This window comes from Kitasatospora sp. NPDC001309 (genome assembly GCF_042896295.1).
Taxonomy (GTDB): domain Bacteria; phylum Actinomycetota; class Actinomycetes; order Streptomycetales; family Streptomycetaceae; genus Kitasatospora.
The window spans coordinates 1-53,438 of the sequence record NZ_JBIAXC010000054.1; the positions used below are offsets into that span (position 1 = coordinate 1).

At 74.2% G+C, this 53,438-nt stretch carries 59 protein-coding genes and 1 pseudogene (1 of these 60 running past the window's edge); 31 read left to right on the forward strand and 29 right to left on the reverse strand.

Features of this window, described 5'->3' with window-relative positions:
• The first annotated feature begins 276 nt into the window (after positions 1-276).
• On the forward strand, positions 277-1,176 hold the full coding sequence (locus ACFY2K_RS36670; RefSeq protein ID WP_380595416.1) for a Gfo/Idh/MocA family protein: 900 nt from the start codon (positions 277-279) through the stop codon (positions 1,174-1,176).
• Between the two features lie 65 nt (positions 1,177-1,241).
• Here ACFY2K_RS36670 and ACFY2K_RS36675 read toward each other — a convergent pair whose 3' ends face one another.
• A complete protein-coding gene (locus tag ACFY2K_RS36675) occupies positions 1,242-1,748 on the reverse strand; it encodes a GNAT family N-acetyltransferase (RefSeq protein WP_387717013.1) in 507 nt (168 codons plus the stop codon).
• A gap of 239 nt (positions 1,749-1,987) precedes the next feature.
• Complete coding sequence (locus ACFY2K_RS36680) at positions 1,988-3,097, reverse strand: hypothetical protein (protein WP_375896326.1); 1,110 nt, start codon at positions 3,095-3,097, stop codon at positions 1,988-1,990.
• A 179-nt stretch (positions 3,098-3,276) separates the two neighbouring features.
• Between ACFY2K_RS36680 and ACFY2K_RS36685 the strand changes: the two genes are divergently transcribed.
• Positions 3,277-5,283, forward strand: a complete 2,007-nt coding sequence (locus ACFY2K_RS36685; protein WP_387717016.1) for a transglycosylase domain-containing protein — start codon at positions 3,277-3,279, stop codon at positions 5,281-5,283.
• 52 nt (positions 5,284-5,335) lie between these two features.
• Here ACFY2K_RS36685 and sigJ read toward each other — a convergent pair whose 3' ends face one another.
• The gene (gene sigJ, locus ACFY2K_RS36690; protein WP_387717018.1) at positions 5,336-6,262 is read right to left on the reverse strand and encodes an RNA polymerase sigma factor SigJ; all 927 of its coding nucleotides are present in this window, start codon (positions 6,260-6,262) and stop codon (positions 5,336-5,338) included.
• An 89-nt stretch (positions 6,263-6,351) separates the two neighbouring features.
• Here sigJ and ACFY2K_RS36695 point away from each other — a divergent pair, with 89 nt between their 5' ends.
• Positions 6,352-6,723: a hypothetical protein gene (locus ACFY2K_RS36695; protein WP_380592224.1), complete on the forward strand. Its 372-nt coding sequence runs from the start codon at positions 6,352-6,354 to the stop codon at positions 6,721-6,723.
• 7 nt (positions 6,724-6,730) lie between these two features.
• Here the strand turns inward: ACFY2K_RS36695 and ACFY2K_RS36700 are convergent, their stop codons facing one another.
• The 3 genes from ACFY2K_RS36700 to ACFY2K_RS36710 all read right to left on the reverse strand — a co-directional run bounded on the left by ACFY2K_RS36700 (position 6,731) and on the right by ACFY2K_RS36710 (position 9,440).
• Positions 6,731-7,993, reverse strand: coding sequence for a hypothetical protein (locus ACFY2K_RS36700; protein WP_380592225.1), 1,263 nt, complete (start codon positions 7,991-7,993; stop codon positions 6,731-6,733).
• 146 nt (positions 7,994-8,139) lie between these two features.
• Entirely contained in the window at positions 8,140-9,090 is a 951-nt protein-coding gene (locus tag ACFY2K_RS36705) for a trypsin-like serine peptidase (protein ID WP_387717020.1), read from the reverse strand.
• Positions 9,091-9,188: 98 nt separating this feature from the next.
• On the reverse strand, positions 9,189-9,440 hold the full coding sequence (locus ACFY2K_RS36710; protein WP_380524363.1) for a hypothetical protein: 252 nt from the start codon (positions 9,438-9,440) through the stop codon (positions 9,189-9,191).
• Between the two features lie 343 nt (positions 9,441-9,783).
• Here ACFY2K_RS36710 and ACFY2K_RS36715 point away from each other — a divergent pair, with 343 nt between their 5' ends.
• Positions 9,784-10,812 carry a phosphotransferase family protein gene (locus ACFY2K_RS36715; protein WP_387717022.1) on the forward strand — a complete coding sequence of 343 codons (1,029 nt, stop codon included), beginning with the start codon at positions 9,784-9,786 and terminating at the stop codon, positions 10,810-10,812.
• A 5-nt stretch (positions 10,813-10,817) separates the two neighbouring features.
• Complete coding sequence (locus ACFY2K_RS36720) at positions 10,818-12,029, forward strand: acyl-CoA dehydrogenase family protein (RefSeq protein WP_380524360.1); 1,212 nt, start codon at positions 10,818-10,820, stop codon at positions 12,027-12,029.
• An 87-nt stretch (positions 12,030-12,116) separates the two neighbouring features.
• On the opposite strand, the gene ACFY2K_RS36725 is transcribed toward ACFY2K_RS36720, so the two are convergent.
• Positions 12,117-14,846 (reverse strand): AAA family ATPase, encoded by a 2,730-nt coding sequence (locus tag ACFY2K_RS36725; protein WP_387717024.1) that lies wholly within the window; start codon positions 14,844-14,846, stop codon positions 12,117-12,119.
• A 298-nt stretch (positions 14,847-15,144) separates the two neighbouring features.
• Between ACFY2K_RS36725 and ACFY2K_RS36730 the strand changes: the two genes are divergently transcribed.
• A complete protein-coding gene (locus tag ACFY2K_RS36730) occupies positions 15,145-16,434 on the forward strand; it encodes an alpha/beta hydrolase family protein (protein WP_380642411.1) in 1,290 nt (429 codons plus the stop codon).
• 15 nt (positions 16,435-16,449) lie between these two features.
• Here ACFY2K_RS36730 and ACFY2K_RS36735 read toward each other — a convergent pair whose 3' ends face one another.
• Positions 16,450-16,863: a winged helix-turn-helix transcriptional regulator gene (locus ACFY2K_RS36735; RefSeq protein WP_380524354.1), complete on the reverse strand. Its 414-nt coding sequence runs from the start codon at positions 16,861-16,863 to the stop codon at positions 16,450-16,452.
• A 79-nt stretch (positions 16,864-16,942) separates the two neighbouring features.
• Between ACFY2K_RS36735 and ACFY2K_RS36740 the strand changes: the two genes are divergently transcribed.
• On the forward strand, positions 16,943-17,764 hold the full coding sequence (locus tag ACFY2K_RS36740; RefSeq protein WP_380592233.1) for an NAD(P)H-binding protein: 822 nt from the start codon (positions 16,943-16,945) through the stop codon (positions 17,762-17,764).
• On the opposite strand, the gene ACFY2K_RS36745 is transcribed toward ACFY2K_RS36740, so the two are convergent.
• Positions 17,748-18,173 carry a DUF3291 domain-containing protein gene (locus tag ACFY2K_RS36745; RefSeq protein WP_387717027.1) on the reverse strand — a complete coding sequence of 142 codons (426 nt, stop codon included), beginning with the start codon at positions 18,171-18,173 and terminating at the stop codon, positions 17,748-17,750. The genes ACFY2K_RS36740 and ACFY2K_RS36745 overlap by 17 nt on opposite strands.
• Before the next feature lie 120 nt (positions 18,174-18,293).
• Here ACFY2K_RS36745 and ACFY2K_RS36750 point away from each other — a divergent pair, with 120 nt between their 5' ends.
• Positions 18,294-18,938, forward strand: a complete 645-nt coding sequence (locus ACFY2K_RS36750; RefSeq protein ID WP_387717029.1) for a MerR family transcriptional regulator — start codon at positions 18,294-18,296, stop codon at positions 18,936-18,938.
• A gap of 45 nt (positions 18,939-18,983) precedes the next feature.
• Here ACFY2K_RS36750 and ACFY2K_RS36755 read toward each other — a convergent pair whose 3' ends face one another.
• From ACFY2K_RS36755 to ACFY2K_RS36765, 3 genes are read right to left on the reverse strand one after another with little or no spacing between them, the layout of a single operon-like run.
• The gene (locus tag ACFY2K_RS36755) at positions 18,984-19,967 is read right to left on the reverse strand and encodes an NADPH:quinone oxidoreductase family protein (RefSeq protein ID WP_387717031.1); all 984 of its coding nucleotides are present in this window, start codon (positions 19,965-19,967) and stop codon (positions 18,984-18,986) included.
• A complete protein-coding gene (locus ACFY2K_RS36760) occupies positions 19,964-20,779 on the reverse strand; it encodes an SDR family oxidoreductase (RefSeq protein ID WP_375896363.1) in 816 nt (271 codons plus the stop codon). The genes ACFY2K_RS36755 and ACFY2K_RS36760 overlap by 4 nt, the downstream gene beginning before the upstream one ends.
• Complete coding sequence (locus ACFY2K_RS36765) at positions 20,776-21,534, reverse strand: SDR family oxidoreductase (RefSeq protein ID WP_375896364.1); 759 nt, start codon at positions 21,532-21,534, stop codon at positions 20,776-20,778. Before ACFY2K_RS36765 ends, ACFY2K_RS36760 begins: the two co-directional genes overlap by 4 nt.
• A 149-nt stretch (positions 21,535-21,683) precedes the next feature.
• Here ACFY2K_RS36765 and ACFY2K_RS36770 point away from each other — a divergent pair, with 149 nt between their 5' ends.
• On the forward strand, positions 21,684-22,310 hold the full coding sequence (locus tag ACFY2K_RS36770) for a TetR/AcrR family transcriptional regulator (protein WP_380404707.1): 627 nt from the start codon (positions 21,684-21,686) through the stop codon (positions 22,308-22,310).
• Between the two features lie 184 nt (positions 22,311-22,494).
• Here ACFY2K_RS36770 and ACFY2K_RS36775 read toward each other — a convergent pair whose 3' ends face one another.
• The 4 genes from ACFY2K_RS36775 to ACFY2K_RS36790 form a co-directional block, all read right to left on the reverse strand.
• Positions 22,495-23,568, reverse strand: a complete 1,074-nt coding sequence (locus ACFY2K_RS36775; RefSeq protein WP_387717034.1) for a M14 family metallopeptidase — start codon at positions 23,566-23,568, stop codon at positions 22,495-22,497.
• Between the two features lie 15 nt (positions 23,569-23,583).
• The gene (locus ACFY2K_RS36780; protein WP_375896373.1) at positions 23,584-23,922 is read right to left on the reverse strand and encodes a hypothetical protein; all 339 of its coding nucleotides are present in this window, start codon (positions 23,920-23,922) and stop codon (positions 23,584-23,586) included.
• Positions 23,923-23,972: 50 nt separating this feature from the next.
• Entirely contained in the window at positions 23,973-24,692 is a 720-nt protein-coding gene (locus ACFY2K_RS36785) for a TetR/AcrR family transcriptional regulator (RefSeq protein ID WP_375896375.1), read from the reverse strand.
• 253 nt (positions 24,693-24,945) lie between these two features.
• Positions 24,946-25,563 (reverse strand): LysE family transporter, encoded by a 618-nt coding sequence (locus tag ACFY2K_RS36790; protein WP_387717036.1) that lies wholly within the window; start codon positions 25,561-25,563, stop codon positions 24,946-24,948.
• A gap of 209 nt (positions 25,564-25,772) precedes the next feature.
• On the opposite strand from ACFY2K_RS36790, the gene ACFY2K_RS36795 reads away from it, so the two are divergent.
• Positions 25,773-26,402, forward strand: a complete 630-nt coding sequence (locus tag ACFY2K_RS36795) for a maleylpyruvate isomerase N-terminal domain-containing protein (RefSeq protein WP_375896380.1) — start codon at positions 25,773-25,775, stop codon at positions 26,400-26,402.
• Positions 26,403-26,516: 114 nt separating this feature from the next.
• Positions 26,517-26,876: a hypothetical protein gene (locus ACFY2K_RS36800; protein WP_375895650.1), complete on the forward strand. Its 360-nt coding sequence runs from the start codon at positions 26,517-26,519 to the stop codon at positions 26,874-26,876.
• Between the two features lie 114 nt (positions 26,877-26,990).
• Here ACFY2K_RS36800 and ACFY2K_RS36805 read toward each other — a convergent pair whose 3' ends face one another.
• Positions 26,991-27,905, reverse strand: a complete 915-nt coding sequence (locus tag ACFY2K_RS36805; RefSeq protein ID WP_380592249.1) for a lysozyme — start codon at positions 27,903-27,905, stop codon at positions 26,991-26,993.
• Positions 27,906-28,115: 210 nt separating this feature from the next.
• Here ACFY2K_RS36805 and ACFY2K_RS36810 point away from each other — a divergent pair, with 210 nt between their 5' ends.
• The 3 genes from ACFY2K_RS36810 to ACFY2K_RS36820 all read left to right on the forward strand — a co-directional run bounded on the left by ACFY2K_RS36810 (position 28,116) and on the right by ACFY2K_RS36820 (position 33,043).
• On the forward strand, positions 28,116-28,664 hold the full coding sequence (locus ACFY2K_RS36810; protein WP_380404728.1) for a GNAT family N-acetyltransferase: 549 nt from the start codon (positions 28,116-28,118) through the stop codon (positions 28,662-28,664).
• A gap of 197 nt (positions 28,665-28,861) precedes the next feature.
• Complete coding sequence (locus ACFY2K_RS36815) at positions 28,862-30,628, forward strand: glycosyltransferase family 2 protein (protein WP_375895657.1); 1,767 nt, start codon at positions 28,862-28,864, stop codon at positions 30,626-30,628.
• A 183-nt stretch (positions 30,629-30,811) separates the two neighbouring features.
• A complete protein-coding gene (locus ACFY2K_RS36820; protein WP_387717040.1) occupies positions 30,812-33,043 on the forward strand; it encodes an acyltransferase family protein in 2,232 nt (743 codons plus the stop codon).
• 68 nt (positions 33,044-33,111) lie between these two features.
• On the opposite strand, the gene ACFY2K_RS36825 is transcribed toward ACFY2K_RS36820, so the two are convergent.
• The 3 genes from ACFY2K_RS36825 to ACFY2K_RS36835 form a co-directional block, all read right to left on the reverse strand.
• The gene (locus ACFY2K_RS36825; protein ID WP_387717042.1) at positions 33,112-34,005 is read right to left on the reverse strand and encodes a pentapeptide repeat-containing protein; all 894 of its coding nucleotides are present in this window, start codon (positions 34,003-34,005) and stop codon (positions 33,112-33,114) included.
• Complete coding sequence (locus ACFY2K_RS36830; protein WP_387717044.1) at positions 33,995-34,513, reverse strand: hypothetical protein; 519 nt, start codon at positions 34,511-34,513, stop codon at positions 33,995-33,997. The genes ACFY2K_RS36825 and ACFY2K_RS36830 overlap by 11 nt, the downstream gene beginning before the upstream one ends.
• Before the next feature lie 293 nt (positions 34,514-34,806).
• Positions 34,807-35,505, reverse strand: a complete 699-nt coding sequence (locus tag ACFY2K_RS36835; protein ID WP_387717046.1) for a hypothetical protein — start codon at positions 35,503-35,505, stop codon at positions 34,807-34,809.
• A gap of 128 nt (positions 35,506-35,633) precedes the next feature.
• Between ACFY2K_RS36835 and ACFY2K_RS36840 the strand changes: the two genes are divergently transcribed.
• The 6 genes from ACFY2K_RS36840 to ACFY2K_RS36865 all read left to right on the forward strand — a co-directional run bounded on the left by ACFY2K_RS36840 (position 35,634) and on the right by ACFY2K_RS36865 (position 38,397).
• The gene (locus tag ACFY2K_RS36840; protein WP_380592257.1) at positions 35,634-35,864 is read left to right on the forward strand and encodes a hypothetical protein; all 231 of its coding nucleotides are present in this window, start codon (positions 35,634-35,636) and stop codon (positions 35,862-35,864) included.
• 41 nt (positions 35,865-35,905) lie between these two features.
• Positions 35,906-36,400, forward strand: a complete 495-nt coding sequence (locus ACFY2K_RS36845; RefSeq protein ID WP_387717048.1) for a hypothetical protein — start codon at positions 35,906-35,908, stop codon at positions 36,398-36,400.
• A gap of 8 nt (positions 36,401-36,408) precedes the next feature.
• A complete protein-coding gene (locus ACFY2K_RS36850) occupies positions 36,409-37,122 on the forward strand; it encodes a class I SAM-dependent methyltransferase (protein WP_387717050.1) in 714 nt (237 codons plus the stop codon).
• Between the two features lie 54 nt (positions 37,123-37,176).
• On the forward strand, positions 37,177-37,401 hold the full coding sequence (locus ACFY2K_RS36855; protein ID WP_380524321.1) for a hypothetical protein: 225 nt from the start codon (positions 37,177-37,179) through the stop codon (positions 37,399-37,401).
• Between the two features lie 157 nt (positions 37,402-37,558).
• Positions 37,559-37,927 carry a hypothetical protein gene (locus tag ACFY2K_RS36860; protein ID WP_380642429.1) on the forward strand — a complete coding sequence of 123 codons (369 nt, stop codon included), beginning with the start codon at positions 37,559-37,561 and terminating at the stop codon, positions 37,925-37,927.
• Entirely contained in the window at positions 37,924-38,397 is a 474-nt protein-coding gene (locus ACFY2K_RS36865) for a nuclear transport factor 2 family protein (protein ID WP_380592261.1), read from the forward strand. The genes ACFY2K_RS36860 and ACFY2K_RS36865 overlap by 4 nt, the downstream gene beginning before the upstream one ends.
• A 63-nt stretch (positions 38,398-38,460) precedes the next feature.
• Here the strand turns inward: ACFY2K_RS36865 and ACFY2K_RS36870 are convergent, their stop codons facing one another.
• Positions 38,461-38,985, reverse strand: coding sequence for an ArsR/SmtB family transcription factor (locus ACFY2K_RS36870; protein WP_387717053.1), 525 nt, complete (start codon positions 38,983-38,985; stop codon positions 38,461-38,463).
• A 57-nt stretch (positions 38,986-39,042) separates the two neighbouring features.
• Here ACFY2K_RS36870 and ACFY2K_RS36875 point away from each other — a divergent pair, with 57 nt between their 5' ends.
• The gene (locus ACFY2K_RS36875; RefSeq protein WP_387717055.1) at positions 39,043-40,002 is read left to right on the forward strand and encodes a S41 family peptidase; all 960 of its coding nucleotides are present in this window, start codon (positions 39,043-39,045) and stop codon (positions 40,000-40,002) included.
• Between the two features lie 4 nt (positions 40,003-40,006).
• Here ACFY2K_RS36875 and ACFY2K_RS36880 read toward each other — a convergent pair whose 3' ends face one another.
• Positions 40,007-40,204 (reverse strand): hypothetical protein, encoded by a 198-nt coding sequence (locus ACFY2K_RS36880; protein WP_387717056.1) that lies wholly within the window; start codon positions 40,202-40,204, stop codon positions 40,007-40,009.
• A 29-nt stretch (positions 40,205-40,233) separates the two neighbouring features.
• On the opposite strand from ACFY2K_RS36880, the gene ACFY2K_RS36885 reads away from it, so the two are divergent.
• From ACFY2K_RS36885 to ACFY2K_RS36905, 5 genes and pseudogenes are all read left to right on the forward strand, one after another.
• Complete coding sequence (locus ACFY2K_RS36885; RefSeq protein ID WP_380524312.1) at positions 40,234-40,425, forward strand: hypothetical protein; 192 nt, start codon at positions 40,234-40,236, stop codon at positions 40,423-40,425.
• A gap of 55 nt (positions 40,426-40,480) precedes the next feature.
• Entirely contained in the window at positions 40,481-40,948 is a 468-nt protein-coding gene (locus tag ACFY2K_RS36890; RefSeq protein ID WP_380524310.1) for a hypothetical protein, read from the forward strand.
• Positions 40,949-40,955: 7 nt separating this feature from the next.
• Positions 40,956-41,193: pseudogene (locus ACFY2K_RS36895) on the forward strand (transposase family protein); the annotation flags it as partial.
• A gap of 248 nt (positions 41,194-41,441) precedes the next feature.
• The gene (locus ACFY2K_RS36900; RefSeq protein WP_380524308.1) at positions 41,442-41,753 is read left to right on the forward strand and encodes a hypothetical protein; all 312 of its coding nucleotides are present in this window, start codon (positions 41,442-41,444) and stop codon (positions 41,751-41,753) included.
• 119 nt (positions 41,754-41,872) lie between these two features.
• A complete protein-coding gene (locus tag ACFY2K_RS36905) occupies positions 41,873-42,199 on the forward strand; it encodes a hypothetical protein (RefSeq protein ID WP_380524306.1) in 327 nt (108 codons plus the stop codon).
• Positions 42,200-42,456: 257 nt separating this feature from the next.
• On the opposite strand, the gene ACFY2K_RS36910 is transcribed toward ACFY2K_RS36905, so the two are convergent.
• The 6 genes from ACFY2K_RS36910 to ACFY2K_RS36935 form a co-directional block, all read right to left on the reverse strand.
• On the reverse strand, positions 42,457-43,326 hold the full coding sequence (locus ACFY2K_RS36910) for a hypothetical protein (protein ID WP_380524304.1): 870 nt from the start codon (positions 43,324-43,326) through the stop codon (positions 42,457-42,459).
• A 134-nt stretch (positions 43,327-43,460) separates the two neighbouring features.
• Positions 43,461-43,919, reverse strand: a complete 459-nt coding sequence (locus tag ACFY2K_RS36915) for a transposase (protein ID WP_380524302.1) — start codon at positions 43,917-43,919, stop codon at positions 43,461-43,463.
• Positions 43,920-44,053: 134 nt separating this feature from the next.
• Positions 44,054-45,115, reverse strand: a complete 1,062-nt coding sequence (locus ACFY2K_RS36920) for an SDR family oxidoreductase (RefSeq protein ID WP_387717058.1) — start codon at positions 45,113-45,115, stop codon at positions 44,054-44,056.
• Positions 45,116-45,337: 222 nt separating this feature from the next.
• Complete coding sequence (locus tag ACFY2K_RS36925; RefSeq protein WP_387717060.1) at positions 45,338-45,928, reverse strand: TetR/AcrR family transcriptional regulator; 591 nt, start codon at positions 45,926-45,928, stop codon at positions 45,338-45,340.
• 148 nt (positions 45,929-46,076) lie between these two features.
• On the reverse strand, positions 46,077-46,796 hold the full coding sequence (locus ACFY2K_RS36930) for a histidine phosphatase family protein (RefSeq protein WP_387717061.1): 720 nt from the start codon (positions 46,794-46,796) through the stop codon (positions 46,077-46,079).
• Positions 46,797-46,898: 102 nt separating this feature from the next.
• Positions 46,899-47,855, reverse strand: coding sequence for an aldo/keto reductase (locus ACFY2K_RS36935; protein WP_387717077.1), 957 nt, complete (start codon positions 47,853-47,855; stop codon positions 46,899-46,901).
• Between the two features lie 112 nt (positions 47,856-47,967).
• Between ACFY2K_RS36935 and ACFY2K_RS36940 the strand changes: the two genes are divergently transcribed.
• The 5 genes from ACFY2K_RS36940 (at position 47,968) to ACFY2K_RS36960 (ending at position 51,998) form a co-directional block, all read left to right on the forward strand.
• Entirely contained in the window at positions 47,968-48,951 is a 984-nt protein-coding gene (locus ACFY2K_RS36940) for a DUF5937 family protein (RefSeq protein ID WP_380642461.1), read from the forward strand.
• Positions 48,952-49,010: 59 nt separating this feature from the next.
• Positions 49,011-49,442 carry a hypothetical protein gene (locus ACFY2K_RS36945; protein WP_380642447.1) on the forward strand — a complete coding sequence of 144 codons (432 nt, stop codon included), beginning with the start codon at positions 49,011-49,013 and terminating at the stop codon, positions 49,440-49,442.
• A 71-nt stretch (positions 49,443-49,513) separates the two neighbouring features.
• Entirely contained in the window at positions 49,514-49,888 is a 375-nt protein-coding gene (locus tag ACFY2K_RS36950) for a hypothetical protein (RefSeq protein ID WP_387717063.1), read from the forward strand.
• On the forward strand, positions 49,885-50,853 hold the full coding sequence (locus ACFY2K_RS36955; RefSeq protein ID WP_380524288.1) for a D-2-hydroxyacid dehydrogenase family protein: 969 nt from the start codon (positions 49,885-49,887) through the stop codon (positions 50,851-50,853). Before ACFY2K_RS36950 ends, ACFY2K_RS36955 begins: the two co-directional genes overlap by 4 nt.
• Before the next feature lie 41 nt (positions 50,854-50,894).
• Complete coding sequence (locus ACFY2K_RS36960) at positions 50,895-51,998, forward strand: hypothetical protein (protein WP_387717065.1); 1,104 nt, start codon at positions 50,895-50,897, stop codon at positions 51,996-51,998.
• A 25-nt stretch (positions 51,999-52,023) separates the two neighbouring features.
• On the opposite strand, the gene ACFY2K_RS36965 is transcribed toward ACFY2K_RS36960, so the two are convergent.
• Positions 52,024-53,438: the 3' portion of a M4 family metallopeptidase gene (locus tag ACFY2K_RS36965; RefSeq protein WP_375895723.1), read on the reverse strand. The gene runs 175 nt beyond the window's last position; 1,415 of the gene's 1,590 nt are visible here — the last part of the coding sequence; its start codon lies off the right edge, out of view; the stop codon is at positions 52,024-52,026.

Genomic DNA, 53,438 nt, shown 5'->3' on the forward strand with positions numbered 1-53,438 from the left:
CGGGGGCCGCCCCCGCCGCCTCGTGGCCCCCGGCCCCGGCCGCCTAGTCACCCCCCCCCCCCGCCGCGCCCCCCGCCCCCCCCCCCGGGGGCGGGGCGGGCCCGCCCCCCCCCCGCGCCCCGCCGGGGGGTCGGCTCCTGTGCGTAGCGGCCGCGGTGTCCGCTCCGCCGCGGGCGGAGCCGGCCTGCCCGATACGCTCGGGGCTGACCTGCGGGAACGCGCCCGGCTGCGGCAGCCGCGCGCCCGGCCCGCGGCACACCGAGGAACGGAGACAACGTGCGGATCGGACTGCTGGGCACCGGCACCTGGGCGGAGCGGGTGCACGCACCCGTGCTCGCCGAGCACCCCGGGCTGGAGTTCACCGGCGTCTGGGGCCGCCGCCCGGAGGCCGCCGAGGCGCTGGGCGCCGCGCACGGCGTGCCCGGGTACGGCGACCTGGACCGGCTGCTGGCCGAGGTGGACGCCGTCTCCATCGCCCTGCCGCCGTCCGTCCAGGCCGGACTCGCGGTCCGGGCCGCCGAGGCCGGCTGCCACCTGCTGCTGGACAAGCCGGTCGCGTTCACGGTGCCGGACGCCCGGGCGGTGGCCGAGGCGGCGCGCACCCACCGCCTCGCCTCGGTGGTCTTCTTCACCGTCCGCTTCGGCGGCGAGCAGATCCCGTGGATCGAGCGGCAGGCCGGGCTCGGCGGCTGGTTCACCGGCCGCTCGGACTGGCTCGGCTCGGTGTTCGCGCCGGGCAGCACCAGCCCGTACGCGGCCTCGCCGTGGCGCAGGGACAAGGGCGCGCTGTGGGACGTCGGCCCGCACGCGCTGTCCGTCCTGCTGCCGGTGCTGGGCGACGCGACGGAGGTCACGGCCGTCGCCGGGCCGCTGGACACCGTCCACCTGGTGCTCCGGCACGCCGGCGGAGCCTCCAGCACGCTGGCGCTGAGCCTGACCGCCCCGCGCGCGGGCGGCGGCGTCGCGATGGAACTGCGCGGTGAGCACGGGGTGGCCCGGCTGCCCGAGCGCGGCGAGGGACCGACGGTGGCCCTGCACCGGGCGGTGGACGCCCTGCTGGCCTCCGCCGCCTCCGGCGAGGTGCACCCCTGCGGGGCCGACTTCGGCCTGCGGGTGGTGGAGGTGCTGGCGGCGGCCGAACGGTCGCTGGCCGCCGGCGGCCCGGTCGCGGTCTGAGGCCGGTCCGACTGTGCTCAGGGGGCGGTGACGGGCACCGAGGTGCCCGCCACCGCCCCCTTCCGTCAGATGCCGAACGGCGCCGCGTAGCGGACCGTGCCGGCGGGCAGCGGGTGGTCGGCGTCCAGGGCGAGGGCCATCAGGGCCTCGTCCGGGACGTCGATGGTCAGGCCGATGCCGTGGGTGGAGGCCCGGGTGAAGCCGAACCGGGGGTAGTAGTCCGGGTGCCCGAGGAGGACGACGTACCGCTCGCCCCGCTCCCGGGCCGCGTCGAGGGCGGCCCGGACGGCGGCCGAGCCGGCGCCGGTCCGCTGGTACGCGGGGAGCACGGCGCACGGGGCCAGGCACAGGGCCGGGACGTCGCCGATGTGGCAGCGGGTCAGCAGGGCGTGGCCGACCACGGTGCCGGCGGCGTCGGTGGAGACCACGGACAGGCCGTCGAGCCAGGCGGGATCGGCGCGCAGCGCGTCGACGAGGTCGGCCTCGGCCGGGGTGTCGAAGGCGGCGGCGTTGACGGCGTGAACGGTCGGGATGTCGGCGCCGGTCTCGGCGCGGGTGTTCCAGTTGCGCATGTTGGTACGGGGATTCCGTTCCTGGAAGGTGTACGTGTGATGCCCCGCGAGCTCACGCTCCCGGCGGGGCAGGACAGGGCAGGGTCAGGCCGCGGCCCGGGACGCGAGGGAGACCCGGACGCTGCGCACGGCGGCCTTCGACGCGGTCATCAACCCCACCTCCCTACTCTCTGCTCCTGATCGGCACGTACTGCGTTCGAGTGTACCCGACCCGTTCCGGAGCCGCCGGGGATTTCTTCTCAGACCGGCGGCAGGCCCGGCGCCGAGGACTCCGGGCGGCGGTCGGTGGGGCGGGCCGGCGGGATGACCGGGGCGCGGAAGTCGCGCGGGCCGGTCCAGAGGGCGGGGACGGCGTCGCCGCGGCGGGCCAGTTCGTAGGCCAGGGCCTCGTAGTTGACCCGCCAGCCGCGGAAGTGCCGCCAGGCGTCCTCGACCGGGCGCTCGCGCGGGAAGCCCGCCGCGGTGATCATCGCGACGGCGCCCAGGTACTCGGCGTAGCCGAGGCGGATCGGGGTGTCCGGGTCCGGGTCGGTGTCGAAGTCGATCCGCAGGGCCCGGCCGATGTCGCGCATCGCGGTGAAGCCGGCCCGGATCACCAGCCGGGCCTCGGGCGGGGCGGAGCGCGGGCAGAGGGAGAGGTGGAGGGCGGCGGCGTCCATCACCGCGATCAGCCCGACCACCCAGCTGCGGTTGGGCTGGGGGGAGCGGAAGGCCAGCAGCACCGGGTAGTTGGAGTGGCTCTCGCCGATGTCGGCGGCCAGCCGCTCCCAGTCGCGGTAGAGCTGGGGGAGCGCGGTCTCGGTGTCGACCAGGGACTGCCGGGCGAGCAGCTCCGGGCCCCAGGCGGGTTCGCCGGCCCGGGACTGCAGCAGCGTCACCTCGGTCTCGCGCCGCTGGTAGGCCGCGTACAGGGTGGGCAGGTAGGCGATCTGCAGGGCGATCACCAGCGGGCCGCTGGCGGCGGCCATGAAGTCGATCGCGGACAGCTGGAGGCGTTCGCCGCTCGCGTAGCCGAGGGTGAAGAGGCTGGAGCCGGCCTCCCGGATGGAGATCGACCAGCTGAGTTCCGAGGTGCCGTGCAGCAGCAGGGTGTAGGCGAGCAGCATCCCGCTGAGCCACACCGTGAGCATGCCGAGCAGCACCAGCGGGGCGAGCCAGGTCAGGGCGCGGTCCTGCGCCCGGTAGGTGCCGAAGGGGGTGGCCCACAGCCGCAGGGTGGTGCGCAGCAGCGCCCAGAGCCGGAACACCAGGGCCGAGTAGAGCCCGCGGGGGACGACCAGGGTGCGCAGGATGCTGCCCACGACGAGCAGGAGCAGCAGCACGCCGATCAGGGTGTGGATCAACCTCATGGCGACATTGTGGCGGTAGGCCGCCGGGGGCGCGGGGCCGGACGGGCCGGATTGCCCGGGTGCGGTTCGGTTCCCCCGGCCCGATATGAACATGATCACACTGATCTCGGCCCCCCAAAGGACGGCCGGTTCGGCATCTGACGGGGTGGAGGGGGCCGCCCCAGGAGATCGGAGACCGGATGCGCGCACAGCAGGGTGGGGAAGCCGAGGAGGAGCGGAGCGACCGCCGGAGGTGGCGTCCGCTGCGGCGGATCGACTACCCGCGCCGCGGTCGGCGCGGCGTCCGGCGCTGGCTCCCCTCCTGGCGCCAGCTGCTCCTGACGACCGGTCTCGGGACGGCGGTGCTGAGCGGCCTGGCGGGCTGGTTCTACGTCACCACCCACGTCCCGGAGGACCTGAACGCCTTCGCCACCCAGCAGAACAACGTCTACTACTGGGCGGACGGCACCGAGATGGCCCGGATCGGCGAGACCAACCGGCAGGAGGTGCCGCTGGGCCAGGTGCCCGAGTCGGTCCGGTGGGCGGTGCTCTCCGCGGAGAACGAGACCTTCTACTCGGACCCGGGGGTCTCGGTCAGCGGCATCGGCCGCGCCGTCTACGAGATGGCCACCGGCGGCGACACCCAGGGCGGCTCGACCATCACCCAGCAGTACGTCAAGAACATCTACCTCAACCAGCGCCAGGACGTCTCCCGCAAGCTCAGCGAGATGGTCATCGCGGTCAAGCTGGGCCGTCGGATGAGCAAGCAGGACATCCTGGCCGGCTACCTGAACACCAGCTGGTTCGGGCGCGGCAGTTACGGCATCGAGCGCGCCGCGGCCGCGTACTACGGCAAGGACGTGTCGCAGCTCGACCCCAGCGAAGGGGCCTTCCTGGCCGCCCTGTTGAAGGGTGCCGGGCAGTACGACCCGGCGGTGAGCCCGGAGAACCACGAGCGGGCCGTGGAGCGGTGGTCCTGGATCCTGGACCGGATGGTCGACGGGGGCAGGCTCTCCGCCGCCGAGCGGGCCCGGTACACGGTGTTCCCCGAGCCGCGGACACCGCCCAAGGGGGCCGGCCTCGCCGGCCAGATCGGCTACCTGGTCGACCTGTCCAGGGGCTTCGTGGAGAGCCACAGCGACATCACCCCGGCCCAGTTCGACCTCGGCGGCTACCAGATCCGCACCACCTTCGAGAAGGCGAAGGTCAACGCCCTGGCCGCGGCCGTGCAGGAGGCCACCAAGGGCCTCGACCCGGACAACCGGGAGGCCGACAAGCTGCTCAAGGTCGGCGCCGCCTCGGTCGCCCTGGACGGGCGGATCGTCGCCCTCTACGGCGGCCCCGACTACCGCAAGCAGGGCTTCAACAACGCCAACACCTCGACCGTGCCGATGGGTTCGGCCTTCACCCCGCTGGTGTACGCGGCCGGACTCGACCAGGGCGTGCAGCGCCGGCGCGACGGCGGCCGGACCCCGGTGACGCCCGGCACGACGTACGACGGCGACAACGGCGTCAACGTGACGACTCCGGAGGGGCCGTACTGGGGGCGGGACGGGAAGATCGTCAAGACCGCCAACGACGGCAAGCGGAACTGGGGCCGGGTCAGCCTGCGCAGCGCGGTCGAACAGTCCGTCAACGGGCCGCTGATGCAGCTCGGCATGGACGTCGGCCTCGACAAGGTGCAGCAGACCGCGGCGGCCCTCGGCCTGCTCCCCGAGAGCCTGGGCGAGCTGGTCCCCGCCTTCGGCGTCGGCAACTCCACCCCGAGCGCGATCCGCGCCGCCGACGCCTACGCCGCCTTCGGGTCCGGCGGCAGCCACACCGACCCGTACTCCGTGTCGGGCGTCACCCGCAACGGCAAGCCCGTCGACCTGCGGCTGCCCACCGCCGCCCGGGCGCTGCCCGCGGCCGTGGCGGCCGACGTGGACACCGCCCTCAAGGGCGCCGTCCGCGGCGGCAGCGCCCAGGCGGTGGCGGGGGCGGGCGTCGGCCTGGCGGCGAAGCCCGGCACCACCCCGGACCGCACCGCGGGGTGGACCGTCGGCTACAACGGGCAGCTGTCGACGGCGGTCACGGTGTTCCGGGCGGACCTCACGGACATGAAGCTGCAGTCCCTGGAGGGGGTCGGCGGAGCCGCTCCGGACACCCCGGACTCGGACCTGCCGGGGCGGATCTGGACGGCGTTCATGAAGACCGCCGGGCAGTAGCCGTAGCCGTAGCCGTGGCGGTGGCCGTAGTCGTGGCGGTGGCCGCTGTCGTTCAGCGGGCCCACGGGCGGAGCTTCTCCGGGTTGCGGACCACCCAGATCCCGGTCACCCGGCCGTCCGCGACGTCGAACGCGGCCACCGTCAGCACGACGCCGTCGCGCCGGGCCACCAGGCCCGGCGCGCCGTTGACCGGGCACTCCAGCAGTTCCATGCCCGGGGCCCGGTCGGCGACGGCCAGCATGTACTGGGCGATCAGCGCGCCGCCCGCCACCGGGCGCAGCACGGTGCCGACCAGGCCGCCGCCGTCGGCGGTCATCACGGCGGCCGGGTCCAGGACGGCGACCAGGGCCGCGATGTCCCGGCTCTGCCAGGCCTCCTTGACCCGCCGTACGGTGTCGGCCCGCGCGGTCGGCGTCGCCGGGGCCGGGGCGGCACCGACCCGGCGGCGGGCGGAGGAGGCCAGCTGCTTGCAGGCCGCCGGGGTGCGGTCGAGGACGGCGGCGATCTCGGCGAAGGAGTAGCGGAAGACGTCGTGCAGGACGAAGGCCACCCGCTCGGCCGGGGTCATCGACTCCAGGACGACCAGGAAGGCCATCGCCACCGACTCGTCCAGGACGATCAGGTCGGCGAGATCGGCGCTCCCGGCCCGGTCCGACAGCGGTTCCGACAGCCCTGCCGGCAGCCCTGCCGACAGCGGTCCCGGCAGCGGTTCGGGCAGCCAGGCGCCGACGTAGCGCTCGCGCCGGGCCCGGGCCGAGCCCAGGAGGTCCAGGCAGATCCGGCCGGTGACGGTGGTGAGCCAGGCGCCGGGGGCCCGTACCTCCCGCCGCCGGCCGGGCGGCAGGGCGTACCAGCGCGCGTACGCCTCCTGCACGGCGTCCTCGGCCTCGGTCAGCGAGCCGAGCAGCCGGTAGGCGACGTTGAGCAGTCGGTGCCGCTCGCCGAAGGTCGCGTCGGTGTCCGCCCCCGCTGCCGTCATGCGCTCGCCTTACCTTTCACGGGCCTGCGTCGTCGGATCGGTGAGACCCTACCGATCCACTGCCCCCGGGCGGAGAAGAGGACCACGACATGGCCACCCCGACGACCACCGCGACGCACCGGTTCCCGTTCCTGCGGGCCGCGATCGCCCTGCAGACCCTGACCGTCCTGCTCCAGGCCGTCTCCGCCGGACTGCTGCTGACCACCTCCTACGGGGAGACGCTGCACGGCGTCGGCGCCCGGGTGATGTACGGGGCGTCGATGCTCTACCTGCTGGCGGCGGTGCTGGCCTGGAAGCCGGGCGGCGGGCCGGTGCGACCGGTGGGGGAGGCGGCCGGCTTCCTGGCGCTCGCCTCGGTGCAGGTCGTGCTCGGCATCGCGCACGTCCCGGCGGTCCATCTCCCGCTGGGGGTGCTGATGTTCGGGCTGAGCCTGCTGGCGCTGGCCCGTCGTACGGGCTGAGCGCCGGTCACTTCACCAGGCGGGACCAGTCGCCCGGTTGGCCGGGGTCGAGTTGGCGGAGCCTGTCGAGGACCTTCGGGTCCTGGGCGTCCAGCCAGTCGGCGACCTGGCGGAAGGAGACGCAGCGGACGCCGTCCTGGTGGCAGACGTTCTTCACCACGTCCTCGACGGCGTCCATGTAGATGCCGCCGTTCCAGTCCTCGAAGTGGTTGCCGATGAACAGCGGGGCGCGGCTGCCGTTGTAGACCCGGTTGAAGCCGGCCAGGTAGCTGTCCCGGGCCTCCTTCTCCCAGTCGGCGTACTTCTTCGGGTCGCCCTTGGTGGTGTCCCCGGACTGGCCGGCCAGGAAGTTGTAGTCCATCGAGAGGCCCTGGGAGGACTTGGCCGGGAAGGGCAGCATCTGGAGCGGGAAGTTCCAGATGCCGCCCTTCTTGACCGGCCAGACCTGGAACTCGCCCGGAGAGCTGGCGTCGTAACGGAAGCCGGCGGCCTTCTCGGCCGGGAGGAGGTTCTTCTGCCCCTGGAGGCAGGGGGCACGGCCGCCGACCAGCTCCTTGGTGTAGTCGAAGGGCAGCGGCGGCATGTTCTTGAGGCCGGTGTTGGTCTTCCAGTTGGTGACGAAGGAGACCGCCTGGTCGAGCTCGCTCTTCCACTCCTCGGTGCTCCAGTCGTCGCCGCCCTTGGAGCCGCAGAAGTGCCCGTTGAAGTGGGTGCCGATCTCGTTGCCGTCCAGCCAGGCGAGGCGCAGCTGCTCCAGGGTGTCCTTGATGTGGGCGTCGGTCGCGTAGTCGATCGAGGCGGCGCCCGGGTCGTGCTGGGGCGGGTGGTAGAGCGACTTCTTGGACTTGGGCAGGGTGTAGAGGCCGCTCAGGAAGTACGTCATCTGGGCGTTGTTGTCCGCGCCCAGCTTGCGGAAGCGGGAGAACAGGCGGTCGTCGCCCTCCAGGGCGCCGTCCCAGGAGAAGACGACGAACTGCGGCGGCTTCTCACCCGGTTTCAGCTTCTCCGGCTTCGGCTGCTTGGGCTGCGGGCCGGTGTAGGAGGTGGAGCCGTCCCCGAGCACGTGGACCTGGCCGTCCCAGGTGGGCGTCGGCGTCGGGGTGGGCGTGGGCGTCGGGGTGTCGGCGGCGCTCGCCTCCGGGGCCGCCGGGTCGGGATCGGGGGCGGCGGCGTTGGGTCTGCTCTCGGAGAAGGAGTCCCCCGTGGTGAGCGTGAGGGACGCGACGACCCCCACGGCCAACAGGACGACCGCACCGCGAGCAGTCCGCACGGATTCCCTTTCCTTCGGCGACAGTTTCGATCACACAGGGTTCTCCCTAGATCGATGACCTGAGCCGTCGGAAACGTTGCACGGGTGGTCGTACGGATTTTCGGACGGGTGGTCGGACTGAGGCTCCGTCGGGCGCTGGGCTCGGCTCAGGACGCCGGGCCGCCGGCCGGAGGGGCGCCGCTGATGGTGGCCTCGTACAGAGCTCGGACGGCCGGGCCGAAGGGGGCGCTGTAGGAGATCTGGGGGGTGTTGCCGCCGGTGTGGTAGCCGCCGATGAGGCCGATCACGGCCCAGCCGCCGAACCAGGGGATCAGCATGGGGCCGCCGGAGGTGCCGCCGGTGAAGCCGTCGCAGGCGATGCGCTCGAAGGTGCCCGGGTCGGCGGGGTCGTCGCTGGCCCAACGGGTGGTCCGGCTGAAGCACTCCACGGGTTTCGGGGCGCCGCCCGGGTAGCCGATCATCCGGACCGGGGCGTGGGCGTACCCGGTGCCGGTGAGCAGCTGCACCGAGCCCGCGACGTCCTCCAGTGCGTCACCCGCCTGGTTGGGCTCGGTGACGGCGAAGCCGAAGTCGTAGGCGGCGCCCGCGTGTTCGCCCCGGTCGTAGTACTCCTGTGCGACGTGGACGCCGTTCGCCCGGACCGGGAAGACGCCCAGGGGCGTGAGCCCGTCGTGGTACTGCGGGACGAACGCCAGGTGCCGCGTGGGGGAGCCGCCCGCGTAGCCCTTGAGGCAGTGGCCCGCGCTCAGGGCCAGGTCGCGGCCGGGGCTGTGGACGACGGCTCCGCTGCAGGTGCGGCCGGTGCCGGTGGCGTCGGTCCAGAAGAAGGCGCCGGCCTGGGGGATGCCGTCGAAGCTGCGGCTCGGGGGGATGTACTCGCCGGGGCGGGGGCCGTCGGCGGTGGGCCGGGCGGCCTTGGTGTCGAGGGGGAGCGCGGCGGCCATCCGGGCGGGGGTCCAGTAGGCGCTGAGCTGTGCGGCGGTGCTGGTGGTGGGTGGGGTCGCGGCGGTGGCGGTGGCGGTGGCGGTGGCGGTCGGGGCGAGGGTGGCGGTGGAGAGGAGGGCGACGGCGATGGCTGTGGTGAACCTGGACGCCATGGGTGGTCCCTTCCGGCTGGATGAGGGGGGCTTCGATGCGGGCACCCGCAGTTGTGGGTGCCCACGATCGGGGCCGACTCACCCTCACTGTCGGCCGATCAGCCGATGGTGCGTCGGAAGGCCTTGGCGTCCTCGGGGCCGGAGGAGTCGATCAGGCGGACCTCGAAGGTGGTGGGAGTGTTGGTCCGGACCCAGGCCTGCGCCTGCGCGTACGAGTAGAAGCGGAGCGGCTCGTCGGCCGGGGGGAGGGCCTTGACGCATTCGGTGGTCGCGCGGTCCCGGATGACCCAGGCCTGGTAGTGGGTACCGCGCGGGGAGTCGGCGGGGAGGATGGCGTAGCGGTCGCTCATCGGCCGGTCGCCGCCTGGGTGAAGCCGGCGGCCTGGAAGCCGCGCACGGGGGTGCAGGGGGTGTTGGGGGGCATGGCTGTCTCCGTTGTAGCGCATAGCGATCGATGCATCACTTGCTGTAGCCATGGTGCCGTGTCGCCGTCCATCATCGGAAGTCGATCCGGACCTTGGAGCGGATGCTCAGCCCCCTGGTGATGCATTGGCGGGATCCGACCCCCTCCTTCCCTCCCGCGAGCCCCCGGATCGGTCGGTCCGGGGGCTCACGGCATTGACAGGGGGCATCCTCCGGTTGAATGCTAAGCAAGCGCTTAGTCAATGATCCGCCGTCCTGAGGAGCCGCCCGATGGTCGAGAGCCCCGCTGACCTGCCCGGTCTGGATCTGGTGCGGCTGCGCACCCGTCTGGACACCGAGCTGCCCGGCCTCGTCCGGGGGCCGTTGCGGGCCGAGCTGGTCGAGGGGGGCCGCTCGAACCTCACCTACGTGCTCACGGACGGCACCGGCCGCTGGGTCCTCCGGCGCCCCCCGCTCGGGCACGTCCTCGCCACCGCGCACGACATGGGCCGTGAGCACCGGGTGATGTCCGCCCTCCGGGACACCGATGTCCCCGTCCCCCGCATGCTGCTGATCGACCACGGCACCGACGTGCTCGGCGCCCCCTGGTACCTGATGGAGTACGTCGACGGCCTCGCCCACCGGGACCGCAAGACCCTCGCCGCCCTCGGGGAGGACCGCGTCCGCGCCCTCGGCCGCCGCCTCGTCGAGACCCTCGCCGCCCTGCACCGGATCGATCCCGCCGACGTCGGCCTCGACGACTTCGGCCGGCCCGAGGGCTACCTGGAGCGCCAACTGCGCCGCTGGTCGACCCAGTTGGAGAAGTCCCGCTCCCGCGACCTCCCCGACCTCGACCGGCTGCACACCCTGCTCGCCGAACGGCGCCCCGTCTCGCCCGCGCCCGCACTGGTGCACGGCGACTACCGGCTCGACAACGTCCTGGTCGACGACACCGACGCCATCACCGCCGTCCTCGACTGGGAGATGTCGACTCTCGGCGACCCGCTCACCGACATCGGCCTCCTTGTGATGTACACCGAGATCGCCGGCATCGGCGGCGGCATCATCCCCGACGCCATGACCGCCCCCGGCTTCCCCAAGGCCGAGGAAATCGTCTCCTACTACGCCGAGTTGACCGGCCGTCAGGCAACCGATCTGGACTGGTACGTGGCCTTCGCCTCCTTCAAGCTGGCCGTCATCGCCGAGGGCATCCACTACCGCTTCCAGCAGGGCCGCACCCTGGGCGCAGGTTTCGAGCGCGCGGGCGAGATGGCCCCGATCCTCGCCCGGCACGGACTGACCACCCTCAAGGAGAGCTGACAGCCATGGACTTCGCCTACGACGCCCGGACGAACGTACTCCGCGAGCAACTCCTCGCTTTCCTGGCCGAGCACGTGTACCCGGCCGAGAGCACCCTCGCCCAGCAGCTCGCCGACCCGGACCGCACCCCCTGGAGCGTCCCGCCCGTCGTCGCCGACCTCCAGACGGAGGCCCGCAAGCAGGGCCTGTGGAACCTGTTCATCCCCGGCGAGCACGGCGCCGGTCTCACCAATCTCCAGTACGCCCCGCTCGCCGAGATCACCGGCCGCAGCATCCAGCTGGCCCCGCCGGCCCTCAACTGCGCGGCCCCCGACACCGGCAACATGGAACTCCTCGCCCAGTTCGGCAGCGCCGAGCAGCAGGAGCGCTGGCTGCGGCCGCTGCTGGACGGCGCGATCCGCTCCGCGTTCGCGATGACCGAGCCCGAGGTGGCCTCCTCGGACGCCACCAACATCGCCACCCGGATCGAGCGCGACGGCGACCAGTACGTGGTCAACGGCCGCAAGTGGTACATCACCGGCGCGATGAACCCGGACTGCAAGCTGTTCATCGTGATGGGCAAGACCAACCCGGACGCCGCCCCGCACCGCCAGCAGAGCATGGTGCTGGTGCCGCGCGACACCCCCGGCCTCACCGTCAAGCGCGGCATGACGGTCTTCGGCTACGACGACGCCGACCACGGCGGCCACGCCGAGGTGCTGTTCGAGGACGTCCGGGTGCCCGTCGAGAACCTGATCGACGAGGAGGGCAGCGGCTTCGCCATCGCCCAGGCCCGGCTCGGCCCGGGCCGGATCCACCACTGCATGCGGGCCATCGGCATCGCCGAGCGCGCGCTGGAGCTGATGTGCCGCCGGGCGAGCGAGCGGGTGGCCTTCGGCCGGCCGCTCGCCGAGCAGGGCGTGGTGCAGGACTGGATCGCCGAATCCCGGGTCCGGATCGAGCAGTTGCGGCTGCTGGTGCTCAAGACGGCCTGGCTGATGGACACCGTCGGCAACCGCGGTGCGCACACCGAGATCCAGGCCATCAAGATCGCCACCCCGCGCACGGTCGAGTGGATCCTCGACAAGGCCGTCCAGACCCACGGTGCCGCCGGTGTCAGCCAGGACACCCCGCTCGCCCAACTCTGGGCCGGCAACCGCACCCTGCGCCTCGCGGACGGGCCGGACGAGGTGCACAAGCGCTCCCTGGCCCGGCGGGAACTCAAGCAGTACCGCTGAGCACCTCGCCTGCCGGGGGACGGCCCCGGCAGGCGGCAGGCGGCAGGCGGCAGGCGCGACGGGCGCGGTCGGCCCGTGGCCAGGCGGTCAGATGCTCAGCTGGCCGGGCCGGTCCGCCGCGCGCAGTTCGGCCCTGGCGCGGTCCGCCCACGGGGTGGCGCCGAGGGCCTCGAAGCTCGCGAGGGCGGCGCGCAGCGGTGCCCGGGCGCCGGCGGACGCCCCCGTCCGGCGCAGCCGTTCGCCCTGGGCCAGTTGGACCCGGGCGTGGTCGAAGCGCCAGCGCTCGGCGCCGGGGGTGTCCAGCGCGAGGGCGAACAGCCGCAGTGCCTCCTCGTCGTCCTCGGTGCACAGCGCGGCGGAGGCCTCGACCAGCAGGGCGTGCCGGGACGAGACGGCGGCGATGCCGTTCTCGCGCATCGCGCGGACGTGGGCGGCGGCCTCCTCGCGGCGGTCGCCGCGGACGGCGGCCTCGACCAGGTGGGCTGCCATCCAGAGGGCGTGCGGGGCGTGCGAGGCGAGGGTGCCGGCCGGGCTGACCGCGACGGCGTGCCGGTGGGCGAGCGCGTGGTCCCCGTCGCCGAGGGCCGCCACGGCGGCGGCGTGGTGGGCGTAGTGGGCGGCGCAGGGCGCGCGGTGGCGGGTGGCCCAGTCGATCACGGTGCCGGCCGTGGCGAGGCTCTCCGCGGTGTGGCCGCGGGCGCCCAGGACGATCGCCTCGATGTACTGGAAGTACCAGGCGAAGGCGTCGTAGCCGTGCTCCCGGCAGGCGCCGAGGCCCTCCCGGGCGAGGTCGAGCGCCTCGTCCCAGGCGCCGGTGAGGTAGTCGTCCAGGCAGAGGTGGATGAGGGCGGAGATGTAGCGCCGGGCCGGGCCGCCCTCGCGCCCGGCGCGGACCACCTGCCAGGCGGGGGTGCGGACCTCGCCGAGCCGGTCGAGGTAGAGCGCCCCGGTGCCGACCCGGGTGGTGAGGACCGGGTCGGCCTCGCCGGCCGGGGCGGCGGCCAGGGCGAGGGTGAGCGCGTCGAGCGGGCCGTGGGCGGCGGCGCCGGTGCGGGCGGGGTCGGAGAAGGTGCGGCCGAGGACGGCCAGGAAGGCCGGCGGGCCGGGGGTGAGGCGCTCCACGGCCCGGTAGTAGGACTGCCACAGGGCCTCGTCGGCGCCGAAGAAGCAGAGCACCGCCAGGACGTGCAGGGCGTCGACCAGCGCCTTGTCCTCGGCCCGGTGGCCGTGGGCGGCGGCCGCGGACTCGATGGCGGAGGTGAGCAGGCGGTGCGCCGCGGGAACGTCGCCGTCGCCGTTGAGGAGCAGCAGGGCGGCGGCGGTGGCGGAGTGCAGCGAGCCGTCGCCGACCGGGGCGGCCTGCCGGGCGTGGTCGAGGAGTCGGCGGGCGCTGGTGAGGGCGCCGGTGGACTCGGCCCCGAGGTAGGCGGCCTCGGCGAGGCGGCGGCCGCGCTGCGGACCGTCGGGGGTGAGCTCGGCCGAGCGGACCAGGGTGCGCATGGCGCCGGAGGCGTCGCCGCGGCGCAGGCTGAGCCCGGCGGCGTGGGCGAGGAGCGCGGCGACCTCCTCGTCCGGTTCGAGGGTGGCCTCGCCCAGGTGCCAGGCCCGGCGCTCGGGCCGGCCGGCCAGGGCGGCGGCCAGGGCCGCGTGGGCGGCGCGCCGGGCGCTGCTCGGGGCCTGCCCGACCACGGCGGAGCGGATCAGCGGGTGGCGGAAGGCCAGCCGGCGGCCGCCCTCCTCGACGTGCACCAGCCGCTCCTGCTCCAGCGGCGCGAGGTCGTCCCGGCGGTGCTCCGGGTCCTGGCCGTGTTCCGGGTCCTGGCCGTCGCCCTGGCCGTCGCCCGGGCCGTGTTCCGGTCCGTGTGCCGGGCTCTGGCCCGGGCCGGAGCCCGTGCCGAGCTCCTCCGCGGCCCGGCGGGCGGCGGCCCGCAGGACGCCGAGGTCGCCGGTGCCCTCCAGCGCGGCGAGCAGCAGCAGCCGGCGGGAGGGGGCGGGCAGGCCGGCCACCCGGGCGCCGAACAGCCGCTCCAGCCGGTTGCCGAGGGACGAGACGGCGATCGGCGTCACGGGGACGGGCGGTACGGCCGGGCAGTCCACCGGGTCCGGCGGCAGGGCGGTCGGCAGTTCCAGCAGGGCCAGCGGGTTGCCGCCCGCCTCGGCCAGCACCCTGCGGTGCGCGCTGCGGGAGAGGTCGGGGAAGCGGCTGCCGAGCAGGCGGCCGGCGGCCTCCTCGGCCAGCGGCGGCAGGTCGTGGGCGGGTAGGGCGTCGGCGTCCCGGGGGCCGAGCTCGCCGGGGCGGGCCGCGGCCAGGAAGGCGATGTCCAGGCCGGGGGCCCGGCGGGCGACCGAGCCGAACACCGCGGTGCTGGCCGGGTCGACCCAGTGCAGGTCGTCGACGAGCAGGAGCAGCGGCCGCCCGTCGGCCACGGCCTGGAGGAACCGCAGCACCGCGTTGGACACCAGCAGGTGCTCCGGGGCCGGACCGGTGTCGAAGCCGAGTGCCACCCGCAGGGCGGCCCGCAGCGGGGTGTCGAGCCGCTCCAGGGCGGCGAGGTGCGGGAAGAACAGCTGGTTGAGGACCGAGTAGCCGCAGTGGGCCTCGAACTCGACGCCGGAGGCCCGGAGCACCCGGGCGCCGTCGGCGGGCGCGGCGGCGGCCAGCGCGTCCAGCACGGCGCTCTTGCCGACCCCGGCCTCCCCGGAGAGCAGCAGCGCGCCGCCGCCGCTGCCCAGGCGCAGCCGCTCGCGGAGCAGCCGCAGGTCGCGGTCGCGCCCGATCAGCGGGCACCCGGCTTCGGGCGTGCCGGAATCCGCCACAGCTGCTTCCCTCCCGAGGACCACTCACCCACCCGTGCGCCGGGGCCGGTCCGGCGGCGGAGAACCTGCTCCGCCCGGCCGCGAACGCCCTGGTCAGGTCCAGTATGACGGACCCGGACCGGCCGGGTGGACGGTGGACCGGCAGGGCCCTGGGCCCGCCTGGCCCGGGGCGTACCCGCCTGGCCCGTAAGGGTGTCATACCGGAGTAGTCGGGGGGACTTGGCTCCCCGGTACGACGGCCCCGGCGCGCCCCGCCCGTAGCGTCTGCTCCGTGACCGAACCGGACGAGGAGGCTGGCATGGGCAGGCGGGGACGGGCCGTGGCGGCGGTGCTGTTGGCGGCGTCGGCGACGCTCGGGGTGACGGGTGCGCCGGGCGCGGTGGGCGCGGTGGCGGCGCCGGCGGTGGACGGCGGGGCCGCGCGGCAGGCCACGGCCTGGCTGCCGCGGCCGACCGGGCCGTACCCGATCGGGACGACCTCGCTGCGGCTGACCGACGCCGGGCGGGAGGACCCCTGGAAGCCGGGCCGGGCGCGTGAGGTGATGGTCAGCCTCTGGTACCCGACCGCCCGCCCGGCCACCGGTGGGGAGCGGGCCCGCTACATGGAGCCCGCGGCCGGGGCGCACTTCGGCGGCGACAGCGGCGTCGGTGACCTCAACTACCACGTGCGGCCCGGCAGTACGGACTGGTCGGGGATCCTCACCCACGCCCGCCGGGACGCCCCGGCCCGGCCCGGCGGCCCCCGCCCGGTGGTGCTGTACTCGCCCGGGCTGGGCGACCCGCGCACCTGGGGGACGGCCCTGGTGGAGGACCTCGCCTCGCGCGGCTACGTGGTCGTCACCGTCGACCACACCTACGAGGCCTCCGAAGTCGCCTTCCCCGACGGGGAGCTGGCCACCTCGGTGTTCCCCGCCATGCTCCGACAGCCCGGCCTGGACGTCGGCGCCGTGCTGCGCAAGTCCCTGGCCGCCCGGGTGGCGGACACCCGCTTCGTGCTGGACGAACTCTCCGGGCTGCGCCGCGCCCCGGGCCTGCCGGCCGGCGTCGGCGCCTCGCTGGACCTGGACCGGATCGGCATGGTCGGCCACTCGGCGGGCGGCTTCACCGCCCTCCAGGCCATGCACGACGACCCGCGGATCGCCGCCGCGGTCAACCTGGACGGCCAGCTGCACTTCCCCGGCCCCGACGGCCGCACCGGTGTCTTCCTGCCCGACTTCGTCGAGGACGGCCTGGACCGCCCGTTCCTGCTGATGGGCACCCGGGAGTCCGACTCCGGGAGCTACCACCGGCAGCCCGGCTGGGACGCCCTGTGGCAGCACAGCACCGGCTGGCACGCCGACCTCACCCTGGAGGGCTCCCGGCACGGCTCCTACACCGACGCCCAGTCCCTGCTCCCGCTGCTCGCCCGCCAGGGCGCCGTCACCCCGGAGGTGCTGGCCGCGGACGTCGGCGACGTCCGCCCCGACCGTGCCGAGCTCGCCACCCGCTCCTGCGTGGCGTCCTTCTTCGACCGCTGGCTGCGCGGCCACGACGACCACCTGCTGGACGGCCCCTCGGACCGCTTCCCGGAGCTGACGTACGAGCGGTAGCCGACGGCGGACCCCTCAGCGGATCTCCGAGCCGGGATTGGCCTCGTCCCAGCGCTGCCGCGAGGCGAGCATGGCGTCGTGGTGGGCGTAGGACCAGTCCGCCATCGCCCGCACCAGGTGGGTCAGGCTGTGGCCGAGCTCCGTCAGCTCGTACTCCACCTGGGGCGGGACGGTCGGGTGGACGGTCCGGGTGACCAGCCCGTCGCGTTCCAGCCGGCGCACCGTCAGGGTCAGCATCCGCTGCGAGATCCCCGGCAGGGCGCGCTGCAGCTCGCGGAACCGCCGTACGCCCCCGGCGAGTTCGACCACGGCGAGGACGGACCACTTGTCGCCGAGCCGGGTCAGCAGGTCGCGGATCCCGCAGTCGACGTCGTCCTCGCACCAGACGACCGGGCGGGGGGTGGTTACCGCGCTGTGCCCTACGGACATGGAAGTGCCTCCTTACGCCGGACGCCCAGGCTACCGAGGATGGTCCCGTCCCCGAGGATCGGCCATCAGGAGGAGAACCATGCTGCTCGTCACCGGTGTCAACGGAGGTCTCGGCACCCTCGTGCTGGAGCGGCTCGGCGCGCGCGAGGACGTCGTCGCCGGGAGCCGGACGCCCGGCGCGGTGGAGGCCGAGGTGCCCGTCCGGCTGGTGGACTTCGACCGGCCGGAGACCCTCGCCGAGGCCTTCGCGGGGGTCCGGACCCTGCTGCTGATCTCGGCGGGCGCCGCGGAGGACGACGTGGTGATCGCCCGGCACGGCGCGGCGATCGGGGCGGCGGAGCGGGCGGGCGTCGAGCACGTCGTCTACACCAGCCTCTCCGGCGACGGCGACCACCTGCCGTACGCGCTGGCGCACCGCTGGACGGAGCGCCGGCTGCGCGAGTCCGGCACGCTGCGCTGGACGGTGCTGCGCAACGGCCTCTACGCGGAGCTGCTGGCCGCGATCGCCGCGCCCGGCCCCGACGGGGTGATCACCGCGCCGCTGGGGGCGGGGCGGCTGGCGGCCGTGGCGCGGGCGGACCTGGCCGAGGCGGCGGCGAAGGTGGCGCTGGCGCCCGCCGGGCACGCGGGGCGGACGTACGAGCTGGTCGGGGAGCGGGCGGTGGGCGGTGCGGAGGTGGCCGGGGTGCTGGGCGCCGAGTACCGTCCGGGCGGGCTCGCGCAGGCCCGGACGGCGCTGGCGGCCTCGGACGCGCTGCACGACTTCCAGGTGCCGATGACGGTGGGCACCTACTCGGCGATCGCGCACGGCTTCCTGGCCGGGCCGGGCGGGCCGGGCGACCTGGCGGCGCTGCTGGGCCGCCCGCCGCGCCCGGCGCTGGAGGTCATCGCGGGACGCTAGTCCCCGGGCCCCGGTCGGCGGCGCGCTGGGCGTCGATCCGGGCGTGGGCGTCCGGCCACGCGATCGGCAGCCGCCCGACCGGGGTGTCCCAGAACGTGAAGGTGGACTCCCGCATGGTGGAGCGAAGTCCGGTCATGGTGCTGCGGTGGGGTTCGGCGGCGGCGAAGGCGGTCAGGGCTTCGCCGCTCTCCCAGGCGGAGAGCGTCCAGAAGGTCCGCCGGAGCGGCCGGGCGATCAGCGAGGCGCCCAACGCGCCCGGGGTGTTGCGGAGTTGGCGCCAGACGGCGAGCGAGCGGAGGAAGAACCGCGGGACGTCGGCGAGTGAGTGGACCTCGAAGCGGGAGGCCATGACGACCGCCCGGGTGTCGGGGGCGGGCGGATTCGGGGTGATCCAGGGCAGCGTGGGCACGGCTGACTCTTCTCCTCGGCGAGGGCGCCACATTGGGTAGTGGCACTATCTATATTAGACAGTGCTGGTATCCAAATGCCAGGGGAAAGCCCGACCAGAGGAAAGCCCGAGGTGTCCGCCGTGCGCATCTCCGAACTGAGCCGCCGCAGCGCGGTCCCGACCGCGACCATCAAGTACTACCTGCGCGAGGGCCTGCTGCCGCCCGGCCGGGCCACCGCCGCCACCCAGGCCGAGTACGACGAGAGCCACCTGCGGCGGCTGCGCCTGGTGCGCGCGCTGATCGGGGTGCGGGGGCTGAGCGTCAGCGCCACCCGGGAGGTGCTCGGCGCGGTGGCCGAGCACGCGGGGGAGCGGCACCAGGTGCTCGGCCTGGTGCTCGGGGCGCGGCCGGTGGACGAGGACGCCCCAGCGCCCGGACCGGCGCCCGGACCGGCGCCTGAACCGGCGCCCGGCGCCGCCGAGGTGGACGCGCTGATCGGCGCCCTCGGCTGGGAGGTCTCCGAGTACGCCCCTGCCCGGGCCGCGCTCGGCGAGACCCTGGAGACCCTGCGCTCGCTCGGCGCCGCACTCGACCCCGCCACCCTGCGCGGCTACGCCGAACTGGCCGAGCGGACCGCCGTCCTCGACCTCGACCAGCTCGACCCGGACGCCGACCCGCTCGAACAGGCCGAGCGGGCCCTGCTGCGGACCGTCCTCCTGGAGCCGGCGCTGCTCGCGCTGCGGCGGCTGGCCCAGGAGAACGAGTCCGCCCGGCGCGGCGGTTGAGCCGTTCGCCGGTGCAGGCGTCCGTCGGTGCAGCCGTCCGTCGGGCTACTCGCCCAGGACGGCGATCCGCCCGGTGCTGCGCCCGTCGGCGACCAGCTGGACGGCCGCCGCGGCCTCCGCCAGCGGGACCCGGGCGCTGACCAGCGGCCGGACCACGCCCTGCTCGGCGAGCTCGGTCAGCGCGTCGTGGGCGGCGCGCACGGCCCGCGGGTCGTGGGTGTTGTACAGGCCCCAGTGCAGGCCGAGGATCGTGTAGTTCTTCACCAGGGCGTGGTTCAGCGCCGGGGCCGGGATCTGCCCGGCGGCGAAGCCCACCACCACGATCCGGCCCTCGAAGGCCACGCACCGGGTGGAGCCGGTGTAGGCCTCGCCGCCGACCGGGTCGAAGACCACGTCCGCGCCGCGCCCGCCGGTGAACTCCTTGACGGCGGCGACGAAGTCCCCGGCCGGGCCGTCGGCCGTCCGGTCCACCACCAGGTCGGCGCCGAGCGCCCGGGCCGCCTCGGCCTTGGCCGGGCCGCCGACCACGGCGACCACCCGGGCCCCGGCGGCCCGGCCGAGCTGGACGGCCGCACTGCCGACCCCGCCGGCCGCCGCGTGCACCAGCAGGGTCTCCCCGGCCCGCAGCCGGGCCCGGCGGTGCAGGGCGAACCAGGCGGTCTGGTGGCCGATGTGCAGCGCCGCCGCCTCGGCGTCGTCCAGCGACTCGGGCGCCGGGAACGCGGCCGCGGCGTCCAGCAGTGCGTACTCGGCGAAGGCGCCGTGCGGCAGCACCGGGTTGCCGATCAGCCGCTCGCCGCGCCGGGCGCCGTCCGCGACCTCGCCGCACAGCTCCACACCCGGGGTGAACGGCAGCGGCGGGCGGACCTGGTAGTGCCCGCGCACCATCAGCGCGTCCGGGAAGTTCACCGCCGCCGCCCGGACCTTGACCAGCAGCTGCCCCGGGCCCGGCACCGGCCGGGCGGCGTCCTCGGTGAGCCGCAGCACCGCGGCCGGCTCGCCGAGTTCGGTGACCTGCCAGGCCCTCACAGCGCCCCGCCCTTCTCCAGCCCCTGCTGGAGCCGGTTCACCCCGGCGATCCAGCGGTCCGGTTCGGTGGCCCGGACGCGGTAGTACTCGGCGACCTCGGGGTGCGGCAGGATCAGGAACCGCTCCTCCCGCAGTGCCGCCAGGGCCGCCTCGGCGACCTCCGCCGGGTCCAGGGCGGTCGGCACCAGCAGCGCCTCGCCGACCGCGCCGGTGGAGGCCAGCATGTCGGTGCGCACCCCCTGGGGGCAGAGCGCGTGCACCCGGACGCCGCGGTGGCGGTAGGTGGCGGAGAGCCACTCGGCGAAGGCGAGCGCGCCGTGCTTGCTGACCGCGTACGGGGCCGAGCCGAGCATGGTGAGCAGCCCGGCGGCCGAGACGGTGGCCAGGAAGCGGCCCTGGCCGCGCTCCAGCCAGCGGGGGAGCAGCAGGTCGGCCGCTCGTACGTGGGCCAGGACGTTGACCTCCCAGGCGCTCGTCCAGGCCTCGGCGGGGGCGTCGGCGCCGCCGATCGGGGCGACGCCCGCGTTGGCGCACCACACGTCGATCTCGCCGAGCTCCGCGCGGGCCCGCCCGACCAGGGCGGCGAGGCCCTCGGCGGAGGCGGCGTCCCCGGGGAGGGCGGTGCCGCCGCACTCCTTCGCGACCGTGCGGGCGGCGTCGGCGTCCAGGTCGTTGACCACCACCCGGGCGCCGGCCGCGGCGAAGGCCCGGGCGAGCGCGGCGCCGATGCCCCGGCCGGCGCCGGTCACCACGACGCCCTGGCCGGTCAGGTCGCCGCTCGGCCCGGCCGGTCCGGCGGGGGCGCCGCTCACAGCCCACCGCCGAGGGTGACTCCGCCGTCCACCACCAGGGTCTGGCCGGTGATCCAGCCGGACTCCGGGGAGAGCAGGAAGGCGACCGCGCCCGCGACGTCCTCGGGGACGCCGAGCCGGCCCAGCGGGTAGGCCTTGACGACCTTCTCCTCCCGGCCCTCGTACAGCGCCTCGGCGAACTTGGTCTTCACCACGGCGGGGGCCACGGCGTTGACCCGGATGCCCTGCGGGCCCAGCTCGGCGCCGAGTTCGGTGGTGAGCCGGATCAGCGCGGCCTTGCTGATGCCGTACATGCCGATCCCGAGCGAGGCGCGGATGCCGGCGACCGAGGCGACGTTGACCACCGAGCCGCCGTGCTCGCCCATCCAGGCGGCGTGGGCCCGGCGGGTCCAGGCCAGCGGGCCGAGCACGTTGACGGCGAAGATCTTGGCGGCCGCGTCGGGGTCGGTCTCCAGGACCGGCCCGTAGATCGGGTTGATGCCGGTGTTGTTGACCAGGTGGTCGAGCCGTCCGAAGGCCTCCAGGGTGCGGGCGACCGCCTCCTCCTGGTGGGCCGGGTCGTCGGCCTTGCCGGCGACCGCGATCGCGTTGTCCGGGCCGCCCAGGTCGCGGACGGCCTCGGCGAGCGGCTCGGGGTTGCGGGCGGTCAGGCAGACCTTGGCGCCGCGGTCGACCAGTTCGCGGGCGATGCCGAGGCCGATGCCCCGGCTCGATCCGGTCACGACGGCCACCCGGCCCTTGAAGGAGTGCACCACGGAGGGTCCTGCCTTTCCGGTCTGCTCTGGAGTGCTGACTAAGCGCTTGCTCAGCATGCTGTCGGTGCGAGAGCCTGTCAACAGTCCGCCGGGCCGCACCGGAGCGGCCGGCGGGAATGCCTGTACGACTTCTCTGGGAGGATGGCGCCATGACCAGCACGCCCATCGCCGACCTCTGGCCGACCATGCCGGGCGCCGACACCCGCCCCGAGGCGGCGTACCGGCTGCTCCAGGCGGCCGTCGAGTCGTTCGCGGAGCGCGGCTTCCACGCCACCACCACCCGGGACATCGCCACCGCGGCGGGCATGAGCCCCGCCGCGCTGTACATCCACTACCAGTCCAAGGCCGCCCTGCTCGCCGAGATCAGCCGGGCCGGCCACGCCGCCACCCTCACCCTGGTCCGGGAGGCGGCGGCCGGGGAGGGCGGCCCGGCCGAGCGGATGCGGCGCGTGGTCGAGCAGTTCACCGCCTGGCACGCCCGGGCCCGGACGGTCGGCCGGGTGGTCAACTACGAGCTGCACGCCCTGCCCGAGGACGCCTACGCCCAGGTCGCGGCGCTGCGCCTGGACATCGAGCGCGAGGTCAGCGCGCTGATCGAAGCGGGTGTGGCGGCCGGGGAGTTCGAGGTCTCGGAGGTGCGTACGGCGGCCCGCGCGGTCACCTCGCTGGGCATCGACGTCTCCCGCTGGTACACCGAGCGCTCCTCCGGCACGCCGGAGGAACTCGGCCGCCGCTACGGCGAGTTGGTGCTGCGGATGCTCGGCGCCCGGGTCTGACCGGGGCACGGGCCCGACGGGGGCACGGGCTTGACCGGGCTCCGGACGGCGAGCAGAATCGTATACGGAGTACGTGTGCCTCGTAGGCGTACAACGCCAACGCCAAGGCGCCCGCCACGGCCGGTCGTGGCGGGCGCCCTGCTGTCGGGCACGGTGGCTCCGGAGGATTGCCGGGGGAGGGCCGTCAGGCGGTGGCCAGGCAGAACTCCACCAGCCCGGCGTCCACGTCGAGGACGATCCGCTCCATCTCCGCCCACGCCGGGTGGAACTCCTTGCCCCACTCGACGGTGAAGCCGAGCACCTTGCCCTGGGCGGGGTCGACGAAGTGGCGGGAGAAGACGTAGTCGTCGCTGGTCCCGCTGGTCGGGTAGAGGTGGAACCCGGTCAGCGGCGTGTAGGCGGTGCCGCGCACGCCCTGGACGCCCCGGCAGAAGGCGGTGGCGAGTTCGAGGGCGCTGTCGACGTCGTCCTTGGGGATGTACTCGGCGTACGCGGTGTCGCCGGGCAGTCCGCGCTTGCCGTCGTAGGAGGTGTTGCGGAAGTTCATGTCCGGCTCCCCGGACTGGTTCTCGTCGTCGCCCCAGTTGTAGAGCATGTCCTGGGAGTAGCTGTGCACGTCGACGAACCACCGCGTCCCCGGGTAGTGGTCCAGCAGCCAGCGGACGTTGCGGGTCTCGGGCTCGGAGAAGGCGCTCGGGCCCTCGTACACCTGCTGGTCGCACGGGGAGGTGGACACCTGGGGGGTGGCGGTCGGGGCGAAGGCGGTGGTGAAGTCGAAGAGGAAGTCGTAGTTGCGGTTGAGGTCGACGCCGATGCAGTCCGGGTTCGAACTGCCGCCGGAGTTGGCCGGGTTGCGGTTCTTGCGCCACATCGGGTCGACGGTCTGGCTGTACAGCCGGCCGTCCGGGTTGACCAGGGGGAGGACCACCAGGTCGAGCCGGAGCAGCAGGTCCTGCACCTGCTGGGCCGTGATGGTGGTGGAGCCGTACCCCAGGCCGGTGCCGGTCCGGAAGGCCTCCAACAGGTCGGCGGCGAAGTGGACGAGGATCTCGCAGCTGCCCCACTCTCGGGCGTGCACGCCGCCGATCAGCATCACGGCGTCCTTGGGTATGCGCGAGGGGCGGCCGATCTGCAGGGCGTGGGAGGTGCGGCCCTCGACGGACGGTTCGGGGAGGGTGATCAGCTGGGCGGAACCGGGGTAGGACGCGGCCAAGCTGGTCACGGCGGACTCGACCTCGGTGATGTTCAGGTAGGACATGACGGGCCTCCCGGTTCAGCCGGCGAGCTTGGCGGCCAGGCCGTGCGGGACGGCGTCGTCGGCGGCGTAGCGGTCGCCGGTGCCGACCTCGGCCTGGGCGGCCCGGCCGTGCTCGCTGGCGTTGCCGGTCCGCGTGACGGTGACGCCCTCGCGTTCGAGCGCGGCGACCCGGTTCTCCGGGGCGTAGACGTCGATGCCGACGCTGCCGTCGGACTCCTGCCGCGGGCGGCCGCCGGTGTCGGGGCGGACCTCGCGCAGCAGGGCGCGCAGGGTGTCGGCGTCCCGGGCGGTGACGCGGAGCCTGAGGATGTCGGGCCGGGGTGGGGTGGGGGGTGTGATGGGGACGGCGGACATGACGACCTCGGGGGATTCGTACGGATATGTCCGACGTGTACCTCGTATCCTCAGGATCCGCCTTCGCCGTAGAAGTCGTCAAGGGGCGGCTCCGGCATCCCGTCCAGCAGGCGGTCCAGGCCGGCCAGCATCTCGGCCCGGTCGTCGAAGTCGGCGAAGCGGGGGACCAGCGCGCGCAGCCGCGGGTAGTCGGCCGCGGGCAGCCGGTGCAGGCCGAGGCGCAGCACCGGGTCCGGCTCGTCCGGGTTGTCGACCACCTGGCGCTTGTCCACCAGCAGGGAGCCCAGGTTCCAGGCCACGAAGGTGCGGTAGATCGTCAGTGCGGTGGTGTCGTCGAAACCGGCCCGGGCGAGCACCGCCAGGATGTGCTCGGTGAGGGCGAGGGCCGGCGCCGGGCGGCGGGACACCGGGACGGCCAGCGGGCGGGTGGCGACCAGCGGCAGGATCTCGGGGTGGGCGTGCGCCACGACGGCGAAGGCCTGGGCGATACGGCGCAGCTCCGTCCGCCAGCCGTGCTCGTGGCCGCCGCCGACGCCGGTGCGCAGCTGGGTGTTGATCTCGGTGAAGTAGGCCTCGGTCAGGCCGTCCAGCAGGGCTTCCTTGCCGGGGGTGTAGCGGTACAGGGCCATCGACTCGACGCCGAGCTCCGCCGCCAGCCTGCGCATGGTCAGCGCGCCGAGCCCCTCGCGGTCCACCAGGGCGACGGCGGCGTCCAGCACCAGGGGGCGACTCAGGCGCCCGCGCTTCTCGGGGCCGTCCCGCTCAGCCATGTCCGCACTCCTCCGAACTCCTCCGAGTCGGTGCCGCCGGGCCGTCGGCCGTGCCCGGGCGGCGGGGCCGGAGGGGGCCGGGGCCGGGCAGGTCGCAGGTTACACAGCGGATACAGAACCAGGATACAAGGGACGAATAGCCGGAAAACAGGCCCCGGTCGTGCCCCGGTCGGTGACGGAGCGCAACCGGTGACCGGGTGTGGCCCGGTGGGGCCTGGTGCGGCTGGGTAGGGCCCGGTGCGGCCGGGTCGGGTCATTGCAGCAGCAGCCGGACGGCGAGCCAGCCCACCAGCGCGGCCGAGCCCAGGGCGGTCCACCGGCGGCCGCGGGCCCCGGTCAGGGCCCGGCCGAGCAGGGCGCCGCCGAGGGCGAGCAGCAGTTGCCAGCTCGCCGAGGCGGCGAACACGGCGAGGGTGAAGACCGTGCGGGTGAGCGGGCCCGTCGGGCTGCCGGGGCCGTCGCCCAGGACCAGGGCGGCGAAGTAGAGCACCGTCAGCGGGTTGAGCAGGGTGATCCCGAGCAGGGTCAGGAAGGCCCGGGCGGGGCCGGGCGGGGTCTGGGCCGCCAGGGCGGCGGAGCCGGGGGTGCGCAGGGCGGTGGCGGCGGTGCGGACGGCCAGGGCGAGCAGGACGAGGGCGGAGACGATCCGCAGCGGCGTGGCCACCGGCGCCGGCAGCGGCGCGAGGCCGCTGCCGCCGAGGGCGGCCAGCACGGCGTACAGCCCGTCCGCGGTGGCCACGCCGAGGGCGGCGCAGGCCCCGGTGCGCAGCGAGGTCCGGGCGCTGAGCGCCACCAGGTAGGCCCCGACGGCCCCCACCGGGACGGCGACGCCCCACCCGGCGAGCAGCCCCGCGACCAGCGCGGCCCTCATGCGAGGGCGCGGTCGGGCCTCCGGGGGTGGCCGGGCTGCTGCTGCTGACCGGCGGCCGGGCGGGCGGCGGCGGTCACGGGCAGCGGGCGGGCAGGTGCGGTGGTCATGCGGTGATGGTGGCGGGCGGGGTGCCGGGGGTGCAAGTGGTTTCTCCGGTGAGGGCGGGTAGCGTGGGGCACTCCGTGGACACCGTTTCGAGGAGGCCCCCGATGACCAGTCAGAACGACCACGTGCGCGAGCTGTTGGCCGAGGCCTGGCGGTCCTGGGCGGAACGCGGCGCGGCCCTCGGGGCGACCGACTGGGACCGGCCGACCCGGCTGACCGAGTGGACCGTACGGGACCTGTACGCGCACGTGGCACCGGTGCCGGAGATGTTCACCGGACTGCGCGGGGCCGTCCTGGACGGTCCGGCCGAACTGACCTGCGGGGCGGACGTCCTGCGCACCTTCAACCGGCCGGGCGGGCTCGCCCACACCGCCGCCGGACAGGTCGCCGAGCTGGCCAGGGAAGCGGCCAGGGCGAGCGAACCGGCGGCGCTGATCGCCCGGTTCGGCACCGAGGGCCCGGAGGCCCTGGCCGGACTCGCGGACCTGCCGCCGAGCACCGTGGTGGCGCACCCGCTGCTCGGCAGCGTCACGGTCGGGGCGCTCGGCGAGGTGGCGCTGATGGAGGCGACCGTCCACCTGCTGGACCTGGTCGCGGCCGTCGGCGGCCCTGCCCCGGCCGAGGGGGCGCTGCGGTTCACCCGCGGGCTGCTGGCCGAGGTCGCCGACCCGGTGGCCTTCATCGAGGCGGCGGCGGGCCGCGCTTCGGAGCCGGTGCTGCCCGTCATCCGCTGAGCCGGTGCTGCCCGTCATCCGCCGAGCCGGTCGACCACTGACCCGGAGGGTCCCGTTCCCGCTGGTCAGTCGTATGCTGGGGGCTCGGAGAACGCGTCACTCGGGGGGATGTCGATGGACCGGTTGTGGGACCTCTGGTGGCTGCTGCCGATGGTGATCTACGGCGGCTCGGATTTCGCCCGCAGGGCGCTGAAGAACCGCCACCAGCGCAAGCTGGAGGTGCTGGAGGCGAAGGAGCGGCAGCGGGTCGCCCTGGAGGCGGCCGGCCGCCCGCCGGAGCCGGTCTGCGGCTGCACCCACCACCTGGCCAAGCACGACAAGCAGGGCCGCTGCCACGAGGTGGTCGAGGCGCCCACCGGCTGGGACGCCGACCGGCGCCCGGTGAGCTACGAGCCGCGGCAGTGCAACTGCCAGCAGTACGTGGGGCCGGAGCCGCTGGGCACGGTGTTCGCGCCGGAGCTCACCGACCGCTGAGCCCGGCGTCGTCCGGCCCGCCGCCCTGGCAGGGCCGCCCTGGTAGGCCCGCCCTGGCAGGGCCCGCTGCTCCCCGCGCCGTCGGTCCGGTGCGGGGAGCAGCGGTGTTCCCGGTCAGCCCAGGGCGAGAGCGCTCAGCCGGTCGGCGGCGCCGTTGAAGAGGTCCTGGTCACCGGGGAAGGTGCCGGAGTCGGCGTACTGCCAGAAGGTCTGGTAGCCCCAGCCGTTCGGCAGGGTGCCGGCGGTGGAGGAGTAGCGGGCGATCCAGAGCGGGTTGGTGGCGCCGAAGCCGCCGTAGTTGCCGGTGCAACTCGCCCACCAGTTGGTCGTGGTGTAGAGGGTGGGGTAGCGCCCGGTGCGGTTGCGGACGGTGGTGGAGAAGTCCCGGATCCAGCTGACCATGGCGCTCTGGCCGAGGCCGTAGCAGCTGGCACCGTACGGGTTGTACTCGATGTCGAGGGCGGGCGGCAGGGTCGCGCCGTCGGCGGACCAGCCGCCGCCGTGGTCGACGAACCAGTTGGCCTGGGCGGAGCCGGAGGAGTTGTTCGGCAGCGCGAAGTGGTAGGCGCCGCGGATCAGTCCGGCGTTGTACGAGCCGTTGTACTGCTGGGCGAAGTACGGGTTGGTGTAGCTGGTGCCCTCGGTGGCCTTGACGTAGGCGAACTGGGCGCCGTTGGCCGCCGCCGTGGACCAGTCGACGTTGCCCTGGTAGCTGGCGACGTCCAGCCCGGGGGTCTGGGTGGCGGCGAGGGCGGGCAGCGGCGACGCACCGGTGCGGCCCTCGTGGGCGGCGACGGTGGAGCCGGCGAAGTCGCGGTCGGGGTGGAAGGCCGGGCGGGCCTCGGGGGTGGGGGTGAGGGCGGGGCCGGTGGGGGCGAGAGGGGCGGGGTCGGCCGCGTAGGCGGGCGCGGTGACGCCGGTGACCAGGGCGGTCGCGGCGGCGAGTGCGGCCAGTACGGGGAGCCGACGGCGGGTCGTGGGTCTTCTGCTGGTACCGGTGGGGCGGGCGGAGCGGGAAGAGCGGGGCATGGACACTCCTCTGGTTCCGGTGTCTGGTTCCGGTGCGAATGGCCCAACGGGCTTGGTGCGGCCGGTGGTTGGACCGACCGGGGAGCAGGTTAGCCATGTACCCGCCAGCTGCGCCAGGTGCCTGCGTCCGGGGCAGGGGGGCGATGTGGCACGATGCATAAAAGTCGACATTCACCAGAACGCCGACCGTCACGAGAACGAGGTAGCGCCATGCCCGAGACCGCCGCCAGGACCGCCGGTGAACTGACCTTCCGTCCCGCGACCCCCGCCGACGTCCCGGCGCTGGTCGAGCTGGTCGAGTCCGCCTACCGGGGTGAGGCCAGCAAGGCCGGCTGGACCACCGAGGCGGACCTGCTGGGCGGGCAGCGCACCGACGCCGAGGGGGTGGCGGAGGCCGTCGGCCACGCCGAGGGACTGGTGCTGCTGGCCGAGCGCGACGGTGAGCTGCTGGCCTGCTGCCAGTTGGAACGGCGGGGCGAGCGGGCCTACTTCGGCATGTTCTCGGTGCGCCCGGGCCTCCAGGGCGGCGGGATCGGGCGGCTGGTGCTGGCCGAGGCGGAGCGGCTGGCCGGCGAGGAGTGGGGGGTCGGCACGATGGAGATGACCGTCATCGAGCAGCGCGCGGAGCTGATCGCCTGGTACGAGCGCCGCGGCTTCCGCCGTACCGGCGTGTACAGCCCGTTCCCGTACGGCGACGAGCGCTTCGGCGTCCCGCGCCGTCCGGACCTCCGGTTCGAGCAGCTGATCAAGGAGCTGTAGGGGCGGGTTCGACGGGGCTCGGCGAAGGGCGATTTGTTGATCGTTTGATGGTCTGTCGTCCTACTGATGCAACGTCAAGTCGCTGAGCTGGGGCGATGCGGAGATGTCATACCTCGTTCATGATTGGTCCAGACCAATGTGAGAGGCTGAGGACGTACGGCGAAGTTCCGTCCGATGCCCAGGGGGGCCATTTCCGCATGCCCGTACTCCATGGCACCGCCATGTCCGCACCCGAGACCGGTCCGCGCCGGACGCCCGCGGACCCCGACCTCCGACTCCCCAGCCCGCCCGACGACCAGGAGCTCTACTGGTACTTCGGCCCGCAGCGCCGCTGGGTGCTGCTCTGCGCCACCCTCTCCTACGCGGGAGCCACCGCCACCCTCGGCCTGTTCGCCCTCAGCAAGCCGCTGCTCTGGCCGTTCCTGGTGCTCACCGTGCTCAACGCCGCCACCTGGCTGCTCTCGCTCACCGACGGCCAGCGGGCCCGCCGCTTCACCCGCGACTCGCACGACCTGCTGCTGCGCGCCTGGAGCCCCGCCCGCCACCCGAGCGTGGACCTGCTGCTGCCCACCGCTGGCGAACCGCTCGCCGTCCTCGACAACGCCTACCGGCACACCGCCGCCGTCCAGTGGCCCGGTGAACTGACCGTGCTGGTCCTCGACGACGCCGACCGCCCCGAGGTGCGCGAACTCGCCCGCTCCTACGGCTTCCAGTACCGCGCCCGCCCCGACCGCGGCCGCTTCAAGAAGGCCGGCAACCTCAACCACGGCCTGGCCGAGGGCACCGGCGAGGTCATCGCCGTCCTCGACGCCGACTTCTGCCCCCGCCCCGACTTCCTGCACCACCTGGTGCCCTACCTCGACAACCCCGAGGTCGGCATCGTGCAGAGCCCGCAGTGCTTCGACACGGACGCCGACATGTCCTGGCTCGAACGCGCCGCCGGAGCGACCCAGGAGATCTTCTACCGCTGGATCCAGCCCTCCCGGGACGCCCAGGACGGCACCGTCTGCTGCGGCACCAACGCGCTCTACCGACGCGCCGCCCTGCAACGGATCGGCGGCTTCGCCGAGATCGACCACAGCGAGGACCTCTACACCGGCCTCGCCCTCGCCCGGGCCGGCTGGAGCACCCGGTACGTCCCCGCGCTGGTCGCCAAGGGCATGTCGCCCACCGGCCTGCCCGCCTTCATCAGCCAGCAGTACCGCTGGTGCCTCGGCTCGCTCGCCCTCGTCCGCGACCCGGACTTCCGCAGTGGCCCGCTCCCCCGCTCGGCCCGGCTGTGCTTCTGGAACGGCATCCTCGGCTACGTCACCAGCGCGGTGAACGTGTTCGCCGTGCCGCTGCCCGCGCTGATCATGCTGTTCTTCGCCCCCGAGGAGATCCAGCCCTGGCAGGTCCTGCCCTTCCTGCCGCCGATCTGGGTCGCCCTGGTGCTGCTGCCCGCGATGTCCCGCACCCGCTGGCGCTTCGAGGTCACCCGGGTCCAACTCCTGGGCGGGCTCTGCCACGTGATCGCCATCGCGCACGCGCTGCGCCGCCGCTCCGCCGACTGGGTGCCCACCGGCGCCGTCTCCGGCGGAACCGCCCTGGCCCGCAGTGTCGCCCGACTCGGCGTCGGCTGGCTCGGCCTCGTCATCCTCGCGGGCGCGGCCGGCCTGGTGCGCGCCGGGCTGGAGTACGGCTGGCGGCCCTTCTGGGCGCTCGCCGCGCTGCTCGGGCTCACCGCGTACACCATGATCCCGCTGATCAGGTCGCTGTGGCCGCTGCTCGGCACGGGCCGGGCCGCGCGGGCCGCGGACGGCGGCAAGGGCGCCGCCGTCGGAGAGGTCGCCGCACCGGCGCGGCGCCGCACCGGACTCGGACCCGACCTCGGCTTCGGCCGGGCGGAAGCCGTCGCCGTCACCGCCGTGCTGCTGCTCTGCGGGGTGCTCGCCTCCGGCTGGGCCGACCCGCTGATCTTCTGACCGCTCGGTTCCTGCGCCCGGGTCCTGCGCCCGGTTCCCTCCGCCTGGTCCCTCTGCTCTTCCCCGCTCTTCCCCGTTGCGTTTCCTTGCGCGTCGCCCCACCGGCGCGGACCCCCGCCGCCCGGCCGCCCCATCGGCCCGGCGGGCCCGACCACCGCTGCCAGCCCAGCAAGGAGCACCGCCGTGTCAACGGCCGTACTACCACCGACGTCGTCCGCGTCCTCGGACGAACTGCTGCCCGGAGTCGTCCGGGTGGACCGGCAGGCCGCTGCCGCCGGAACCACCTCCACCTCCGCCTCTCCGTCCGACTCCGATTCCGCCTCCGGCACCGGCACCGGCACCGGCACCGCCTCCGGCACCGTCGCGTCGACGGGTGAGCCCCGCCGCCGTGCCGCCTTCCGTCCCGACATCGAGGGACTGCGCGGCATCGCCGTGCTCTCCGTCCTGGCCTACCACGCGGCCGTCCCCGGCCCGACGGGCGGCTTCGTCGGCGTCGACGTCTTCTTCGTCATCTCCGGCTTCCTGATCACCGGTCTGCTCACCGGCCGCCCGATCGGCCTGTGGGACTTCGCCGCCCGCCGCGCCCGCCGCATCCTGCCCGCCGCCGCCACCGTCCTGGTCGCGACCGCCGCCGCCGGCGGCGCGCTGCTCGACCCGCTGCGCGGCACCGACCTCGCCCACGACCTGATCGCCTCCGCCGGCCAGTTCGCCAACTGGCGCTTCGTCGGCCAGCAGACCGACTACCTCGCCGCCGAACACGACCCCAGCCCGCTCCAGCACTTCTGGTCCCTCGGCGTGGAGAACCAGTTCTACCTGCTCTGGGGCGTCCTGCTGCTCGGCCTCGCCCGCTACCTGCACGGGCGCCGCCGGACCCTGGCGATCACCCTCGCCACCCTGGCCGTCGGCGGGGCCTCGCTGGCGCTCTGCCTGCGCTGGACGGCGACCTCGGCGCCGCTCGCCTACTTCTCCACCGGCAGCCGGCTCTGGGAGTTCGCCGCCGGGGCCTGCGCCGCCCTGCTGGGCAGCGCCCTCGCCGCCCGTACCGCGGGCCGTACCGCCGGTCGTGACCTCGTCCCCGCCCCCGTCGGTGGGCGCGGCTCCGGGCGGGCGGTGACCCGGGTGCTGCGGCTGGTCGGCTGGGCCGGCCTGGCGGCCGTGCTCGCTTCGGTCTTCCTGTACGACCGCACCACCCCCTTCCCCGGCGCGGCCGCCCTGCTGCCCGTCCTCGGCACCGCGGCCCTGCTGCTCGCCGCCCCCGCCGACCGGATCGTCGGCGGCGTCCTCGCCAGCCGCCCGCTGCGGGCCGCCGGACGCCTCTCGTACGCCTGGTACCTGTGGCACTGGCCGGTGCTGACCATCGCCCAGGCCCGGTACGGCCAGCTGACCTGGCCGGTGCTGCTCGCCCTGACCGCCGCCAGCGCGCTGCCCGCCTGGCTCACCCTGCGGCTCGTCGAACAGCCCCTGCGGTACGGCAGCACCCCGGCGCCCCGGCGCGGCCTCGCCGTCGGCGCCAGCGCGCTCGTCATCCCGCTGATCGCCGCGCTCACCCTCGGCGGCGGCACCGTCCGCGCGCTCGGCGGCACCGCGGACACCGCGACCGTCGCCCCCGCCGGAGCCGTGGACGGGCCCGCCCTGCTCGCCCCCGGCGCCCGGGTGCTCGGCCTCACCCCCTCGCTCGCCCGCGCCCGGGAGGACTTCCCGCCCGGCAAGGGCTGCGAGATCCCGCTCAACGCCGACAGCAGCCCCCGCTGCCTCTTCGGCAACCAGGACAGCCCCGACCGGATCGTGCTGCTCGGCGACTCGCACGCCGGGCAGTGGATCTCCGCCGGGCTCGCCCTCGCCGAGCAGCGGCACTGGGCCCTGGAGGTGCTGGTCAAGCCCGGCTGCCCGCTGGCCACCCTGACCGTGCGCAACAACGTCCTCGGCCGCACCTTCGACGAGTGCGACCGCTGGCGCGAGAACACCCTCACCCGGCTCACCTCCGGGCCCAAGCCCCGGCTGGTCCTGATGGCCGGCCTCAACCGCTACGGCAGCCAGGAGGAACGCACCGAGGGCTGGACCCGCACCCTCGACCGCCTCACCGCGCTCGGCGCCCCGCTCGCCTACCTGGGCGACACCCCGATGCCGGGCAAGGACATCCCCACCTGCCTGGCCGCCTCCGACGGCCGCTCCGACGCCTGCTTCTTCCCGCGCGACACCGCCTTCGAGCCCGACCCGATGCTCGACGGCGGCCTCGCGGCCCGGTACGGCGTGCGCACCCTCGACCTCGGGCCGCTGCTCTGCCCGGGCAGCGGGGCGAGCTGCCCGGCCGTGCTGGAGGGCGTGGTGCTCTACCGGGACACCGGGCACATCACGGACACCCTCGCCCGGGTGCTGGCGCCGCGGATCGACAAGGGGGTGCTGGGCGCGCCGTGAGGGTGGGGCGGGGGGAGGTGCACTGCCCGCCCTGCCCTGCGGGCTCAGGCCAGCACTGCCCCGCGGGCTCAGGTCAGCACCGGCTCGCGGGGCAGCTCCCCCAGGCGGGAGTCCGCCCCGACGATCCGGAACACCCCCGGCCCCACCTCCTCGGAGCGGCTGCGGATGTCCATGTAGAGGTGGGCGGGCCACTCCGTCCGCAGCGACCAGCTGACGCCGATCAGATCGGCGCCGTCCAGCCGGGCGCCGGTCAGGTCCGCGTCGGTCAGATCGGCGTGGGCCAGGCCGGCGCCCGTGAAGTCCCCGTCGACCAGGACGGCGGCCGCGAGGCAGGCGTGCTCCAGGGTCGCGCGGGACAGGTCGGCGCCGGTGAGGTCCGCCGAGGTGATGTACGCCTGGCTCAGGTCGGCCCTGGCCAGGGCGCCGCCGCGAAGCGTCGCCCCGGCCAGCACCGCCCCGCACAGCTGGGCCCGGCGCAGGTCCGCCCCGTCCATGGCGGCGCCGGTGAGCAGGGCGTAGCGCAGGTCGGACTCCGGCAGCCGGGTGTCGCGGAGCCGGGCGCCCGCCAGGTGGGCGTTGAAGAGCTGGGCCCGCACCAGGTTGGCGCCGGACAGGTCGGCGGCGTACAGGTTCGCGTCGTCCAGCGTCGCGTCCGACAGGTCGGCGCGCCACAGTTCGGCCTGGCAGAGGTTGATGTCGGTCATGATCGCCGAGCTCAGGTCCACGTCGTGGAGCCGCGCGCCGGCCAGGCTCGCGCCCGTCAGGTCCGCCGCCCGCAGGTCGGCCCCGGACAGGTCGGCGCCGGCCAGCTCGGCGTTGTGGAGCACCGCGCCCGGGCCGGGCACCCGGAGCGGCTCGAAGGCCAGGGCGGCCCGCAGCCAGGTCCGGAAGCCCTCGCTCGGCGGCTCCTGGGCCCGGCCGGCCGCCGACCCCCGTCCGTCCCGTACGGAATCACCGGCCACGACGCCTCCTCCGCTGGTCGGCCCCGTCGGCGGGGCCGTACCTGCCGTCCAGTCTGCCGTTCACGCTGTCGTTCACCCTGCCGTCCACCCGGGGCACGATCGGGGTCCGGAACGGTCCGGGCCGGGGCCCGGACCTCGGCTCGGAGCCTGGCCCGGAACGCGGCCCGGAGCCTGGCCCGGACCTCGGCTCGGCCCCCCGTGGTGGCGAGGGGAGGTCCGCGCGCGACGGGCCGCGCGCGAACATCTGCTGCAGGATCTGCGGCGCCGCGATGCCGATCGCCAACGCCCCCACCGGGCCCGCCACCTGGTTCGAGGCGGTGGACGCCGCCGTCACGATCACCCCGACGCTCAGCCGGATCGCCACCGCCACCACGTACGGAGCCAGCTTCATCTGCCCCCGGTACGTCCACGGGAAGCCGCCCACGGAGTTGATCCGCTCGTGGAGGGTCCACGCCTCGATGGCAGCCGCACCACCGAGCCCCCACAGGCATGCAGCCAGCATCTGCATCCGAGCAACTCCTCGCACCCACCGCACCGTTGATTCCCGACGGCCCTCTCGCCGACCATGCTGGTGCACCGGGCCGTGCACTGCCGGGCCCGCCACCCCGCAGGGCACCGATCCTCGGGAACTACCGGCGTTCCGGGGGCGGGCGCGGGCCTGCCGTGGTAATGCGCTCGTGCGGGTGCGGGTGCGGGTGCGGGTGCGGGTGCGGGTGCGGGTGCGGGTGCGGGTGTGGGTGGGTGCGTGGGGACGTGAGGGTGGACGTGAGGGTGGGTGGACGTGCGGGCGTCGGGTTCCGGTCAGCCGTAGACGCCGCGGCAGAGCCGGGCCTGCTCGGAACCGGCCGGCCAGCGGCCCATCCGCTCCGCCTGGTCGCAGATCGTCCCCTGACCGAGCGAGGGCAGCCCCGGCGCCCCCGGGCCCGCGTTCGGTGCCGGGCGGCCGGACGGGCTCGGCCGCGGGCTGCGACCCCCCTTGGAGTGCGGCGAGGCCGAGGCGTGCGGGGCTCCGCTCCGGTCCGCCCCGCTGCCCGGAGCTGCCGCCGCCGTGGCCGTGGCCGGGTCACCGCCCGGCAGGGCCGGGGCGCCCCCCGGCGCGGGGGAGGGGCCGGGGGACGGTGAGGGCGTGCCGGCCGGCGGAGCGAGCGGCAACAGGCCGGACGGCGTGGCCGACGGCGAGGCCTCCGGCAGGGCCACCACCCGGACGTCGTCACCCGACCCCGGACCGCACATCACCAGCAACGCGGCCAGCACCACCAGCGTCCCGCCGGCCGCCACCACCCGGGCCCTCCGCGACCGGTGCAACGGCGGAGGCGTGCCGCCGGGCGGCGGACCCGCCTGCGGGGGCCCGGCCTGCGGGGGCCCGGCCTGCGAGGGGCCCGCCGACGAGGGCTGCGCCCGGAACGGCTCCGCCTGCGACGGGATCGGGAGGGGGACGGGAGGTGGCTGCCAGGCGTTCGACGGCCACTGCCACTGTCCTCCGGTGGGCTGCCCAGTCATGTGCTCGTCCTTCCAGCGCCGCCCCCGCCGTACCTTTCCGTGCTCAACGAGCGCGCCGACCACGGGACATGACCCGGAAGAGGGGTCTGGACGGGCGCTGATTGCCGCCGACCCACATGCTGGGGGTCATGGAGACCAACAGCACGTCCGCACACCTGGTCGAGGTGGCCGAGTTCCGGGCCGACAGCCGCTACCGCCTCGTCCACCTCGAAGGCCGCGGCTGGGAACCCCTCACCCCCGAGGAGTTCGAACCCCGCATCCACCAGCTCTTCCCCGACCTCGACCCGCACGACCCCGTCAAGGTGCACTGGGCCGACCACCCCTGGGAATGGCCGAGTTGGCACCCCGGCGAAGCCTGAGCCACTGATCGCCCGGCCGTCGGGTTCGCTACGCTTTCCGGGTGAGCGTGGATCACTTCTGGCGCCGCCTGCCAGGCCAGGCCGTGGACGCCTGTTCGCCCGAGGAACTCGGCGAACTCGTGCCCCGGAGCCGCGACGTCCGGTACGACCGGCTGGTCGCCGCCGGACTCGCCCTCGGCGTACGGCGGACCGCCGTCCTGATGGAACTCGCCCTCACCGAGAACGGCCTCCACCCCGACCCGGCCGCCCGGCTCCCCGTCTACGGCGGCACCCGCCGTGACACCGGGGCCGGGATGCCGGTGCTGCGGCCCGACCAGGTCGCCGCCGCCTTCACCTTCCTGCGCGACTCGGCACTCGGCGAACTCGTCCGCCAGCAGGACACGGTGCTCGCCCGGCGGGTCGCCCAGCTCGAATCCGAACCGCCCTGGTCCGAGTCCTGGGCCGCCCGCGTCGTCAACGACCTGCGCGACCTGCGGGACTTCTTCGCCGGCGCGGCCGCCGCGGGGGACGCCGTCGTCGTCCGGGAATCCGAATGAGGAGCCGAATGCGATCCGCCGAATCGATGCACCCCGCTGAATCGATGCGCCCTGCCGAACCGATACGCCCCGCCGAACCGATACGCCCCGCCGACTCGGAGCGCCCGCCGGGGACGGTCGGCTACGGCGAGGCAGCGGAACAACTCGCCGTCCAGTACGAGAGCGTGGACTTCGCCGAGGTCCACCGCTCCCTGCTGCACCTCTACCCGGCCGCGCCCGCCGCCGTCCTCGACATCGGCGCCGGCACCGGCCGTGACGCGGCCGCCCTCGCCGCCCTCGGCCACCGGGTCACCGCCGTCGAACCGACCCCCGAACTACGCGCCGTCGGTGCCCGCCTGCACCCCCGCGCGGGCATCCGCTGGATCGCCGACGCCCTGCCCGACCTGCCCGAGCTGACCGCCCGGGGCGAGCAGTACGACCTCGTCCTGATCACCGCCGTGTGGATGCACCTCACCCCCGCCGAACGCCCGCCCGCCCTGCAGGCCGTGGCCCGCCTCCTCGCCCCCGGCGCCCGCCTCGCCCTCACCCTGCGCCACGGCCCCGTCCCGCCCGGCCGCCGCATGTTCGACCTCCCGCCCGACCACACCACCGCCCAGGCGGAAGCCCACGGCCTCCACCTCCTCCACCAGGGCGAGCGGTCCGACCTGCACGCCCGTACGGACGTGACCTGGACCGAACTGGTCTTCCAGCGCGGCCACCGGCCCCCGCCCCCGCCGCTCTGACAGCGGCCCCGCCGCCGCTTTGACACCGGCCCCCGGGAGCGCGACGATCCGGACATGAGCCCTGCTCCCGCGGCCGCGAGCCTCGCTCTCGCGCACCACACGGGCCTGATCCTCGCCGAGGTCGCCGGCCTGCTCCTGGTGTTCGGCGGGATCTGGCTGGTCGCGGCGCAGATCCCCCGCTTCCGGCACCCGGTCGCCCGGACGGTCGTCGCCGGGACGGCCTTCACCGCGGCCGGAGTGCTGCTGATCATCGCCGTCCGCTGGGGGCACTTCGGCTAGGGCCGCTCTGCCGGGGTCGTCGGCCGGGTCCGTCGGCCGGGCCTGCCTGCTACGGGCCTGCTTGCCGGGACCGGGCCCCGGGGCAAACCCGGTGACACGCGCGTGGCGTGCGGCGAGACTGGCGACGTACGCGAACCGGCAGGGGGAAGGGCAGCACGTGGCACTGGTGAAGAAGGGGTCCCGTCGCATCGTCGTCGACGGCGTCGAGTACCGCTGGCGGATGAGCAGGAAGCACTGGTGCTGCGACTACGACGCCGGCACCCTCGGCTACGTGGTGGAGGACGCGGCCCGACCCGGTACGACCCTCGTCGTGGAGACCGGACGGCCGGAGACGTCCGTACCCCGGCTGGTGCCCGCCGAGGTCGTCCTGCCGGCCGAGGTCGCCGCCGGGATCCGGGCCGCCCGGTCGCAGGGCTGGACGCCCACCGCCGCCGGCTCGCCGTTCCAGCTGCGCCACTCCGCGGTCCGCCACGACCCGCACGAACCTTACGTACCGCGAGAAGCAGCCGAGCACCGAGAGCGATGACCATGACGAACCACCCGGCCGGGGACCAGGCCGCCGCCCACCGCGCCGTCGAGAACCTGATCGCCCGCTACGCCGAACTGGTCGACGACGGGGACTTCACGGGGCTCGGGGAGCTCCTCGCCGACGCCGTCTTCACGGGCAGCGGCGAGCCCCTGCGCGGGCGCGCGGAGATCGAGCGGATGTTCCGCGAAACGGTGATCCGCTACGAGGACGGCACCCCGCGCACCCAGCACGTCACCACCAACCTCGCCGTCGACGTCGACCCGGCGGCGGGCACGGCGACGGCACGCTCCTACGTCACCGTCCTCCAGGCCCTCCCCGGACTTCCGCTCCAGCCCATCGCCGCCGGCCGCTACCACGACCGCTTCGAACACCGCGACGGCGCTTGGCGGTTCGCGGCACGCCGGGTCCGGATCACCCTGGTCGGGGACGTCAGCCGCCATCTGCGACCGGCGGCCGACCAGGGGTAGCCGCCACACCCCTACCTGCTACGCCCCCACCTGCCACGTCCTCACTCGCTACGTCCTCACCCGCTACGCCCCGGCCTGCTGGTAGAGCGTCACCAGGAGGCCGTGCACCGGCTCGCCCTCCGGGTCCTCCTCGGCTTCGTCGACCAGCGCGGCCAGCGCCTCGGCCAGCTTCGCCGCCTTGGCGGGGCTGAGTCGTAGGTGGCGCAGCGTCATGAGGTGGTCGACGGGTGAGCGGTCCAGCTCCTGGGCGACGGCCCCGAACAGCGCGGCCGTGCCCTCGGCCCGGGGCTCGGCGACGAGGAGGCGTTCGGCGGTCCGCCGGTAGTACTTCTCGGTGCCGCCGCGCACCCGTCGCGTTCCCGCGTCCTGGACCAGCCCCGCCTCGCCCAGCACCCGGAGGTGGTGGGCGACGCTGCCCTTGTTCGCCCCCAGCTGCGCGGCGAGCCGGCTGATCGTCGACGGCCGGGTGCTCAGGGCGAACAGCAGGCGCTGGCGCATGGGGTGGGCGAGTGCGGAGTGCTGGAGCGGCGTGGTGATCCGCTGCACGTCCTCGCTGTCGCCTTCGTCTTCATCCGGTTGGTGGCTCACCCGATCAAGCGTTAAGTACGGTTGACGCTTTGGCAAGCCGCTGGTCTACTCCCTCCCATGACCTCCACACCTTCCACCCCGTCACTGCCCGTGCCGCAGGACGCGCCGCTGCCCGCGCCGCTGCCCGTGCCGCTGGACGTCGTCGCCGTCGTCGAGTCGATCGCCGACCTGGTCGGCGAGAACTACGTCTTCCCGGACGCCGCCGAGCAGTTGGCGGACCTGCTGCGCCGCCGCAACGCCGATGGCCGCTACCGGTCCCTGGACGTCGAGGAGTTGGCCGACGCGGTCACCGCCGACCTGCGGTCCGTCAACGGCGACCTGCACCTGGCCCTCAAGTACCACGCCGTGCCGGTGCCGCCGGAGCGCGGCGCGGCCGTACTCGCCGCGATGCGGCGGGACTTCGACGCCTCTCTGGGCGGCGTGCCACGGGTGGAACTCCTCGACGGCGGCGTCGCCGTCCTGGAGATCGGGCCCAAGATGTTCCCGCTGGACTGGGCGGCCCAGCCGCTGGCCGCGGCGCTCTCGCTGGTGGCCCCCGCCCGCGCCCTCGTCCTGGACCTGCGCCGCAACACCGGCGGCGATCCGGACACGGTCGCCTTCGTCTGCGGCTACCTGCTCGACCGCCGCACGCACCTCAACACCCTGCTCTCGCGGCAGGGCGCGGTGGCCGAGCAGTCCTGGACGCCCCCGTTCGTGCCCGGCGCCCGCTTCGGCGGCAGCAAGCCGCTGTACGTGCTCACGAGCGGGAACACCTTCTCGGCGGGTGAGGAACTCGCCTACGACCTGCAGCAGCTGGGACGCGCCGAGACCGTCGGGGAGGCCACCCGGGGCGGCGCGCACCCGCGCGAGGGCTGGACGGTGCACCCCCACCTGGAGCTCAGCGTGCCCGTCGCCCGCGCCCTCAACCCGGTCTCGGGCACCAACTGGGAGGGCACCGGCGTCCGGCCCGACGTCCCGTGCGACCCCTCGACGGCGCTGGACCGCGCGCTGGCCCTGGCCGTGGCGCGCCTCGCGTAGGGCATCAGAGCCTCAACGGCTCGAAGGTGCCGTCCCGGAAGGTGAGGACGGCCGGCTCGGCACCGAACTCCTCGCGCAGGTCACCGCCGCAGCCGGGCTCCTCGACGTGCGGCGCGACCAGGTCCAGAACGGTGTGGACGCCGCGCATCATGCCGTCGAGCCAGAGGGCGCGGAGGATGTGTTGGCCTTTCGCAGGCGACAAGGCTCAAGGCCGCGATCCTTCCTGCCCGAATGGCCGTTCCCGTGCTGGTCATCATCGAAAGCGCACGCCGGCTCAGCCTCTCCGCCGCGTTCTCGCCCCCGGTCAGCAGAGCCACCTGGACGGCAACCCTGGCCGTCTCGATCGCCGCAGCGGCGGTCATCCTGACGATCGCTTCGGTGCGCCGCTGGAGAACGCGCAGCGACAGGAATGCGATGGTCTGAGGCTGCCCCGTTCAAGCAGGTGAGGGGGCGTCGACGGTCACGGTACGGTCCCCAGGTGGAGCTCTTGAACCCGGCCTGCCCGTTGCACGGACCCGGCATCGACCCCTCGTCCTTGGTCGGTATCCGGCTCGTCGGGGTGTTGGCGTCGTGGCACATCTACGACGGGCACCCTGGCGACGGCCCGGTCGAGGTGTGGCTGATCGACGATCGAAACGGGTCCACCAACATTGCCAGCGGCACGGACTGGTGCCTCATGGTCGAGTCCTCCGGGCCTGAGGATGGGTTCGACATGGGCGACTGGGGTCGGATCGACGTACTGCCCGTAGGTGACGAGACCCCGTTCGCGGCCCACCTCGGCGAGGCTGTGCTCGAAGTCCGGCAGGAGTGGGAGCCGGCAACAGGGCGTGTGGCGCTTGAGCTGGACTTCCCATCGGGCAGTGTCCGCTGCGAGAGCTGGAGCGGTGACCTCCGTCTCCTGGCCGTCGACAGACCCGCGGACCCGACCACACCCCCAATGCCATGATCTCGGGATGGCTGGTGTGATCACGGAGTCGGAGCCGTCCTGGACAGGCCCGTTCACGGGGCTGGGCCCGCGCGACTTCCAGAAGCTGGTCACGGTACTCCGCCGTGAGGGGGCCGACACGGTGCGCCGGGGGCCGTCCGTGGGGCCTGCCGTTGGAGGACCGAGTCCTGCTGGTCGCTGCCTACTGGCGCACGAATCCGACGCTGCGGCAGCTCGCGCCACTGCCCGCGTCAAGCACGTCCTCGCTCGGATGAAGGCTGGAAGATCCTGCGCGATTTGCCGGCTCAAGGGCGACGGCGTCCACCACGCCACGCTCGGTATCGCCCGCCTGCACAACCTCCTCCAAGCCGCACAGCCGAGTACGACCAGCGGTCGACTGCCCCGGCCCGGAACCACTCAAAGATCAATTACGGGACGCGCCCTGAGCTTGTTCTCTAGCCTTCAGGGCTCGTTCCTGCTGTGAGCGCACGTCAAGTGTCGGATGATGCACCGTATGAGCGAACCGTTGACCAGGGGCAGATTGTGGGGGACGGCGGACCGTAGCGGCGGACTGCTGGACGCTGTTCTCGGCGGCGTCCGCCGCCTTCTGCCCGGCCTCACGGTCGAGCGGCTGCAGGTGTCCCATCCCGGCGACGACGACAACGTGTACTTCCTCAGCATCGACTCCAGTTGCGTCCAGGTCGATTCGGGGCCGCACGGCCAGGCACCGTTCATCGTCGAAGGCGCCACCCGCACGGAGACGTCCGACCCGGCAGAAGCCCTGGCGGCCGTCTGCGCGGAGTTCGGACTTCGCGAGGACTCGTAGCAAGGCCCTGGCGGCGGAGGAGGTCCGCGGGATTTCGCTGTTCACCGGACAGTGGCACGGGTCCTGGCGTGATCATGGGCGTTGCGAAGCAGCCATGATCACTGACCAAGGCCGTGAGGATGAGTCTGCTGGACGATGCCGACCGCGTCGAGTCCCTGTCCGGGTTGTCTTGTTTCCGGGCCGACTTCTACGACTGCCTGACCGCCCGGGCGGATGCCCTGTTCGAGCTCACCAACGCGCTGCAGTGCTCCGATAGAGCGGTGAAGTCGCTGGTTGACCTGGCGCTGACCGTTGAGCATCGGCGGGAAGACCGTCAAATGCGACCTCGCCATTGCCGAACACCAAGATCGAAGAGGCTAAAGAACAAGCTAAGGGGTCTCGCCTCGCTTCGACGTCCCCAGGGGAAGGTCATTGATCGGCGGGGCATCGACCCGCATGTCGGCTGACAGTACGAAGGTGCCGATGCCCTGCTCGATCCGGCGCGCTGCGGGCGGCTGCTCGCCGTCGCGACGCTCTGGACAGGCAGAACGTCGAAGTCCTGCGGGAGTGCTCGGAAACGTCGGAGGTGTCGTGGGCGAGGTGGTCGGTTCGCTGGTGGCGGGGTGGATGTGGGGGTGCACAGGAAGTCGGGTGGGTCGACTTCCTGTGTCGGGCGGGGGTGGCTGCTGACCTTGAACCCGTGATGTCGGCCAGCCGTCGGAGGTCAGGCCCGAGGCGATGCGGCCCACGGGTGGGTTGGCCGGGCGCGGTAGCGGGCCCGGGTGGCGCGGCGCTCCCCGGCCTCGGCGAGGACTGCGGCCCGGGCTTCCGCTCCGGTGTCGAACGGCGCCGGGTAGAAGCGGTTGCAGGCACGGCGGTGCCGCTCCCAGTCGTCCCTCCAGAACTCCACCGTCCAGCCCGGCCACAACTCCGGCACCCGGTAGGCCTCTGGGGTGGAGCAGAGGGACCACCAGCCCAAGCGGCGGCGCTCCGGGTCGAGGTGGATACCGGAATTGACATGCAGACGGCAGGCTCCGTGCTTCGGGGCATCTGCCAGTCGGTCGAGCAGTGACACTCCCTCACGGACGGGGTGGTCGAAGGCCTCGGAGGCGACGTGGCAGCCACCGGAGCCAACGGTGACCACCACACCGCCCGGGTCGGGCCAGTCCAGATCCTCCGCCTCGGGAGCGAGGAACGGGGCCAGGGTCAGGTCCGAATCGCGGGACCGGACGTACTCCGGGTCCAGCCCGACGTACGCGCGCAGTTCGGTCGCGCCGTCGTACAGCCAACGGACCTCCCAGCCCGGCCACGCCACTCGGATCAGCTCGAACATGGCCGCGCGGTGACGGAGCTCAGTGCTCGGACCCTCCCAGGCGAAGAACAGGAGCACCTTCCGGCCGAGGTCGAGCAGCACCCCACCCTGGGCGACGGTGTCGTCCAACCACCAGTCGTCCTGGCGGAGCTCGGGAAGCATGGCGAGTACCGCGGCCGGCCCGTCCAACAGGTCGAGGTCGATTCCGACCGCCCACCCGGTCCGGTACAGCTCATGTGTGCCGTTCTCGCGGACCACGATGACGTTGGCTCTGTCTCCCATGGGGTTCAGAATGACCGGGCCGGGAGCTACCGGCCATCCCTTTTCCGCTCGTCAGTCAGACGTGATCAGGCCGGTGCCGGTCGGGCAGCTGTCGACCAGGTCCGGACGGTACCGGATCTGCTGGAACCGGTGCTTCACGGCTCTGGCGCTCTGGCGCTCTGGTCAAGGTCGGGGGCGGCGAGGTTGCCGATGTCGCGTTTGACCAGCGACCGGACGCTCTCCTGAGAGTTGAGGTCCGGCGCGTAGGTGGGTGGCTGGACAACGCTGAGCCAGTCTGCGTTCGCGGCGATGAACTCCCGCAGCGGCTCGGTCAGGTGGACGCGGACGTTGTCCCGGACCAGCCCGATCGGGCCGCCGAGCTGGCTGCGGGCGCGGACGATCAGATCCCGGAAGTCGCGCCGGCCGAAGCCCTTCGGCTCGTCCTTGCGGCCCTGGTCCTGGTCCTTGCGGATGCGGTGGATCAGCCGGGACCGTCCGCCGGATATGCAGCTGGTCATGCCCGCCGTCGAGACCGGGCCGGAGCCCCGGCCGCGCAACCTGACGACGGGGGTTCGGTCGATCCGGCCCCAGGTTCCGGCGTGCGGCGGCGTCATCGACTGCCCGGCCTCGTCCTCGAAGACGATCCGGGCCCCGAGGGCCGCCGCACAGCTCGTACCTCACGCCCCAACGGCTACCGGAACCGACCGACGGCCGTCCGGCGAACAGCCCCGACATCACTCGATCAAGTTCAGTATCGGGTGCCGAAGGCGTCGTGGACGAGGCGGTCGGCCCAGTGGTGGAGGGCGGGGGTGAGGGGCGGGTGGGTGAGCCTGGCGGCGGTGGCGAGACGGTCGGCGGAGGTGGTGTCGTAGCGTTCCTCGGAGAGGAAGGTGAGGGTCTCCGGGTCGGCGCCGGTGAGGGCGCGGGGGAGGCGGCGGACGAGGGGGACGGGGACCAGGCCGCGGGGTGGGCGGACGCCGAGGTGGGTGGCGAGGAGGGCGACCAGGTCGGGGAGGGCAGGGGTGGTCGGGTCGAGGACGGTGTGGGCGGCGACGGGGGCGCGGTCGTGGACCGGGACGGCGGCCAGGAAGCGGGCCAGATGGTCGACGGTGACGACGGGGACGAAGGTGCGGCGGGTGCCCGGCAGCAGGGGGAGGCGGCCGCGGTGCAGCTGGTGCACCAGTTGGGCGAGGCCGAGGTACTGGCCGGCCTCGCCGGTGGTCGAGTGGCCGATGACGCTGCTCGGGTTGACGGTGGTGAGCGGGACGCCGAGCCGGGGTGCGGTGACGCGGACGGCGGCGTCGGCGAGTTGCTTGGAGGCCTCGTAGGCGCCGAGGCGGGCGTAGAGGGTGTCGGTGGCGCTGGGGGAGAGCGGGTGGCGGGGGTGGGGGTCGCGGCCGACCCGGTAGCCGGAGAGGTGGACCAGGCGGCGCAGTTGGGGCCGGGTCGCGGACCAGTGCAGTGCGTGGAGGGCGCCGTGGAGGTTGGCGGGTTCGGCCTGGGCGCGGGTGAGGCCGAACTGGTAGCGGGCGGCGAGGTTGTGGACGTCGCGGACCTCGCCGAGGCGGGCGTCGTCCTCGGGGGAGAGGCCGAGGCCGGGGCGGGTGAGGTCGGCGGTGACGGTGGTCAGCGGGGTCGGGTCGGTGTCGTGCTCGCGCAGCCAGGCGCGGAGGGCGGTGCCGCTCGCGGTGGTGCGGACGGCGGCGGCCACGGGCTCGCCGCGGCCGAGGAGTTCGAGGAGCAGCCAGCGGCCGAGGAAGCCGCCGGCGCCCAGGACGAGGGTCTGCGGGGGCGGGGGAGTGGGTGGCATGAGCGGTCTCTGCTTTCTGTGGACCGATCGGCATATTTCGGTAGACCGATCTGCATAATTTCTGGGCATGGTGGAGCGGGGGCGAGTGGCGGGCGAGTGGGTGATGCGGACGAATCTTGGATAGCTAGACCGGTCTGCATATTTTTTGGCGAGCGGTCGGCGCGGCATCGGGCCGGCTGCTGCCGCGGCCGCGGCCGCAGGGCGCCCGTGCAGCGGCAGTGGCTACGAGCGGCCGGACGCCTTCGCGCCGAGGAGGTGGAGGACGGCGTGCCGGGCGTCGTCCAGGGGCTCGCGGCTGCGTCGGACCGAGGCCAGCAGCACCGCGCCCTCCAGTAGGGCCAGGGCCTGGCCGGCGGCCACCGCGGCCTCGGCCGGGCGGAAGCCGCCGGCGGTCAGCTGCTCGGCCAGGATGCGCTGCCAGCCCTCGTACACCTCGGCGCACACGGCGCGCAGTGCCTCGTTGGTCCCGGCGACCTCCAGGGCGACGGTGGCGATGGGGCAGCCCTTGGTGTAGTCGGAGCGGGCCAGGCGGTCCGCGAACACCTCGGTGAGGTGTCGGCTGAGCGCGGCGGCGTCGGCTCCGTCGGCGGCGAGTCCGGTCAGCAGGTCGGCGACCTCCTGGCCGGACTGCAGCAGTGCGGCCGCGACCAGTTGGTCCTTGCCGCCGGGGAAGTGGAAGTAGAGGGAGCCGCGCGGTGCGCCGGTGACGGCCAGGACCTGGTTGAGGCCCGTGCCGGAGTACCCGTGCTGCTCGATCAGTTCCCGGGTGCCGGCGATCAGCCGGGCCCGGGTCTCCTCGCCCTTTGCTCCCATGGACGGAGACTGTAGACCGGTCTGTATATTCCTGTCGACCGAATTCCTGGCGACCACACTTCTGGGGGCGGCACCCCTGGCAGCCGCACCCCTGGCGACCGCAGGCCCGGCGACGCGCTGCCCCGGGCGGAGGCTCCGCGGTGGCTGCTCAGGCCCGCAGCTCCGGCGGGAAGCCCGTCCAGCGCAACTCCTCGGGCAGGTGGGACTGGTCGTTCAGGAGGAGGACGGCGGAGGGGCGGCCGGGGGCGAAGCGGAGCACGGTGAGCGCCGCGTTGGCCGCGTTGAGGCCGAGCCAGCGCCAGGCGGGGGCGTCCAGGGTGTGGCGGACCAGCCAGCCGATCAGGAAGGCATGGGTGACGACCAGTTCGTGCCGGTCCTCGGGGCCGTCGACCGGTCCGGTGAAGCGGTCGACGGCCCGGCGGGCCAGTTCCGGTCCGCGGGAGAGCTCCTCGGGGGAGGCCTGGGCCAGGAAGCGCAGCAGGAACTCGGCACTGTCGGCGGGCAGTTCGTCGGCCGACGGCAGGTACGGGACGTAGTCGCCGGCCTCCTCGCAGGCGGACACCGGTACTCCGCCGAGCTGGTCCCCGATCAGCCGGGCGGTCTGCGCGGCCCGGGGTAGCGGCCCGTGGTGGACGGCCGTGAGGGGGCGCTGCGCCAGGCGGCGGCCGAGCAGCACGGCCTGCCGGCGGCCGGTGGGGCTGAGCCCGTCGCGGTCCGCCTCACTGGTCGCCTCACTGCTCGCCTCGCCATCCACCTCACCGGCCGACCCGCCACCCGACCCACCACCCGACTTGCTGCCGACCGGGCTGCGGTGGGCCGCCTCGCCGTGGCGGGCGAGGTACAGGTAGCGGGTGGCGCGGTCGGTCACGGGCAGGCTCCTGGGGTTCGTTCGGTGGGACGGGGTCCGGTCCCGGAGTGTGACGCCCGTGCGGCGGGTGGTGGTTCCGGGGCCCAGGTCCCAGGTCCCAGGTCAGCCGGAGTGGGCCCGGTTCAGCAGGGCGAGTTCCTCGGCCGTCAGCCGCAGGGCGCCGGCCGCGATGTTGTCCTCCAGGTGCGCCACGTCGCCGGTGCCCGGGATGGCGAGGACGTGCGGACCCCGGTGGAGCGTCCAGGCGAGCCGGACCTGGGCGGTGCTGACGCCGCGCGCCTCGGCCACCGTCCGGACCTCGCCGGGTTCCGCCCCGGCGGCGGCGCCGCCCTCACGCCCGGCGCCGGCGATGGCGTAGAACGGGACGAAGGCGATGCCCTGCTCGCCGCAGAGTCGCAGGACCTCGTCCTGGGCGGGCGAGGCGCCGATCCCGTACGGGTTCTGCACGCAGGTGACGGGGGCGATGGCCCGGGCCTCGGTGAGCTGGTGCGGGTGGACGTTGGAGAGGCCGAGCTGCCGGATCAGTCCGGCCTGCCGCAACTCGGCGAGTGCGCCGTAGCGTTCGGCGATCGAGTCGGTGCCCAGGATGCGCAGGTTGACCAGGTCGAGGTGGTCGCGGCCGAGCTGGCGCAGGTTCTCCTCGACCTGGGCGCGCAGCGCCTCGGGGGTGCGGGCGTGGTCGATCCACCGGCCGTCGGTGCCACGGGCCGGGCCGACCTTGGTGGCGATCACCAGGGCGTCGGAGTACGGGGCGAGGGCGCGGTTGATCAGCTCGTTGGCGGAGCGCAGCGGGGAGAAGTAGAAGGCGGCGGTGTCGATGTGGTTGACGCCCAGTTCGACCGCGCGACGCAGTACCCGCAGGGCCTGGTCGCGGTCGCGCGGTACGGCGTCCGGTACGAGCGCCGGCCCGGTCTGCGGCAGGCGCATGGTGCCGAAGCCGATCCGGTGGACGGTGCGGTCGCCGAGCTGCCAGGTGCCGGACGAGGCGGCGGACACGGAAGCGCTGGTCGGGGAAGCGCCGGTCGGGGAAGCGCTGGTCGAGGTGGTGTCGGAAGTCATGCTGGTCATGATCGCGATTGAACTAACCTGATCGCCACTGATTCGGACATGTGTGAATCCACGGGGGAAGGCGTTGGCGGAGCTGCTGTTCACGGCAGGTGACCTGGCCCGGATGCGGTTCGCGGTCGCACCGATGTGGGAGGTCGGGCCGAGCCTGCGTCTGCTGCGCTCGGGAGCGCCGCACGCCGTCCACGGCCCCTGGGTGGAGCAGGTCCGGCCCCGACTGGCGGCGCTCGGCCCGGCGTACGGGCTGCTCGCCGAACTCGTGCCGCCCGCCGGGTACGTGCCGGACTTCCTCAATCCGGCCCCGACCGGACCCGCGCCGACCCTGGCCGGGGAACTCGCCGCGATCCGGGCCACCCCCGCCGGGCAGGTCCGGCGCGACCTGGACCGACTGGCGGCGGACCAGGCCGACCAGGCGGACCAGGCGCACCGGGCGGACCGGGGCACGCTCGGGCCGAGGCTGCGAGCCCTGTACGCCGACCCGGAGGCCGGGCTGGCCCGGCTCGCCGAGGCGGTCGAGGCCTACTGGGAGCTGGCCCTCGCGCCGTACTGGGCGCGGATCCGCGCCGTCCTCGACGCCGACGTGCTGTACCGGGCCCGGCAGGCCGCCGAGCACGGCGCCGAGCGGGTACTCAACGACCTGCACGCCGAACTGCGGTGGACCGACGGCGCCCTGCGGCTGAGCCGGCGCTCCCGCCCGATGCCCCGCCGCACCGCCGGGCCGGGCCTGCTGCTGATCCCCTCCGCGTTCACCGGCCCCGGCCTGTTCACCCTCCTCGCCCCGCCGGCTCCTCCCCAACTCGCCTACCCGGCCCGGGGGATCGGCCGTCTCTGGACCGCGGGGCCACCGGCCCCCGGCACGGCGGCCCTCGCCGCGGTGCTCGGCCGCTCCCGCGCCCTGCTGCTCGCCGAACTCGCCGCCCCCGCCTCGACCACCGAACTCGCCCACCGCACCGGCCTGTCGCCCTCGGCCGTCTCCCAGTACCTGACGGCGCTGCGGGACGCCCGCCTGGTGAGCGCCCACCGCGCCGGGCGCTGGGTGCTGTACGCCCGGACGGCCACCGCCGAGGCGCTGCTCGACCCGGACGGCTGACGGGCGCCTCGGCTACGGTGGGAGCAGGGTGGTAACCGCAGCGTTCGGACGGGGGAGACATGACGGCAGTCGGCGTTCCGGGCCCCGAGCCGGACTGGGGTCCGGCACCCTCCTACCAGGGCGGCAACCCCAACCCGGCCTTCCAGCAGAGCATGTGGGAGTACGCCGCCGGTACATTTCGCCTGGTGGCGGGCCTGCAGCCCCCGCTGGACGTGCTCGCGGCGCGCCTGCGGCTGACCGTCGAGCGGGGCTGGGAGGACCTCGGCCCGGTGGACGTCGCCATGTTCCGCATCGGGAGGACGTCCTTCGCCCTGAGCAGGCTCGGCGGACAGGTTCCCCCGTGCACGTTCGTCTGGTTGAGCCGCTCGGTGGACGACCCGGAAGCGGCCCTGGACTCCCTGCTCGACGCTCTCGGCATCGGCCGTGAGGCCCTGGCGTTCCGCGGCAGCGTGGAGACCGGCTTCGAAGACCTCAACGGGTGGAACGGGTAGCGGCGTCGGAGCCATCGGCCCTGCTGCGCGGCGGAGTTGGCGGCCGGGCCGGACCGACTAGGCTGCCCGACATGGAGCAGGAACAGCCCGTGGACGAGGCGCCGGTCCCGCTGACCGCCTTCGACGGACGCATCGCCCTCGACCCGGCCACCCGGATCGCCACCGTGGACGGCCGGGAGGTGCAGCTCACCCGCCAGGACACCCGGGCGCTACGCACCCTGATCGAGCTCGGCGAGGGGATGCACGACCTGCGGGACATCCGACTGCACGGCTGGGACGGCCTGTCCGACCACCGGGAGCTGCGCCACCCGATGGCCGTCCTGCGGGCCAAGCTCGGCGAGCCATCGTGGGTCGTCCGGGAGCGGGACCGGGACCGGGAACGGGAGCGGGACCGCTACGGACTGCGGCCCCCCGGCCCGCCGCCGTCTGGGAAGCTGCGGGCATGACGTTTCCGCTCCTTCGCTGCGCCGTCCTGGACGACTTCCAGAGCGTCGCCACCAGCTCCGCCGACTGGACCCCGGTCGCCGACCGGGTCGAGGTGACCGCCTTCCGTGAGCACCACACCTCGGAGGAGGAACTGGTCGCCGCGCTCGCCGGGTTCGACATCGTGGTCACCCTGCGCGAGCGGGTGCCGTTCCCCGCCACGCTGTTCGCCCGGCTGCCCCGTCTCAAGCTGCTGGTCGCCTCCGGCATGCGCAACTCGGTGATCGACCTCCGGGCCGCCGAGGCGCACGGCGTGACCGTCTGCGGTACGGCCAGCTCCGGCACTCCGCCGGTCGAGCTGACCTGGGCGCTGCTGCTGGGCCTGGCCCGCGGTCTCGTCCAGGAGAACACCGCGCTGCGCGAGGGCGGGCCCTGGCAGAGCACCGTCGGGGCCGATCTGCACGGCCGGACGCTCGGAGTGCTCGGTCTCGGCCGGATCGGCTCCGCCGTCGCCCGGGTCGGGCTGGCCTTCGGCATGGAGGTGCTGGCCTGGAGCCGGAGCCTGACCGACGAGCAGGCGGCCGCGGCGGGTGTGCGCCGGGCCGCCTCGAAGGAGCAACTGCTCGGGGAGAGCGACTTCGTGTCGGTCCACCTCGCGTCGAACGCGGGCACCCGGGGGCTGATCGGCGCCGCCGAGCTCGCCCTGATGAAGCCGGAGGCCTATCTGGTGAACACCTCCCGGGCGGCGATCGTCGACCAGGACGCGCTGCTCGCGGCCCTCACCGGCGGCCGGATCGCGGGGGCCGCGGTGGACGTCTTCGACGTCGAGCCGCTGCCCGCCGACCACCCGATGCGCCGCGCGCCCCGGCTGCTGGCCACCCCGCACCTGGGGTACGTCTCGCAGGAGAACTACCGGCGGTACTTCACCGAGGCGGTGGAGGACATCGCGGCGTTCCTGGCGGGTGAGCCGATCCGCCGTCTGGGCTGACGCCCGCGCCCCGGCCCGGCCACCGGTCGCATACTGACGGCATGACGAGCGGAGACGGTGGCCGGGGTACGGGCCGACGCGGGGTGCTGCGGGCGGGTGCGGCGGCGGTGCTGCTGGGCGCGGCGGGGTGTACGAGCGGTACGAAGTCCGCCGTGTCCCCGGCGAGTTCGACACAGCCCCCGACAGCGGCCCCGACCCCGACACAGGCCCCGACCCCGACAGCGACCCAGGCGGCGACCCCGACAGCGCCCCCCGCAGCGACCCCGCTGCCCAACCCGCCACTGTGGCAGCCCGGCCCCGGCGAGATCCAGCCCGACGTCAAGCGCCGCGCCGTCGAGCTGGTCGCCGCGCTCGGCGCCTGGCCGCCCGGCGGGCAGGGGTCCGGGGCGGCCCGGGCCCGGGTGGCGGCGCTGGGCCTGCCGCCGGGCCTGGCGGACGGGGCCGGGCGGCTCGCCCCGGCGGCGCCGGAGGCCGCCGTGGAGGTGGTCGACGCCCAGTACGGCGGGATCCTCGCCGACTCGGCGAGCGTGCTGGTGGTCTGCCGCCAGTGGACCAGGCAGCCGGACGGCTCGGTGGCGGCGGGCGGCATCACGGTGGACGTCCGGCTGAGCCGGGCCGAGCCCCGCTGGACGGTCACCGCCGTGCACCCCGGCGACCCGGGCCCGGCCGCCGGGTCACCCGCCGCCACACCCGCCGCCTCACCCGCCTCACCTGCCGCGCCCGCCGCACCCACCCCCGCGGTGGCGAAGGTGCTGGCCGAGCCGAGGATCGAGCTGCCGCCCGAGGCCGCCGCCGATCTGCTCAGCGGCACCGTCCACGACAGCGTCCTGACGGCGATGCTGCGGCTGGCCGGCCCGTACGCGCTGTCGGTGAGCGTGGTGCGCACCGGTCACCCCCTGGACGTCTTCGGGACGACCCGGCCCAGCGACCATCCGCTGGGCCGGGCCTTCGACGTCTGGCGGATCGACGGCCGGGCCGTGGTGGACCCGGCCACGCCCCGGCAGCTGATCGAGTCCTTCATGCGGGACGCGGCGGCGGCCGGTTCGTACAACGTGGGCGGGCCGGTGGCGATCGCGGGCGTCGGCAACCAGTTCTTCACCGATGACACCCACCACGACCACGTCCACGTCGGGTTCACCAGCTGATCCGACAACGTCGGCCGGCCGGGACCTAGTTGACGTTGACGCCGCTCCAGGCCGCGGCGACCGCGTTGTACTCGGTGCTGCCGGCGCCGTAGAGGTCGCGGGCGGCGTTGAGCGAGGCGGCGCGGGCGCCCTTGTAGTTGGTGGTGGAGGTCATGTAGACGGTCAGCGCGCGGTACCAGATCTTGGCGACCTTCTGGTTGCCGATGCCGGTGACCGTCGACTTGTTGCAGGTGGGGCTGTTGTAGGTGACCCCGTTGATGGTCTTGGTGCCGCTGCCCTCGCTGGCGAGGTAGAACCAGTGGTTGCCGACGCCGGAGGAGTTGTGGACGTCCAGCTTGCCGACCGAACTGCTCCAGCAGTCGGCCGACTTGCCGTCCAGCGAGGGCTTGTCGAAGCGGCGCAGCCACGGCGGGGTGGACTGGTCGCTGAACAGGTAGTCGCCGGTGTCGATCTTGTTGTTGGCGTACCACTCGACCATGGTGCCGAAGATGTCGCTGGTCGACTCGTTGAGGCCGCCGGACTCGCCGCTGTAGCGCAGGTTGGCGGTGGCGCTGGTGACGCCGTGGGTCATCTCGTGGCCCATGGTGTCGAGGTCGACCTGCTCGGGGTCGGTGGTGCCGTCGCCGTCGCCGGTCATCATGCAGAAGCAGCTGTCGGACCACTGGGCGTTGTCCCAGTTGGTGCCGACGTGGACGAAGACGGTGGCGCCCTTGCCGTCGTTCTTGATGCCGTTCCGGCCGTGCACGTTCTTGTAGTAGTCGTACGTCCAGGCGGTGTTGGCGTGGGCGTCGACGGCGGCGGTGGCGCGGTTGGTGGAGAACTTCTTGCCGTCGCCCCAGACGTTGGTGGTGCTGGTGAACGGGGTGCCGGAGCTCGCCTTGATCGAGCTGGCGGACAGGTTGCCGGCGTCCTTGGTGACGTGGCCGCGGACCGGGTCGGTCAGGGTGTAGCCGCCGTTGGCCGGGGTGGTGTCGACGGTGACCTGGCCGGTGTACTCGGAGTTGCCGGTGCCGGCTGCCTGGTGCTCGGCGTCGTAGGACTCGATCTGCTCGCCGGTGGTGGCGTCGGTGACGACGACTTTGCCGGCCGGCTGGCCGTGCTCGCCGGTGCCCTCGACGACGGTGCGCCAGGCCAGTCGCGGGGTGCCGTCGGCGGCCCAGACGACCAGTTCGGGGCTGCTGGTGGCGTCCCGGACGCCGGGGGCGGCGGAGATCGCGTTCGCGGCGCCGGCCTGGGCGGGGACCTTGGGGACGGTGGTCTTCACGGCGGCGTCGTGGGCGGCCGCCCGGGAGGTGTCCTTGAGCCTGCCGCGGGCGTCCTGGTGGACGACCAGGTCGCCGCCGACCACCGGAAGGCCCTGGTAGGTGCGGTCGAAGCGGATGTGCGAGGCGCCGTCGGCGTCGAGGACGACGTCCTTGAGGACGAGGTCCTGGCCCGCGC

Excerpts from the sequence above, each read along its gene's own strand:
- ACFY2K_RS36675 (WP_387717013.1), bottom strand. The coding sequence starts at position 1,748 with ATGCGCAACTGGAACACCCGCGCCGAGACCGGCGCCGACATCCCGACC.
- ACFY2K_RS36680 (WP_375896326.1), bottom strand. The coding sequence starts at position 3,097 with ATGAGGTTGATCCACACCCTGATCGGCGTGCTGCTGCTCCTGCTCGTC.
- ACFY2K_RS36685 (WP_387717016.1), top strand. The coding sequence starts at position 3,277 with ATGCGCGCACAGCAGGGTGGGGAAGCCGAGGAGGAGCGGAGCGACCGC.
- sigJ (WP_387717018.1), bottom strand. The coding sequence starts at position 6,262 with ATGACGGCAGCGGGGGCGGACACCGACGCGACCTTCGGCGAGCGGCAC.
- ACFY2K_RS36695 (WP_380592224.1), top strand. The coding sequence starts at position 6,352 with ATGGCCACCCCGACGACCACCGCGACGCACCGGTTCCCGTTCCTGCGG.
- ACFY2K_RS36705 (WP_387717020.1), bottom strand. The coding sequence starts at position 9,090 with ATGGCGTCCAGGTTCACCACAGCCATCGCCGTCGCCCTCCTCTCCACC.
- ACFY2K_RS36710 (WP_380524363.1), bottom strand. The coding sequence starts at position 9,440 with ATGAGCGACCGCTACGCCATCCTCCCCGCCGACTCCCCGCGCGGTACC.
- ACFY2K_RS36715 (WP_387717022.1), top strand. The coding sequence starts at position 9,784 with ATGGTCGAGAGCCCCGCTGACCTGCCCGGTCTGGATCTGGTGCGGCTG.
- ACFY2K_RS36720 (WP_380524360.1), top strand. The coding sequence starts at position 10,818 with ATGGACTTCGCCTACGACGCCCGGACGAACGTACTCCGCGAGCAACTC.
- ACFY2K_RS36730 (WP_380642411.1), top strand. The coding sequence starts at position 15,145 with ATGGGCAGGCGGGGACGGGCCGTGGCGGCGGTGCTGTTGGCGGCGTCG.
- ACFY2K_RS36735 (WP_380524354.1), bottom strand. The coding sequence starts at position 16,863 with ATGTCCGTAGGGCACAGCGCGGTAACCACCCCCCGCCCGGTCGTCTGG.
- ACFY2K_RS36740 (WP_380592233.1), top strand. The coding sequence starts at position 16,943 with ATGCTGCTCGTCACCGGTGTCAACGGAGGTCTCGGCACCCTCGTGCTG.
- ACFY2K_RS36770 (WP_380404707.1), top strand. The coding sequence starts at position 21,684 with ATGACCAGCACGCCCATCGCCGACCTCTGGCCGACCATGCCGGGCGCC.
- ACFY2K_RS36775 (WP_387717034.1), bottom strand. The coding sequence starts at position 23,568 with ATGTCCTACCTGAACATCACCGAGGTCGAGTCCGCCGTGACCAGCTTG.
- ACFY2K_RS36780 (WP_375896373.1), bottom strand. The coding sequence starts at position 23,922 with ATGTCCGCCGTCCCCATCACACCCCCCACCCCACCCCGGCCCGACATC.
- ACFY2K_RS36785 (WP_375896375.1), bottom strand. The coding sequence starts at position 24,692 with ATGGCTGAGCGGGACGGCCCCGAGAAGCGCGGGCGCCTGAGTCGCCCC.
- ACFY2K_RS36790 (WP_387717036.1), bottom strand. The coding sequence starts at position 25,563 with ATGAGGGCCGCGCTGGTCGCGGGGCTGCTCGCCGGGTGGGGCGTCGCC.
- ACFY2K_RS36795 (WP_375896380.1), top strand. The coding sequence starts at position 25,773 with ATGACCAGTCAGAACGACCACGTGCGCGAGCTGTTGGCCGAGGCCTGG.
- ACFY2K_RS36800 (WP_375895650.1), top strand. The coding sequence starts at position 26,517 with ATGGACCGGTTGTGGGACCTCTGGTGGCTGCTGCCGATGGTGATCTAC.
- ACFY2K_RS36805 (WP_380592249.1), bottom strand. The coding sequence starts at position 27,905 with ATGCCCCGCTCTTCCCGCTCCGCCCGCCCCACCGGTACCAGCAGAAGA.
- ACFY2K_RS36810 (WP_380404728.1), top strand. The coding sequence starts at position 28,116 with ATGCCCGAGACCGCCGCCAGGACCGCCGGTGAACTGACCTTCCGTCCC.
- ACFY2K_RS36815 (WP_375895657.1), top strand. The coding sequence starts at position 28,862 with ATGCCCGTACTCCATGGCACCGCCATGTCCGCACCCGAGACCGGTCCG.
- ACFY2K_RS36830 (WP_387717044.1), bottom strand. The coding sequence starts at position 34,513 with ATGCAGATGCTGGCTGCATGCCTGTGGGGGCTCGGTGGTGCGGCTGCC.
- ACFY2K_RS36835 (WP_387717046.1), bottom strand. The coding sequence starts at position 35,505 with ATGACTGGGCAGCCCACCGGAGGACAGTGGCAGTGGCCGTCGAACGCC.
- ACFY2K_RS36840 (WP_380592257.1), top strand. The coding sequence starts at position 35,634 with ATGGAGACCAACAGCACGTCCGCACACCTGGTCGAGGTGGCCGAGTTC.
- ACFY2K_RS36850 (WP_387717050.1), top strand. The coding sequence starts at position 36,409 with ATGCGATCCGCCGAATCGATGCACCCCGCTGAATCGATGCGCCCTGCC.
- ACFY2K_RS36855 (WP_380524321.1), top strand. The coding sequence starts at position 37,177 with ATGAGCCCTGCTCCCGCGGCCGCGAGCCTCGCTCTCGCGCACCACACG.
- ACFY2K_RS36865 (WP_380592261.1), top strand. The coding sequence starts at position 37,924 with ATGACCATGACGAACCACCCGGCCGGGGACCAGGCCGCCGCCCACCGC.
- ACFY2K_RS36875 (WP_387717055.1), top strand. The coding sequence starts at position 39,043 with ATGACCTCCACACCTTCCACCCCGTCACTGCCCGTGCCGCAGGACGCG.
- ACFY2K_RS36885 (WP_380524312.1), top strand. The coding sequence starts at position 40,234 with ATGGCCGTTCCCGTGCTGGTCATCATCGAAAGCGCACGCCGGCTCAGC.
- ACFY2K_RS36900 (WP_380524308.1), top strand. The coding sequence starts at position 41,442 with ATGAGCGAACCGTTGACCAGGGGCAGATTGTGGGGGACGGCGGACCGT.
- ACFY2K_RS36905 (WP_380524306.1), top strand. The coding sequence starts at position 41,873 with ATGAGTCTGCTGGACGATGCCGACCGCGTCGAGTCCCTGTCCGGGTTG.
- ACFY2K_RS36910 (WP_380524304.1), bottom strand. The coding sequence starts at position 43,326 with ATGGGAGACAGAGCCAACGTCATCGTGGTCCGCGAGAACGGCACACAT.
- ACFY2K_RS36915 (WP_380524302.1), bottom strand. The coding sequence starts at position 43,919 with ATGACGCCGCCGCACGCCGGAACCTGGGGCCGGATCGACCGAACCCCC.
- ACFY2K_RS36920 (WP_387717058.1), bottom strand. The coding sequence starts at position 45,115 with ATGCCACCCACTCCCCCGCCCCCGCAGACCCTCGTCCTGGGCGCCGGC.
- ACFY2K_RS36925 (WP_387717060.1), bottom strand. The coding sequence starts at position 45,928 with ATGGGAGCAAAGGGCGAGGAGACCCGGGCCCGGCTGATCGCCGGCACC.
- ACFY2K_RS36935 (WP_387717077.1), bottom strand. The coding sequence starts at position 47,855 with ATGACTTCCGACACCACCTCGACCAGCGCTTCCCCGACCGGCGCTTCC.
- ACFY2K_RS36940 (WP_380642461.1), top strand. The coding sequence starts at position 47,968 with ATGCGGTTCGCGGTCGCACCGATGTGGGAGGTCGGGCCGAGCCTGCGT.
- ACFY2K_RS36945 (WP_380642447.1), top strand. The coding sequence starts at position 49,011 with ATGACGGCAGTCGGCGTTCCGGGCCCCGAGCCGGACTGGGGTCCGGCA.
- ACFY2K_RS36950 (WP_387717063.1), top strand. The coding sequence starts at position 49,514 with ATGGAGCAGGAACAGCCCGTGGACGAGGCGCCGGTCCCGCTGACCGCC.
- ACFY2K_RS36955 (WP_380524288.1), top strand. The coding sequence starts at position 49,885 with ATGACGTTTCCGCTCCTTCGCTGCGCCGTCCTGGACGACTTCCAGAGC.
- ACFY2K_RS36960 (WP_387717065.1), top strand. The coding sequence starts at position 50,895 with ATGACGAGCGGAGACGGTGGCCGGGGTACGGGCCGACGCGGGGTGCTG.